The 57671-nt window shown below is 35.8% G+C and carries 56 protein-coding genes, 2 pseudogenes and 1 riboswitch (2 of these 59 cut by a window edge); of the genes and pseudogenes, 52 read left to right on the top strand and 6 right to left on the bottom strand.

The features are described from left to right. From J4O15_RS11090 to J4O15_RS11060, 7 genes are all read left to right on the top strand, one after another. Positions 1–738 carry the 3' portion of an ABC transporter permease gene (locus J4O15_RS11090; RefSeq protein WP_243762038.1) on the top strand. It extends 45 nt beyond the left edge of the window, so only the last 738 of its 783 coding nucleotides appear in the window; its start codon lies beyond the left edge, outside the window; its stop codon occupies positions 736–738. A gap of 642 nt (positions 739–1380) precedes the next feature. Next, the gene (locus J4O15_RS11085) at positions 1381–2391 is read left to right on the top strand and encodes a LacI family DNA-binding transcriptional regulator (protein WP_208100789.1); all 1011 of its coding nucleotides are present in this window, start codon (positions 1381–1383) and stop codon (positions 2389–2391) included. Further along, positions 2391–3722 (top strand): MATE family efflux transporter, encoded by a 1332-nt coding sequence (locus J4O15_RS11080; RefSeq protein ID WP_208100788.1) that lies wholly within the window; start codon positions 2391–2393, stop codon positions 3720–3722. The genes J4O15_RS11085 and J4O15_RS11080 overlap by 1 nt, the downstream gene beginning before the upstream one ends. A 1013-nt stretch (positions 3723–4735) precedes the next feature. Beyond that, entirely contained in the window at positions 4736–4939 is a 204-nt protein-coding gene (locus tag J4O15_RS11075) for an ATP-binding cassette domain-containing protein (RefSeq protein WP_243762037.1), read from the top strand. Positions 4940–5004: 65 nt separating this feature from the next. Next, the gene (locus J4O15_RS11070) at positions 5005–6582 is read left to right on the top strand and encodes an IS1182 family transposase (protein ID WP_208099497.1); all 1578 of its coding nucleotides are present in this window, start codon (positions 5005–5007) and stop codon (positions 6580–6582) included. Positions 6583–6659: 77 nt separating this feature from the next. Beyond that, positions 6660–7235 carry an ABC transporter ATP-binding protein gene (locus tag J4O15_RS11065; RefSeq protein ID WP_330638784.1) on the top strand — a complete coding sequence of 192 codons (576 nt, stop codon included), beginning with the start codon at positions 6660–6662 and terminating at the stop codon, positions 7233–7235. A gap of 6 nt (positions 7236–7241) precedes the next feature. Next, positions 7242–9134: a hypothetical protein gene (locus J4O15_RS11060; RefSeq protein WP_208100787.1), complete on the top strand. Its 1893-nt coding sequence runs from the start codon at positions 7242–7244 to the stop codon at positions 9132–9134. A 156-nt stretch (positions 9135–9290) separates the two neighbouring features. On the opposite strand, the gene J4O15_RS11055 is transcribed toward J4O15_RS11060, so the two are convergent. Together J4O15_RS11055 and J4O15_RS11050 are read right to left on the bottom strand one after the other, a co-directional pair. Then, complete coding sequence (locus J4O15_RS11055; protein ID WP_208100786.1) at positions 9291–10079, bottom strand: ZIP family metal transporter; 789 nt, start codon at positions 10077–10079, stop codon at positions 9291–9293. 177 nt (positions 10080–10256) lie between these two features. After that, on the bottom strand, positions 10257–10985 hold the full coding sequence (locus J4O15_RS11050) for a GNAT family N-acetyltransferase (protein ID WP_208100785.1): 729 nt from the start codon (positions 10983–10985) through the stop codon (positions 10257–10259). 94 nt (positions 10986–11079) lie between these two features. On the opposite strand from J4O15_RS11050, the gene pyrF reads away from it, so the two are divergent. The 22 genes from pyrF to J4O15_RS10940 all read left to right on the top strand — a co-directional run bounded on the left by pyrF (position 11080) and on the right by J4O15_RS10940 (position 32594). Then, positions 11080–11988, top strand: coding sequence for an orotidine-5'-phosphate decarboxylase (gene pyrF, locus J4O15_RS11045; protein WP_208100784.1), 909 nt, complete (start codon positions 11080–11082; stop codon positions 11986–11988). A 10-nt stretch (positions 11989–11998) separates the two neighbouring features. Next, positions 11999–12763 (top strand): dihydroorotate dehydrogenase electron transfer subunit, encoded by a 765-nt coding sequence (locus J4O15_RS11040; protein ID WP_208100783.1) that lies wholly within the window; start codon positions 11999–12001, stop codon positions 12761–12763. Continuing rightward, a complete protein-coding gene (locus J4O15_RS11035) occupies positions 12760–13665 on the top strand; it encodes a dihydroorotate dehydrogenase (RefSeq protein WP_208100782.1) in 906 nt (301 codons plus the stop codon). Before J4O15_RS11040 ends, J4O15_RS11035 begins: the two co-directional genes overlap by 4 nt. Positions 13666–13685: 20 nt before the next feature. Continuing rightward, complete coding sequence (gene pyrE, locus J4O15_RS11030) at positions 13686–14357, top strand: orotate phosphoribosyltransferase (RefSeq protein WP_208100781.1); 672 nt, start codon at positions 13686–13688, stop codon at positions 14355–14357. Positions 14358–14378: 21 nt separating this feature from the next. Next, on the top strand, positions 14379–14528 hold the full coding sequence (locus tag J4O15_RS11025; RefSeq protein ID WP_009220141.1) for a hypothetical protein: 150 nt from the start codon (positions 14379–14381) through the stop codon (positions 14526–14528). 1 nt (position 14529) lies between these two features. Then, a complete protein-coding gene (locus tag J4O15_RS11020) occupies positions 14530–14982 on the top strand; it encodes a VanZ family protein (RefSeq protein ID WP_208100780.1) in 453 nt (150 codons plus the stop codon). After that, on the top strand, positions 14979–15404 hold the full coding sequence (locus J4O15_RS11015) for a hypothetical protein (protein ID WP_009220143.1): 426 nt from the start codon (positions 14979–14981) through the stop codon (positions 15402–15404). The genes J4O15_RS11020 and J4O15_RS11015 overlap by 4 nt, the downstream gene beginning before the upstream one ends. Beyond that, positions 15368–17425, top strand: coding sequence for an aminopeptidase (locus J4O15_RS11010; RefSeq protein ID WP_208100779.1), 2058 nt, complete (start codon positions 15368–15370; stop codon positions 17423–17425). Before J4O15_RS11015 ends, J4O15_RS11010 begins: the two co-directional genes overlap by 37 nt. Before the next feature lie 199 nt (positions 17426–17624). Continuing rightward, positions 17625–19079, top strand: a complete 1455-nt coding sequence (gene guaB / locus J4O15_RS11005; protein WP_009220145.1) for an IMP dehydrogenase — start codon at positions 17625–17627, stop codon at positions 19077–19079. A gap of 30 nt (positions 19080–19109) precedes the next feature. Continuing rightward, a complete protein-coding gene (locus tag J4O15_RS11000; protein WP_208100778.1) occupies positions 19110–20027 on the top strand; it encodes a nucleotidyltransferase family protein in 918 nt (305 codons plus the stop codon). 9 nt (positions 20028–20036) lie between these two features. Beyond that, on the top strand, positions 20037–21698 hold the full coding sequence (locus J4O15_RS10995) for a putative manganese-dependent inorganic diphosphatase (protein WP_208100777.1): 1662 nt from the start codon (positions 20037–20039) through the stop codon (positions 21696–21698). Positions 21699–21705: 7 nt separating this feature from the next. Further along, entirely contained in the window at positions 21706–22365 is a 660-nt protein-coding gene (locus tag J4O15_RS10990; protein WP_009220148.1) for a shikimate kinase, read from the top strand. Next, positions 22355–22924 (top strand): flavin reductase family protein, encoded by a 570-nt coding sequence (locus tag J4O15_RS10985; protein ID WP_009220149.1) that lies wholly within the window; start codon positions 22355–22357, stop codon positions 22922–22924. The genes J4O15_RS10990 and J4O15_RS10985 overlap by 11 nt, the downstream gene beginning before the upstream one ends. 24 nt (positions 22925–22948) lie before the next feature. Beyond that, entirely contained in the window at positions 22949–24316 is a 1368-nt protein-coding gene (murC, locus tag J4O15_RS10980) for a UDP-N-acetylmuramate--L-alanine ligase (RefSeq protein ID WP_243762049.1), read from the top strand. 58 nt (positions 24317–24374) lie between these two features. Beyond that, positions 24375–25601 (top strand): DnaD domain protein, encoded by a 1227-nt coding sequence (locus tag J4O15_RS10975; protein ID WP_208100775.1) that lies wholly within the window; start codon positions 24375–24377, stop codon positions 25599–25601. Between the two features lie 19 nt (positions 25602–25620). Next, complete coding sequence (locus J4O15_RS10970) at positions 25621–26646, top strand: ATP-binding protein (RefSeq protein ID WP_208100774.1); 1026 nt, start codon at positions 25621–25623, stop codon at positions 26644–26646. 10 nt (positions 26647–26656) lie between these two features. Next, on the top strand, positions 26657–27832 hold the full coding sequence (locus J4O15_RS10965; RefSeq protein ID WP_208100773.1) for a ribose-phosphate pyrophosphokinase: 1176 nt from the start codon (positions 26657–26659) through the stop codon (positions 27830–27832). A gap of 17 nt (positions 27833–27849) precedes the next feature. Then, complete coding sequence (locus J4O15_RS10960) at positions 27850–28563, top strand: LytR/AlgR family response regulator transcription factor (protein ID WP_009220154.1); 714 nt, start codon at positions 27850–27852, stop codon at positions 28561–28563. 4 nt (positions 28564–28567) lie between these two features. Next, the gene (locus J4O15_RS10955) at positions 28568–29743 is read left to right on the top strand and encodes a hypothetical protein (RefSeq protein ID WP_208100772.1); all 1176 of its coding nucleotides are present in this window, start codon (positions 28568–28570) and stop codon (positions 29741–29743) included. Continuing rightward, complete coding sequence (locus J4O15_RS10950) at positions 29721–29876, top strand: hypothetical protein (protein ID WP_009220156.1); 156 nt, start codon at positions 29721–29723, stop codon at positions 29874–29876. The genes J4O15_RS10955 and J4O15_RS10950 overlap by 23 nt, the downstream gene beginning before the upstream one ends. A 5-nt stretch (positions 29877–29881) precedes the next feature. Next, positions 29882–31321, top strand: a complete 1440-nt coding sequence (proS, locus tag J4O15_RS10945) for a proline--tRNA ligase (protein ID WP_208100771.1) — start codon at positions 29882–29884, stop codon at positions 31319–31321. A 52-nt stretch (positions 31322–31373) separates the two neighbouring features. Continuing rightward, positions 31374–32594, top strand: coding sequence for a CCA tRNA nucleotidyltransferase (locus J4O15_RS10940; RefSeq protein WP_208100770.1), 1221 nt, complete (start codon positions 31374–31376; stop codon positions 32592–32594). A 134-nt stretch (positions 32595–32728) separates the two neighbouring features. Here J4O15_RS10940 and J4O15_RS10935 read toward each other — a convergent pair whose 3' ends face one another. Beyond that, a complete protein-coding gene (locus J4O15_RS10935; protein WP_208100769.1) occupies positions 32729–33679 on the bottom strand; it encodes a putative ABC transporter permease in 951 nt (316 codons plus the stop codon). 176 nt (positions 33680–33855) lie between these two features. On the opposite strand from J4O15_RS10935, the gene J4O15_RS10930 reads away from it, so the two are divergent. The 3 genes from J4O15_RS10930 to J4O15_RS10920 are packed head-to-tail and all read left to right on the top strand — an operon-like array spanning position 33856 to position 36432. Continuing rightward, complete coding sequence (locus J4O15_RS10930) at positions 33856–34818, top strand: glycosyltransferase (RefSeq protein WP_208100768.1); 963 nt, start codon at positions 33856–33858, stop codon at positions 34816–34818. 9 nt (positions 34819–34827) lie between these two features. Next, entirely contained in the window at positions 34828–35826 is a 999-nt protein-coding gene (locus J4O15_RS10925; RefSeq protein WP_208100767.1) for an aromatic acid exporter family protein, read from the top strand. A gap of 3 nt (positions 35827–35829) precedes the next feature. Further along, positions 35830–36432 (top strand): ribonuclease H1 domain-containing protein, encoded by a 603-nt coding sequence (locus J4O15_RS10920; RefSeq protein WP_208100766.1) that lies wholly within the window; start codon positions 35830–35832, stop codon positions 36430–36432. Positions 36433–36527: 95 nt separating this feature from the next. Here J4O15_RS10920 and J4O15_RS10915 read toward each other — a convergent pair whose 3' ends face one another. Further along, positions 36528–36827: a YerC/YecD family TrpR-related protein gene (locus J4O15_RS10915; protein WP_009220163.1), complete on the bottom strand. Its 300-nt coding sequence runs from the start codon at positions 36825–36827 to the stop codon at positions 36528–36530. A gap of 148 nt (positions 36828–36975) precedes the next feature. On the opposite strand from J4O15_RS10915, the pseudogene J4O15_RS10910 reads away from it, so the two are divergent. From J4O15_RS10910 to J4O15_RS10875, 8 genes and pseudogenes are all read left to right on the top strand, one after another. Next, positions 36976–37329 (top strand): annotated as a pseudogene (locus J4O15_RS10910) (ABC transporter ATP-binding protein); the annotation flags it as partial. Between the two features lie 123 nt (positions 37330–37452). Continuing rightward, entirely contained in the window at positions 37453–37881 is a 429-nt protein-coding gene (gene tnpA / locus J4O15_RS10905) for an IS200/IS605 family transposase (RefSeq protein WP_156791601.1), read from the top strand. A 123-nt stretch (positions 37882–38004) separates the two neighbouring features. Next, a pseudogene (locus J4O15_RS10900) lies at positions 38005–38622 on the top strand (ABC transporter ATP-binding protein); the annotation flags it as partial. Next, on the top strand, positions 38612–39466 hold the full coding sequence (locus J4O15_RS10895) for an ABC transporter permease (RefSeq protein ID WP_208100765.1): 855 nt from the start codon (positions 38612–38614) through the stop codon (positions 39464–39466). The pseudogene J4O15_RS10900 and the gene J4O15_RS10895, both read left to right, overlap by 11 nt. Next, positions 39463–40230, top strand: coding sequence for an ABC transporter permease (locus J4O15_RS10890; RefSeq protein ID WP_208100764.1), 768 nt, complete (start codon positions 39463–39465; stop codon positions 40228–40230). The genes J4O15_RS10895 and J4O15_RS10890 overlap by 4 nt, the downstream gene beginning before the upstream one ends. Before the next feature lie 24 nt (positions 40231–40254). Next, positions 40255–41361, top strand: a complete 1107-nt coding sequence (locus J4O15_RS10885) for a polyamine ABC transporter substrate-binding protein (protein WP_208100763.1) — start codon at positions 40255–40257, stop codon at positions 41359–41361. Between the two features lie 169 nt (positions 41362–41530). Then, positions 41531–41785 carry an addiction module toxin RelE gene (locus J4O15_RS10880; protein ID WP_243762035.1) on the top strand — a complete coding sequence of 85 codons (255 nt, stop codon included), beginning with the start codon at positions 41531–41533 and terminating at the stop codon, positions 41783–41785. A 43-nt stretch (positions 41786–41828) separates the two neighbouring features. After that, positions 41829–42140 carry a helix-turn-helix domain-containing protein gene (locus J4O15_RS10875; protein WP_208100762.1) on the top strand — a complete coding sequence of 104 codons (312 nt, stop codon included), beginning with the start codon at positions 41829–41831 and terminating at the stop codon, positions 42138–42140. A gap of 139 nt (positions 42141–42279) precedes the next feature. Here the strand turns inward: J4O15_RS10875 and J4O15_RS10870 are convergent, their stop codons facing one another. Both J4O15_RS10870 and J4O15_RS10865 read right to left on the bottom strand, forming a co-directional pair. After that, the gene (locus J4O15_RS10870) at positions 42280–43737 is read right to left on the bottom strand and encodes a sodium:solute symporter family protein (RefSeq protein ID WP_208100761.1); all 1458 of its coding nucleotides are present in this window, start codon (positions 43735–43737) and stop codon (positions 42280–42282) included. A 390-nt stretch (positions 43738–44127) separates the two neighbouring features. Next, entirely contained in the window at positions 44128–45591 is a 1464-nt protein-coding gene (locus tag J4O15_RS10865; RefSeq protein ID WP_208100760.1) for a L,D-transpeptidase family protein, read from the bottom strand. Positions 45592–45851: 260 nt separating this feature from the next. On the opposite strand from J4O15_RS10865, the gene selD reads away from it, so the two are divergent. The 12 genes from selD to xdhB all read left to right on the top strand — a co-directional run. Beyond that, positions 45852–46877, top strand: coding sequence for a selenide, water dikinase SelD (gene selD / locus J4O15_RS10860; protein WP_009220172.1), 1026 nt, complete (start codon positions 45852–45854; stop codon positions 46875–46877). A 124-nt stretch (positions 46878–47001) separates the two neighbouring features. After that, positions 47002–47430 (top strand): IS200/IS605 family transposase, encoded by a 429-nt coding sequence (tnpA, locus tag J4O15_RS10855; RefSeq protein WP_156791601.1) that lies wholly within the window; start codon positions 47002–47004, stop codon positions 47428–47430. Positions 47431–47569: 139 nt separating this feature from the next. Further along, a complete protein-coding gene (gene yedF / locus J4O15_RS10850) occupies positions 47570–48190 on the top strand; it encodes a sulfurtransferase-like selenium metabolism protein YedF (protein ID WP_208100759.1) in 621 nt (206 codons plus the stop codon). Beyond that, a complete protein-coding gene (locus J4O15_RS10845; RefSeq protein ID WP_208100758.1) occupies positions 48190–49347 on the top strand; it encodes an aminotransferase class V-fold PLP-dependent enzyme in 1158 nt (385 codons plus the stop codon). Before yedF ends, J4O15_RS10845 begins: the two co-directional genes overlap by 1 nt. Continuing rightward, complete coding sequence (locus J4O15_RS10840) at positions 49344–49580, top strand: DUF3343 domain-containing protein (protein WP_009220175.1); 237 nt, start codon at positions 49344–49346, stop codon at positions 49578–49580. Before J4O15_RS10845 ends, J4O15_RS10840 begins: the two co-directional genes overlap by 4 nt. A 290-nt stretch (positions 49581–49870) precedes the next feature. Then, positions 49871–51250 (top strand): uracil-xanthine permease family protein, encoded by a 1380-nt coding sequence (locus tag J4O15_RS10835; RefSeq protein ID WP_208100757.1) that lies wholly within the window; start codon positions 49871–49873, stop codon positions 51248–51250. Next, complete coding sequence (gene yqeC / locus J4O15_RS10830) at positions 51247–51963, top strand: selenium cofactor biosynthesis protein YqeC (RefSeq protein ID WP_208100756.1); 717 nt, start codon at positions 51247–51249, stop codon at positions 51961–51963. Before J4O15_RS10835 ends, yqeC begins: the two co-directional genes overlap by 4 nt. A gap of 9 nt (positions 51964–51972) precedes the next feature. Further along, complete coding sequence (gene yqeB, locus J4O15_RS10825) at positions 51973–52773, top strand: selenium-dependent molybdenum cofactor biosynthesis protein YqeB (protein WP_208100755.1); 801 nt, start codon at positions 51973–51975, stop codon at positions 52771–52773. Next, entirely contained in the window at positions 52773–53360 is a 588-nt protein-coding gene (locus J4O15_RS10820) for a nucleotidyltransferase family protein (RefSeq protein WP_208100754.1), read from the top strand. The genes yqeB and J4O15_RS10820 overlap by 1 nt, the downstream gene beginning before the upstream one ends. 175 nt (positions 53361–53535) lie before the next feature. Then, a riboswitch (purine riboswitch) is annotated at positions 53536–53632 on the top strand. A 60-nt stretch (positions 53633–53692) separates the two neighbouring features. After that, positions 53693–54955 (top strand): amidohydrolase family protein, encoded by a 1263-nt coding sequence (locus J4O15_RS10815; protein WP_208100753.1) that lies wholly within the window; start codon positions 53693–53695, stop codon positions 54953–54955. A 147-nt stretch (positions 54956–55102) separates the two neighbouring features. Further along, entirely contained in the window at positions 55103–57394 is a 2292-nt protein-coding gene (gene xdhA, locus J4O15_RS10810) for a xanthine dehydrogenase subunit XdhA (RefSeq protein ID WP_208100752.1), read from the top strand. 9 nt (positions 57395–57403) lie between these two features. Further along, positions 57404–57671 carry the 5' end (the start) of a xanthine dehydrogenase subunit XdhB gene (xdhB, locus tag J4O15_RS10805; protein ID WP_009220182.1) on the top strand. 632 nt of this gene lie beyond the right edge of the window, so only the first 268 of its 900 coding nucleotides appear in the window; it begins with the start codon at positions 57404–57406; its stop codon lies off the right edge, out of view.

Raw genomic sequence — 57671 nt, 5'->3', positions numbered from 1 at the left:
AAGCTGATAAAATCAAAACTTTCGATAATAACTGCCTGTACTATCTGTTTCGTTCCTTTTATTGTCGGGATATTTGCAGCTATGATGAAATATCCGGAGTCTTTTAAAAATCTCGGTTTGATTTCTGCAAAAATGGAGATGATTAGAATAACGGATTGGTCATCATATCTTATGTCCTTATCACAAGTAATTTCTATTGGAGGTTTACTTATTTTTGGATTTACAACATCTTGGGTTTTTGGTAGAGAATACTCTGATAAAACTATGATAGACTTATTAGTGGTTCCGATAAAAAGAGAGACGATTGTATTATCCAAGTTTATAGTTATCGCTTTATGGAGTTATTTTATATCAATTATTGCACTTATATTAGGATTGTTAGCCGGGAAATTGATTGGACTTTCAGGTTGGAATTCAATAACCGTTTTCAAAGGCATATTTACTTTTGCTTATTGTACAACATTCACTATCTTACTATCTACTCCGGTTGGTTTTTTTGCTTGCTTAGGTCGTGGATATTTATCGCCATTGGCATTTATCATTTTCACAGTTCTTTTCTCTCAGCTTGGTTCAGCTCTTAATTTGGGTGAATATATTCCATGGTCTATTCCTTCACTCGCAAGTGGTATTACGGGAAAAGTGATTTTTAATTTAGGGGGTATAATTAGTTTGTTTGTGGTTAGTATTTCGGGATTTATTTTAACAATAGCTTGGTGGAGATATGCAGACTACAATTAGTATGGAGGAACTAAAAAAGATTTGGCAGAAATAATAAAAAAGTTGTGTGAGTTGGGACAAGTAAACCTGACAGATGGAAGAGCGTGCATAGATTATTTCCATATGTATGTAGCAATTCCGCCCAAAAGAGTGTGTCAGACTTTATGTTATATTTAAAAGCAAAAGTGCATAATGCTGTTTGATATATACTTGGAGTATAGGAATAAATGGGGAGAAAGTAATTTTTGGCAAGAGGATATTATGTTTAAATAGTATTTATACTTTGAAGGGGCTATAAAAACACAGTAAAGTTTTTATAGCCTATTTTTATTTATATAAGTTTAATAAAAGTTGAAATCTAAAATGTAATAAAAATTTCTATCAATATACTAAAAATTTGAAAAAATAAGATATAAATTTTGTGATGGGTTATGCGTTTAATCGTTGTGAAAGCTGAATCCCTATTGTACAATGGATTTGCTGAAAGGGGAATATATCCTTTTAGGCGATGTAGAAGTGATGCACCGGTGTAATGTATCATTGATATTTAATTAATATCAGAAATGGTAGAGCAAATCTCTTTATTATACAATATATTAGAAAAGTAGTAATAAGGTTAATATCAAAAATACACCGGATAATAATGGGAAGAGAAGGGATTATATGGCACAAAGCAGAGTTAGGATTGTTGATGTTGCAGATGCGCTGGGGCTTAGTACAGCAACAGTTTCAAATGTGATTCATGGTAAAACCCGGAAAATTTCGGATGAAACGGTAAAAAGGGTTCAACAGGAGCTTGAAAAAACCGGATATATTCCTAATATGGCAGGAATCTTGCTTGCAAGAAATAATTCAAGAATTATCGGAGTGGTAGTGAATGATCATCCCAAATATGAGGGCAGAGTTTTAGAGGACGGATTTGTAATGTCGTCATTGAATGCACTTTCTCACGAGGTAAATAAAAAAGGATATTTCCTTATGATAAAAACAACGACAGATATCAATGAAGTAATAGTGTTTGCTTCAATGTGGAATATGGACGGGCTGATTCTGATGGGATTTTGTGAAGAGAATTATGAAAGACTGCGAAATCAGATGAGGATATCTTTTGTTGTATATGACGGCTATTTTGATAAATGCTCAAAATTTGTTAATCTTGTGATTGATCATTATGATGGAGGTTATAAGGCAGGGGAATATTTTAAGAAGCTTGGACATAAAAAAGCATTATGTATCTCAGATAATTATATATGTATGGACAAGGAGCGTATTGATGGATTTTGCAAAGCCTTTGAACCCGGGGAAACTGTAATCTGGAAAATACCTAATACAAAGAAAGAAAGAGTACAATTTTACAAGGATAAGTTTTTGGAACTTTCAAAGCTTAATATTACCGGAGTTTTTGCAGTATCCGATTATTATGCACTGGACTTTATGCAATTTTCACAGGCAGAAGGTATTCAGATTCCGAAAGATTTGCAAATAATCGGGATGGATGACAGTATGGCAAGCAGGGAAAGCATTCCGGCATTGACTACAATTCATCAGGACGCATATTTAAGGGCAAAGGCTGCAATCAAATGTATTGAAGATATGCGTGACGGGAAGGAATATGATACAAGAATAGTTCTTCCGGTAAAACTTATAAAAAGAGAAAGTACAAGGGAATTATAATGTCAGAGTTTAGTAAATCATTATGTAAAATAGCTGTTCCTGTTACATTGCAGAGCATGTTGCAGGCATCATTTTCAATTATTGACCAGATAATGATCGGTCAGCTGGGGGAAATAAATATATCGGCAGTTGGACTGTATGGTAATTTTTCTTTGATTTTTCATGTGGTAACAGGTACGGTGGGAACTGTTGCAGGAATATTAACAGCACAGTTTATCGGAGCAAAGGATATGAAAGAAGCATGGAGCAGCTTTGATATAAGCATGGTTTTTGCAGTGATAATATCTGCATTATTTTTGTTTGCATCAGGAGTTTTTCCGACACATATTATTGGACTGTATACAAAGGATGCAGGTATTATAAATATGGGTGCCGTGTATTTTCGCATTGTAGCATTTTCATATATTCCGATGGCAATCAGTATCATTTTATCCACATGGCTGCGCTGCAAGGAGCATGCTGTCATACCGTTTTTAGCAAGCCTGTTAGCTGTAGGTATAAATACAGGACTTAATTATATACTTATATTTGGGAAAGCCGGATTTTCACCTATGGGAATAAAAGGTGCCGCAATTGCAACCCTTGTTTCTCAGTTATTTAATCTCATATTTATTTTTATCGGATTTATTCTTTGCATCAAAAAAGATGGGGATAAGCCGATATTGTCATTACATTTTAAAAGGATCAGTATACCGGATTATTTTATAATGGTTATACCTATTCTTGTAAGTGAGTTTCTCTGGAGTTTGGGACAGAATGTGGAAACCGGGGTGTATGGGCATCTTGATACGGCAAATCTTACGGCATATATGCTTACGGCTCCGATTCAGGGATTGGTTATGGGTGCTTTAAGTGGTTTGTCAGCTGCAGCAGGCGTTATGGTCGGAAAGAGACTTGGAAAGAAAGAGTATGAGGAGGCATATAGGGAATCAGGGAAAATTATGATTGCGGGGTTAATAGGCGCAGTCTTTATATCATCAATTCTTATATTGTTGGCAGGAGTCTATACAGGATTTTATCAGGTGGATTATAATGTAAAAGAGCTTGGGAAAATCCTTCTTGTAATATTTGCCATATATGCTCCGGTAAAGGTTGAAAATATGATTCTTGGAGGAGGTATTATAAGAAGTGGAGGAAATACAAAAATTATAATGATTATTGACATTATAGGAACATGGTGTATAGGAATTCCTCTTTGTATGCTTGCAGCATATGTGTTTAAATGGGGAATTGTAGGTGTATATACATTGCTTACTACAGAAGAGATATTCAGACTTGTTGTATCACTTGTTATTTTTAAGAAACGCACATGGATGATAAGTTTATCATAGAGATACCTATTCTATACGATTGATGAGTTTAGTAAATATGAACTGTGTTAAGAAGTGATAAAATCCCATTTTTGAAAGTTATAGAATAAAAAATTTAAAGCTACTACTAATATGACTTGAAGTATTTTATTACTTTGTAATGATATATCTTTTTGTATTATTGTTTTAAGTATGTATACAATGCTTTGCACAAGGTTGGAATATAAAGGAAGATAGTAAAAATTTAAGAAAGCTTAGAATATATTAGAATATGACCGGAATAGAATGTAAAGTCTGATATGATATGTTTAAATGAGATAAAGGAATAAATTTGAATATATCCGGAATAGATTGTACTTACCATATTGCTTTTATACCAAAGTACGAAGAATGGGTATATATGGAGAAAAAAATATTTAGTAGAAATAATTAAAATTTGTGCAATATGAAATAAGTGAGGTTAATAGATGGAAGAGTATACATAGATTACATTCTTATGTATACAGAAATCCATCTTTTGGCGGAACCTGAGAGGTTAAGACTTACCACCATTTGGAATGGGGGTAAGTCTTATTCTTTTCTATTACACTTATTTTCACCTGAAATACATTTAATTACAACTAGCCATACATTTCATTACACTTTACGTTTAGTAGAAATGTTTTTTTGTATAATTGAATTGGTAATATTGCATATCTCCATATTTTTAATAAGGAGGTAGTGCTGATATTAAGAATTATATTGAATGTATTTATATTATTATTTATAGGTGCTTGTTTTAATATGGTAGGAGAGTGTATAGTATTTGTAATTTGCTATCAAATCAATTATAATTAGTGTGAGAAATTATATATAGGTGATTGACGCTGGAGTAAAAAATGAAAAATGAGAAGAAATATTAAAAATTATTGATGAAATAAACAAAGATAGTACGGTTGTAATAATAACTCATGACAGGGATATTGCCGAACAACTCAGTCAAGGCATTTTGATTGAGCTAAATAAAAGAGCATCTTTTGAGGAGGGTATAGAATATGAATAAAATAGAAATTTTAAATTTGAAAAAATCTGTAAAAACAGAGAAAACCACAAAAGATATTCTTTGTAATCTTACATTAACCATTCCTAAGGGAGAAGTTTTTTGCATAATGGGCTCATCAGGAAGTGGAAAAAGTACATTGCTTAGGATATTGGGTGGTATGGATAGTATAAGTGAAGGCGAAGGGGCTGTGAAATAAGTCCCTAAAAGAAATAGGACCATTCGTTCATGCGAAAGGTCCTATTTTTGTGGTAAAATTAACTTATGACAAAAACTTTACACAACAATTATTGTAATACAAAACAAGGATATTTACCACTGTTTCTTTCAGATTGTTTGAATCTGCTGGATCCTGTTTTAACATTTGACAGATTGATGGGAGGAATCGATTTAAACAAGTATCTGACGGATATTCCGGAGTACACAACCGGACGATTCAGATATAATCCGGTCAACATGTTAAAAACAGTACTTTTCGGATTTATGACTAGCGGTTACTGCTCTCTGAGAGAACTGGAAGACAACTGTAAAGTTAATATCAGGTTCATGTATCTCATGGATCACCAGACTCCGTCATACAGAACCTTTGGATATTTCATCAATGAAATACTTCAAGATAAGATTGAAAACATTTTTAATGACATCAATCATGCTATCTTTAACGAAGAGCATGTGGATCTGCAACATATCTACATCGACGGCTCCAAGTTTGAAGCAAACGCAAACAAGTATACCTGGGTATGGAAGAAGGCTACCGAAAAGTTCCGTTACAAGCTTTACGAAAAAATCACCGCGGAGATTGGGGAAATTAATGCAGAAATCGCATGGAGCGGGGTGCAGATCACAACAAACACAGAGTATGTACCGGATTATCTGAATGAAATCGTTGAGCAGTTGGTACTTTTGTGGGAACTGGATACAAGTACATTTGTTTACGGAAGTGGAAAGCGTAAATCCAAAGAACAGCGTCATTATGAACACTTGACTACTTTCTGTCAGAAACTTCAAGAATACATACAAAGAATAGAAATCTGTGGTCCTAACCGAAACAGTTACTCTAAAACAGATAACTCAGCCACCTTTATGCGTATCAAAACGGATTACATGGGCAATGATCAACTTCTGCCGGCATATAATGTACAGATTGGTGTAGCAGATGAATATATTGCAGTTGTTGACGTGAATCAGTATCGTTCGGATATGGATTGTTTTGTTCCTTTGATGGAGCACTTCAAACAAACTTATGGATTCTATCCCAAGTATCCTGTTGCAGATGCCGGATATGGCTCATACAACAATTATATTTTCTGTGAACAGAACGGAATTGAAAAGTATATGAAATTTCCAATGTTTAAAAAGGAAACTAAGGATAAGAAATATCATGAAGATCCTTTTCGTGCAGTTAACTTCAGAATTGATGAGCAAGGATTCATGAGATGCCCTAATGATAAATCATTCCATTTTTTATACAGAAAAAATGTGAGAGGAAATCAGTACGGACGCAAAGAAGAATTGTATGAATGCGAAGACTGTAGTGGATGTCCATATGCAAAGAAATGTAAGAAGACAGATAAGAATCGAACCGTTCGGATCAATCAGGAACTAACTTCTATGCATCAGGAAGTAATCGAAAACCTAGAAAGTATCCATGGTGCGTTATTACGAATGAACCGTTCGATACAAGCAGAAGGCACTTTCGGAATTATGAAAAATGACCGTTGGTACAAGAGAATTGTCCGAAGAGGTATTCATTCAGTCAAACTGGAAGTTTTACTCGTGGCGATAGGCCATAATTTATATAAATATCAGAAAAAAAAGATGAGAAACAGAACTGCCGCATAGATTCAAAAAAAGAATTTCTATGGGGTAGGGGAAGTGCGTCTTTTTTGCGTATGATTTCAGTCATTTATAAACAATAAGTGCAAAAAGGGAGCTGTGAAAAAACTCAATCGAGTTTTTTCACAGCCCCCTCTTTTGATGAGTCGGATTATGAAAGACATCGTAAAGATGACATAGGGTATATTTTTCAAGATTTTAATTTACTTGATGGTCTTACAATCAAAGAGAACATAATTTTACCATTGACATTACAAAATTGCGAACCGGAGATAATAGAAGCAAAATATAAAAATCTTTTAGATTTTTTAGATATAAAAGATTTTGAAAATAGTAAACCCGATAAAGTATCCGGTGGAGAACAACAAAGAGCGGCAATTGGGCGTGCATTAATAAAATCGCCAAAAGTGATTTTGGCTGATGAGCCGACCGGCAGTTTGGATAGCGGGAATATGAAATCATTTATAGAATTAGTGAAAGCTGTAAATCAAAGATTCAATACGACAGTGGTCATTGTGACTCATGATACTTTTGTGGCAAGTAACTGTGATACAGTGGCATTTATTGAAGACGGATGTATTGGAGAGATTATACATAAGTCTGATTTTCAAGAGGATTTCCATGATAAAATTATAAAAATATTTACACAAGTGAGGTAATTAGGTATGGGAATTGATTTAAATAAAATAGTCAGTTTTCGTAAATACTACAGCTCTTTTATGTTGTTCGGAATATTGATTGCCGTATTTCAAATGTTTATACAGTTTAATTTTAATGCCGATGCAATAAAAATCATGAGTGAGGTAGACTATACAATACCTGTATGGTTTACATCTTTAAATATTATCATGATATTATTTTTGTTTGTTTATCAGCATTATATTAGCCTGTATATTTTTGATGAGCAAGTAAAAAAGATTGGTATTTTATTTGGAATTGGAGTTAATAAGGGGTATCTTTGTAAATATCTATATAAAAAGTGGTGTTATTTTTTTCTGATTTCAGTGATTGGTGGGATTTCGCTTGGAACTACCCTTTATGTTTTGATATTTCAGGTACTAAAAATAGGAGATTTTATTTCGGTAAAGGACATATCTGTTGTTGGGGGTTCAACAACTTTTGCAGTAGTTTTGATAACTTATATTGTAAATATTATTTATAGGATAAGATTTATAAAAAAATCTGAAATCAAGGAACTGCTTACCTATGAAAGAAAAGTAAAAAAAGTTAAATATCCCAAGATATACACTGCATTGGGTGTGGTATCTCTTTTAGTCGGAATATATTTTTTAAAGATTTACCAAGTGACATCCTATGGAGTTCTCATAGCACTTATACCTATACTCTGTTTTACTTTAGCCGCATACTTTCTGATAATGACTTTTTCGGATTGGTATGAGGGGCTTCTTTCCTTGTCTTTGAAGAAATACTTAAAAAGACTTTTCTTTATTTCAAGACTGAGGATTGAGTATAAAGATTATGCCAAGTTACTTGTTTTATGTGCAGCAAGTATTATTTTTGGCTTGTATATTTTATTTATGAATATTACTATGTCAATAACACCGACAGAAAATTATGATGTAGAAAATCCATATGATTTTATTGCTGTTATAGATGGAATCAATGATGAGAAATTGAATGATATTCAAAAATTTGAGCTCGAATTTACTGAGCAAATCGAAAGTTCTCAAATGCTTTATATTCAAGAGGCAAAAATAAAATGGGATAATGATGATTACAACTATTCTATAAATATAATGTCGGAAAAAAATTACAGTGATCTAACAGGTAAGTCTTTGGGGATTTCAGGAGATGAAACTATAGTGTTGACACAGATGAGTGAAGACAACTATTCGATGAGTATTTCAGAAGAAAATGGAGTGAGATGGGGATTTCAACCACTCGGATATACCGAGGTGAAGATAAATGAACAAATCTATAATTTTAAGATTGTCGGGGAAATATGGGAAGAAGTGTATAACATAGAAAGGCAAGATAAAAGGACATACATCATTCCGGATAAATATTATGAAAGCCTATTTGTAGATGGGAAAAAACAGAGTGTGCAGTATTTTGTCAAAGTTAAGGAAGAATTTAGAGAAACTCATATGGACACAATGTTTTCAAATCTCAAGAAAATTGCTGATAATGTAACAGCAAAATCAGATGTATTGAATTTCAAAAAAGAAAATAGATATGCAGTATCGGTATTGTTGTTTGTTCCGATAGTTTTGATTTTTATTGCACTTTCAGGACTGACCTCTTTAAGATTGGATCAAAATTTTAGAAAGAACAAAATTAAATATAAGCGATTACTATACTTGGGATATACAAATATACAGGTATTGTCTGAGTTAAAAAAGGGAATATTCATGTTATTTTTTATTCCCTTTATATTGGGAACGATTTTGTCGGTTATATATACGATATTTTCTATAAATCAAATAAATACAAATTTACTTGTAGTTATATGTATAGCTACATTGATATTCTCTTGTATAGAGATTATTTTCTACAAATTAGCCATAAAGTTGATGATAAAGAACATTGCTTTATAATTCCTTTATGTAGTACACATTTATTTGAGATATATACGGTTCAGTAGTAAAGTGAAATTTTGGTGAGATAAGATGTTTAAGATAGAATATAGAGAAAGTCTGATTGCAAATAATAATACATAGAATAAACCACCGGTTTAGCCGGTGGTTTATTATTTAACTCAGAGCTACATCCAGAGCCATCATCACTGTAAAGCCGAAGGCAAACAGTATAACTCCTATATTTGAATGTTCTCCCTCACTCATTTCAGGGATTAGTTCCTCTACTACAACATATATCATAGCACCTGCCGCAAAGCTTAGAAGATAGGGCATAACGGGGATAAAAATCTTTGATGCACCAAGCATTATAAAGGCCGCGACAGGTTCAACAGCACCGGAGAGTACACCGTAGAATAATGCTTTCATCTTGCTATTCCCCTCAGCATGAAGCGGCATAGAGATAATTGCCCCCTCCGGGAAGTTTTGAATGGCAATACCAAGAGAGAGAGCAATAGCTGCTCCTGCGGATATGCCGATATTGCCGTTTAAGAATCCGGCATATACTATTCCAACTGCCATTCCTTCGGGGATATTATGAAGTGTAACTGCAAGCACCATCATAGTAGTTCTTGCAAGCTTGCTTTTTCTGCCCTCTGCTTTGCTAGCATACATATGCAAATGAGGAATAATATGGTCAAGGCTGAGTAAAAATAAAGTTCCTAACCAAAAGCCGATAAAAGCGGGAAGAAAGCTCAGTCTCTCGGCACCGGACTTCTCCATCTGTTTAATAGCCGGTATTATAAGACTCCATACGGATGCTGCCACCATAACACCTGCCGCAAAGCCGGTTAAAGCTCTTTGTACAGTTCTGCTGAGTCCTTTATTCATAAAAAATACACATGCCGCACCCAAAGAGGTACCGGCAAACGGGATAAGAATCCCCTGTATTGCTTCATATAACATAAGTAAATCTCCCCTATATCAATAATATACAATTGAATATCACACAATTAAATATAAAGCTATCATAACATTTAATATTACAGTTAGCAATACATGGTATATAAATACTTAAATTTAATATTTTTTATAAGCAACAGTTTATGTACTGTGTATCTAAAAAAACTACCTGAACTGTAATTATTTATAATAGCTTATCTCATTTACAATTCTAAATCCAAGCTCTGCATAAATCTTATATGCGGGGGTATTTTCAAGAAGAAGCTGCAAATGTATCTTTGATTTGCCAAGAGCTTTTAAAAAATCAAGTATTGCCTTCATTGAAAGTTTGCCAAGCCCTCTGTTTCGATATTCTTCATAGATAATAAAGTTATGAAAATATATATCATCTGCATCATTACTGAATTTATCAAAGCAGAATGAGCCTATTTCATCTTCCTTATAGTATATATAAAAAATATCATCCTCTTTTAAAATTTCGATATAAGGGTGTTTTTCCGATTTATATGTATACAGGTCAAGTACCATCATAGTTTCTGTACAATCATAGATAAGAGAAAGTTTTTTTGCTGTTTCTACCGCCGGAGGATACTTTCTGTCACAAAGAAATGAGATTTCAATATCGGATGGCAAATCGTCATGGATATAGCTTAAAAGCGACTTGAAATAACCTTTTTTCCTATAGTCAATATCAGTATAGGCTATTGCCTCATAAATATCCGAATCTATTTCAAACAATGCCAAAACCGACATCAGTTTTTCATTGTCATAGCATAAATAATATATGCAACACTCATCTTCAAAATCAAAATAAAGGGGGAGGGCTCTTTCTTTATTTTGTTTTTCTACTATAAAATTTATTTGATTTATTATATCTTGTGAGGGGATACTAACTTTTATTATATTCATTATAATCTCCGATTCTGCATTTATTGAAATAATGCCGGTATATGTGTTATACTTTTAAAAACATAATTATGCCCAAATGGTAATAGGAGAAAATATGATTGCAAAACTTATTGAAAAAATCAAGCAAACAAATGCCCCTATATGTGTAGGATTGGATCCGCTTATTTCACATATACCTGATTATATATTAGAAGAAAAAATAAAGAAATACGGAAAAACAACAAAAGCCATAGGAGAGGCTTTCTATGATTTTAACAAAGAGATAATTGATAAGACCTATGATTTGATACCGGCTGTAAAGCCTCAGATAGCTATGTATGAGGAGTTTGGTATAGAGGGAATGATATCTTACCAAAAAACCGTGGAATACGCCAAGGAAAAAGGACTTTTGGTAATAGGTGACGCAAAAAGAGGAGATATAGGCTCCACATCCCTTTCCTATGCAAAGGCACATATAGGTGTAAGCGAAATATTGGGAGAAAAGGTTATAGGCTTTGATACGGATTTTGTAACGGTAAACCCATATCTCGGTACAGATGGTTTAAAACCTTTTATAGATGTATGTAACAGTGAGAACAAGGGCATATTTGTACTTGTAAAGACGTCAAACCCTTCAAGCGGAGAGTTTCAAGATCAGCTTATAGACGGCACACCTTTATACGAACTTGTAGCTAAAAAGACCTGTGAGTGGGGTGCAATGAGTATGGATGGGAATTATTCAAATGTAGGTGCTGTAGTAGGTGCGACCTATCCGAAAATGAGTGCCATACTTAGAGAAAAAATGCCGAATACATTCTTTTTGGTACCGGGATACGGTGCTCAGGGAGGAACAGCCGAGGATTTAAAGCCTTGCTTTAATACAGACGGTCTGGGTGCTATAGTAAACTCTTCCAGAGGAATAATAGCGGCATATAAGCAGGATAAGTATGCTTCACTTGAGTTTGGAGAGGCTTCAAGAGCTGCGGTAAAAGATATGATAACAGATATAAACAGGGTTTTATAAAGAGAGAAAAATGACGAAGATAATGGACAATGGGAAGGTGCTTTCCCAGGACAGGCTAAGCAAAGATATTTATTCAATCCGGATAAAGACAGATATGGCAAAGGATGCAAGGGCGGGACAATTTGTAAATGTATATACATCAAATCCTTCAAAGCTTTTGCCAAGACCGATAAGTATATGTGAGATAGGCGGGGATTCTATCAGACTTGTATACAGGGTTACGGGAGAGGACACGGGAACAAAGGAGTTTTCAGGTTTAAAAGCAGGTGATGATATAAAGCTTCTTGGAACTCTGGGAAACGGATTTCCCATTGATTCAAAATCTACCATTCTTATAGGTGGAGGTATAGGAATACCGCCTATGCTTGAAACAGCAAAGCAAATAGAGGGTGAAAGAATAATTGTTCTGGGATTTAGAGACAGTGATACCTTCCTTGTGGATGAAATTGAAAGCTATGGAAAGGTTTATATTGCTACAGAGGATGGAAGTATCGGTACAAAGGGCAATGTTTTGGACGCTATAAGGGAGAACAATATCAGTGCAAAGCGAATACTTGCCTGCGGACCTACACCTATGTTAAGAGCGATAAAAAAATATGCCGTGGAAAATAATATAGAATGTTTCCTGTCATTGGAAGAAAAGATGGCATGCGGAATAGGTGCCTGCCTAGCCTGCACCTGTAAATCAAGTGATGTGGACAGCCATTCCAAGGTGAAAAATAAAAGGATTTGCAGTGAAGGACCTGTATTTAATGCCCTAGAGGTGGAACTATGATAAATACAAAAGTAAAAATAGCAGGTGTGGAGTTTAAAAACCCTGTTACAGTTGCCAGTGGAACCTTTGGGCATGGAGAGGAATTTGCGGAACTTGTGGATATAAACAGACTTGGAGCGGTTACTACAAAGGGAGTTGCCAATATTCCATGGGAGGGAAATCCTACGCCTAGAATTGCTGAAACTTATGGCGGTATGTTAAATGCTATCGGTCTTCAAAATCCCGGAGTTGATACTTTTATTGAAAGAGATTTAAAATTTCTAAAAGAAAAGGATACAAAAATAATAGTAAATGTATGCGGCAGAAGTATCTCAGATTATGTAGAGACAGTTGAAAGACTTTCCGATGAAGATGTGGATATGTTTGAAATAAATATATCCTGTCCGAATGTTTCACATGGAGGTATTGCTTTCGGTACAAATGTTGACAGTGTAAAAGAGATTACAAGTCAGATAAAGGCTCATTCAAAAAAGCCTATTATTATGAAACTCTCTCCAAATGTTACAGATATTACCGAGATTGCAAAGGGAGCGGAGGCTGCCGGAGCGGATGCGCTTTCTCTTATAAATACTATTACAGGCATGAAGATTGATATAAATAAAAGATGCTTTGCGATAGCCAATAAAACAGGTGGAATGTCAGGTCCTGCTATAAAGCCCATTGCACTTAGAATGGTATATCAGGTCGCAAATGCCGTGAAGCTTCCGATAATAGGAATGGGAGGCATATCCACACCTGAGGATGCTATAGAGTTTTTACTTGCCGGTGCAACTATGGTAAGCGTCGGAACAGCTAATTTTATAAATCCCAATGCAAGTATTTGGGTAGCTGAGGGAATTGAAAAGTATCTTGATAATAACGGTTTTAAAGATGTAAATGAGATTATAGGACTGGTAAAATAGTACGGATGAATGGAGATTGTATGGAGAACTACAAAAAAGAATTTATTGATTTTATGATAGAATGTGAAGTACTTAAATTCGGAGATTTTGTAACAAAGAGCGGAAGAAAGACACCGTTTTTTGTAAATACGGGATTTTATAGAAGCGGCTCTCAGCTTAGTAAGCTTGGAAAATACTATGCCAAGGCTATAAGAGGCGCTTTCGGAGATAAGTTTGATATACTTTTCGGACCGGCATACAAGGGTATTCCACTCAGTGTGGCAACTTCAATGGCACTTAGTGAGGATGGTGTAGATGTAAAATATTGTTCAAACAGAAAAGAAGTAAAGGACCACGGTGATACAGGAATTTTGCTCGGCTCACCTATAAAGGATGGAGATAAGATAGTAATAATAGAGGATGTGACCACAGCAGGAACATCTATAGAGGAGACTTTGCCGATTATAAAAGCGCAGGGAAATGTAGATGTACTCGGGCTTGTGGTAAGTGTTGACAGATGTGAGAGAGGTCAGGGAGAGAAGTCTGCACTTGTAGAGATAAGTGAGAAATATGGAATAAAGACCACCGCAATTGTTACTATGAATGAGGTGGTTGATTATCTGTATAATAAAGAGATAGACAGCAAGATAATAATTGATGATAAATTAAAGGTTGCTATTGATGATTATTATAAGATTTATGGAGTAAAATAGGCTAAATCAACAGGAGGAAAGATGGAAAAGACATATAAACTGATGAAGACATCAGGTGGTGCAGGTATTGCAATCGGGATAATAATGATTGTTGTAGGTGTAACTACCGGCATTATTTCCATTATAAATGGCGCAAGATTGCTTATCGGAAAAAACAATATAGAGTTTTGATATGAATAAACTTGGAACTAAGTTTAGATTCATAGGTATAATTTTATTTATAATATATCTTTTGATTTTATGCTATCTGCTGTTTTTTGCCGAGGCTTTCGGCAGAGGAATGGCGGTGGAAGTACATGGATACAATACCATACCTTTTGTTGAGATTAAAAGATATATCAATAATTTTGATAGACTTGGTATGATAACGGTTTTAAATCTGGGTGGCAATATACTTGCTTTTATGCCCTTCGGATTTTTCAGACCGATAATTGGCAGAAGAAAAAATAGTTTTTTCAGAACTTTATTTCAGGGCTGTTTGTTTTCATGCATGGTGGAGGTAATACAGCTTTTGACAAATGTAGGAAGTTTTGATGTGGATGATATTATACTAAATACATTCGGAGTTTTTCTCGGTTATATTATTTTTATTCTGTGTAAATCTATCATATGGAGACAGGAATGATTTTTTTTAAGAAGAAGAGACTAGGAATACCATATAGAAGAGAAGAGAATATTTTAGATTCGGATATATTCTTACCGGCAGAGGACAGAGCAAAGTTTGCGACCAGCAGAGAAGATATGGTCGATTATATGAGGAGACCTTTTGCAAGGGATGCTAAGTTTGCACTGCTTTTGGATATAATTTCCGTGGTTCTTTTGGTTATTGCAGTAAGAAGAGTAATAGAGAATCAAGGGGCGCCGAGTACTCAAATATCGGCTTTTGCACTATGCTCATTTCTCTTTGCTGCTACGGGCTTTTGCTATTCAATAAAATCTTTTAAACAGGGAACTGCCAGAAAATCTCTTTCGGTGGTTACAACAATACTTGGAGGAATTTTGTTTTTACTATGGTTTATGATATTTATTCTTGGAATAAAGAGCTGATAGTGGAGAGAATAAATCTGGCAATGGATAGAATATCTCAAATTAAAACGGAAAGAGATATTAGATTTAAGGATTTTTTCTCGGCTCTGTCAGACTTTTTGGAGAAAGTAAATGATTTCAGATTAAAAAAGGAAGAAGGGGATTTTTATAATCAAAGCTTTGAAGAGCTGGCGGCTTTTCAGGATAAGCTGTACTATGATCTAAAGGAAGAAAATTATAAAAATTCAGTGTATGATCCTGATTTTTTGGAGAAAATATGTGAAAAGGAATTTATTTCACCTTTTTTAAGCCTTTCATTTGAAATCAGAGCAGCCCTTATAACTGTATTTGAGGGTGATTTGGAGGGATTTGTAAATATTCTTGAGCTGTTTTTACAGGTGTACGGAATATGCCTTGAAGGCGGGGATGCAAAGGAAGTTACAGATGCAGTATACTGGTATGCATCAGATTATCTGGATATTACTGCAAGAAAAAAGATTATAGAAAGTTTTACTCCCTCTAACAGATTTTTTTATAATATAATAATGAATGATGATTTATCTGATCTAAGATATCTTTTTAAATTCGGAGAATATATCGGCTCAAATGAGATAAAAACAGCAGAATACTTAAATTCGCTCGATAAGGAAACTGTCAGACTATGTGCAAAGACTTTTGTGGATGGATATAGGGATGGTTTTTTTGCAATGCAAAAGGATATATCAAAAAGGAGTATTGTATCCTTGATATATCATATAGGGTTTGAGAGAATAGTTAAGGAAGCGATTATTTTATTTGAAGATATGGGCTTTGAGGTTATACTTGACAGAAAAGCATACAGACTTGCTGATATATCACCTGTCAGAAACAGGGGAATTTGCAGTGACGGTGTAAACAGACAGTTTATCTATGATCATAAATATGATATGAATATCTTTACAAAAAAAGCATATCTGGACAGGAAGTTTGAAATCGGTAAGCAGACTTTTGAAGAAATCAAAGATAATATGGCAAAATATGGAGGTCCGGCTCTTATGGAATCCTTTGGAGAAACTGAGTTTCTACCTCTAAAAAAGCCTTCTGCCAATGCTTTTGCAGAAAAGCAAAACAGTCTGATGAATAATTACAGAAATGAAATGATGCTTTTACAGGACGAGTATATTGATACTTCAGGTACTGCATTTTGTATCATAGCATGGCCGCTTCCAAGCATTGCAAAGGATGAAAGTATTTATCCCGATATTTTTGACGATATAATAAAAATAAATACATTGGATGCTGATAAATACAGGAAAGCACAGCAAAAAATTATAGATGCACTTGATAGGGCAAGTACAGTAAGAATAATTGGTGGAAAGGGAAATAAAACAGACCTTACCATAAAGCTTCATGAAATTAAGAATCCTGAAAAAGAAACTAATTTTGAAAACTGCGTGGCAGATGTAAATATTCCTGTGGGTGAAGTATTTACATCACCGGTACTTAAAGGAACTGAGGGTGAACTCTTTGTAAAGGATGTTTTTTTAGCAGGCTATAGTTTAAAAAATCTCTCAATTTCAGTAAAGGATGGAATGATAGAGGATTATACTTGCGAGAATTTTGACAATAGGGATGACAATAGAAGACTTGTAGAGGATTCGATTTTAAAGGGACATAAATCTTTGCCGATGGGAGAATTTGCAATAGGTACTAATGTGATTGCTTACAATGTGGCAAAGAAGTATAATATTTTTGAGAAGATGCCTATTTTGATAGCTGAAAAGATGGGACCGCATTTTGCTTTCGGCGATACCTGCTATTCTCATGACGAGGAGAGTGTTACATATAATCCTGACGGCAAGGCTATCATTGCAAGAGATAATGAATGTTCTATAAAAAGGAAAACCGATATTAAAAAGGCATATTTTAATTGTCATACAGATATTACAATACCATTGGTTGAGCTTGGCGATATTTATACCAATGAGCCTGACGGAACAAATACATATATTATAAAGGATGGAAAATTTGTACTTGAGGGAAGCGAAGTACTAAATGAATAAGTTTATTTAATAAAGCAACAAATGTTGCAATATTTCCTGATTGGCTTAAAATAAATATATAAATATTATATTTGTATGAGTATAATTGGTAATGATTGACAGGGTAGTGTGGATTTGCTAGACTAATGAGAAAAAAGTAATAGAAATGGCATTGAAGTGGCAGTTTTAGTCAATGTATATCCGGAAAAGGAGAAAGATAGTGGCAAGGATCATAGGTGAGGGCATCACATTTGATGATGTCCTATTGCAACCGGCATATTCAGAGGTTATAGGAAATCAAATTGACATTTCTACATATTTGACAAAGAATATTAAATTAAATATTCCTTTGATGAGTGCGGGAATGGATACGGTTACCGAGCATAGAATGGCTATAGCTATGGCAAGGCAGGGAGGCATCGGAATTATTCATAAAAATATGAGTATAGAGGAACAAGCTGAGGAGGTAGATAAGGTAAAGCGTTCTGAAAACGGAGTTATTACCGATCCTTTCTATTTATCGCCTGAACATACTTTATCGGATGCCAATGAATTGATGTCAAAGTACAGAATCTCCGGAGTTCCCATAACTGAGGGTAAAAAACTGGTAGGTATTATTACCAACAGAGATTTAAAATTTGAAGAAGATTTTACAAAAAAGATAGCGGAGTGTATGACAAAGGAGCATCTGGTAACTGCACTCGAAGGCACTACTTTGGATGAAGCCAAGAAAATACTTGCACGTGCCCGTGTGGAAAAACTGCCGATAGTGGATAAAAACGGCAATTTAAAGGGGCTTATCACTATCAAGGATATAGAAAAACAGATCAAATATCCAAGCTCAGCCAAGGACTCTTACGGAAGACTTCTTTGCGGTGCGGCACTGGGAATTACAGCAAATGTACTTGAAAGATGTGAGGCTTTGGTAAAAGTAAAGGTGGATGTTGTAGTACTCGATTCGGCTCATGGACATTCAAAGAATGTAATTGAGTGTATAAAGGCTATAAAAAAGAAATATCCGGATTTGCCGGTAATAGCCGGAAATGTGGCAACGGGTGAGGCTACAAAGGCTCTTATAGAAGCCGGTGCCGACTGTGTAAAGGTGGGAATAGGTCCGGGCTCAATATGTACGACCAGAGTGGTTGCAGGTATAGGTGTACCGCAGATAAGTGCAATTATGAGCTGCTATGCCGTAGCTAAGGAATATAATATACCTATAATAGCTGATGGCGGAATCAAATTCTCGGGAGATATTACCAAGGCATTGGCTGCAGGCGGAAATGTATGTATGATGGGTTCGCTTTTTGCGGGCTGTGATGAGTCACCGGGAGATTATGAGCTCTATCAAGGCAGAAAATATAAGGTTTATCGAGGTATGGGTTCACTTGCGGCTATGGAAAAGGGCAGTAAGGACAGATATTTCCAAAGTGATGCCAAAAAGCTTGTGCCTGAAGGTGTTGAGGGTAGAGTGGCATATAAGGGATTTGTAGAGGATACGGTTTTTCAGCTTTTGGGCGGACTCAGATCAGGTATGGGATATTGCGGTGCAAAGGATATTAAAACACTTCAGGAAAGTGCACAGTTTATTAAGATAAGTGCGGCATCTTTGAAGGAAAGTCATCCTCATGATATACATATTACAAAAGAGGCACCGAACTATTCATCAGAGGAATAAGACAAATAGAATTTTAGGGGGTTATTTATTATGGATGCAACATTAGTGGTTATGGCGGCAGGTATAGGTTCAAGATTTGGCGGCGGCATAAAGCAGCTGGCTCCGGTCGGACCAAATGGCGAGATTATTATGGATTATTCCATATATGATGCAAAAGAAGCCGGTTTTAATAAAGTGGTTTTTATTATTCGCCATGATCTGGAAAAGGATTTTAAAGAAATTATAGGAGACAGAGTAAAGAAATATATAGATGTAGAGTACGCATATCAGGAACTTGACAATCTTCCTTCGGGATTTGAATGTCCTAAGGAGAGAAAAAAGCCATGGGGTACCGGACAGGCATTACTTTCTGTAAAAGGGGTTGTAAACGAGCCTTTCGTGGTAATAAATGCAGATGATTACTATGGAAAAGAAGGTTTTAAGATAATATATGACTACATGGCAAACAAAATGGATAAGGACAGCAAAAAGCTTGATCTTTGTATGGCAGGATTTGTATTAAAGAATACACTCTCCGATAATGGAGGAGTTACAAGAGGTGTATGTAAGGCAGATGCAAATAATAAACTGGCTGATGTAAAAGAGACCTTTGAAATTGAATTAAAGGACGGTATTTTAAATGCCGTAGATGAAAACGGAAATAAAAGGGATATAAGTCTTGATGATATCGTATCTATGAATATGTGGGGACTTACACCTGAATTCCTGGATATTTTGGAGGCGAATTTACCGAAATTCCTTGAGAGTATGTCAAATGAGCTAAAGAGCGAATATTTATTGCCTTCAGTAATAGATGAAGCTATTAAGTCAGGAAAGATAAGTGTTGAAGTATTAAAGAGCCATGACAAGTGGTTTGGAGTAACATATAAAGAAGACAAGGATATTGTTGTTAATTCAATAAGAGCCTTGGTAGATAATGGAGTTTATCCTGATAAAATTTTTAATTAAGAGGAGTTTATGACAAAGCTTAGAACATTGATAGTGGGGCATAAGAACCCGGATACAGATTCAATCTGTGCGGCTATAAGTTATGCCGATCTAAAGTCAAAAACTGAAGAGGGAGAGTTTTCACCGAGGCGTGCCGGAGAGATCAATGAGGAAACCAAATTTGTATTGAACTACTTCAAGGTTAAACCGCCTAAGCTTACCGAAAGTGTTAAAACCCAAGTAAAAGACATTGAAATAAAACATACCAAGGGTGTAGATAAAAATATATCCTTTAAAAAGGCGTGGTCACTTATGCAGGAGCTTGATGTAGTGACCTTGCCGACAGTAAACAGCGAAGGTAATCTTGAAGGAATTATATCCATCAGTGATATTGCAAACTCATATATGAATATATATGACAGCAGAATACTTGCAAAAGCCAATACAAGATATTCAAATATTTTGGAAACTCTTGAGGGCTCTTTGGTGGTAGGAAATGATAAAGCCTATTTTAATGAAGGCAAGGTTGTAGTGGCGGCTGCAAATCCCGATATGATGGAATATTATATTGAAAAGGATGATCTTGTAATTCTTGGAAACAGATATGAGATGCAGCTTTGTGCTATAGAGATGGGAGCGGCGTGTATCATAGTATGCGAGGGTGCGGGTGCGTCTATAACCATTCAAAAACTGGCAAAGGAGCATGGTACTACAATTATCACAACAGCCTATGATACATTTACCGTTGCAAGACTTATAAATCAGTCCATGCCTATAAATTACTTTATGAAAACTGAGAATCTTATAACATTTGAAAATGAGGATTATTTAGATGAAATAAAGGAAGTCATGGCAAATGTCAGACATAGAGATTTTCCGATACTTGATAAAAACGGAAAGTACCTTGGAATGTTTTCAAGAAGAAATCTTCTCGGTGCAAAGGGCAAGAGAGTTATAATGGTGGATCACAATGAAAAAAGCCAGGCAGTCGATGGAATAGAGCATGCAAATGTACTGGAAATAATAGACCACCACAGACTTGGAACGGTGGAAACAATAGGGCCGGTTTATTTTAGAAATCAGCCTCTTGGATGTACCTCCACCATTATATATCAAATGTATCATGAAAAAGGCGTGGAGATTCCGAAGCATATTGCGGGACTTATGTGTTCAGCCATTATATCCGATACATTACTTTTCAGATCTCCGACATGTACGGAGGTGGATAAGGCTGCAGGTCTTGATCTTGCAAGGATAGCCGGTATTGATATAGAAAAATATGCAAATCAGATGTTTGCTTCAGCAAGCAATCTGAACGGAAAAACCGATGAACAGATTTTCCATCAGGATTATAAGAAATTCACACTCGGACAAATCAGTATAGGTATAGGACAGATAAGCTCTTTAAATGAGGAAGAGCTTGACGGTATTGAAAGCAGATTGCTGCCGTTCCTTACAAAGCTTCATGAAGAGAGTGAAGAAGATATGATGTTCTTTATGCTGACAAATATATTGGAGCAATCAACAAGACTTATATGTGTAGGTGCAGGAGCTATGGCTCTTGTGGTGAAATCCTTTAGAATAGATGAAGCGGCATATGATATCAATGATGTAGGAGTCATTAAATTAGCTTCCGTGGTATCAAGAAAAAAACAGCTTGTACCAAGTCTTATGATAGGAATACAGATGTAGGAGAGATATGGGAAAGAAGTCTAATATTACATTGATAGGTATGCCTGCATCCGGTAAGTCATCAGTAGGAGTGGTTCTGGCAAAAAGACTTGGAAAGAAATTTGTAGATACAGATATAGTTATCCAGGAAAAATATGGAAAGCTTTTAAAAGAGCTTATAGAAGAACATGGAGATGACGGATTTAGAGAGATTGAGGATGAGGTAAATGCCACAATTGATGTAAGTAACAGTATAATATCTCCCGGAGGAAGTGTGGTATATGGCGAAAGGGCTATGAAACATCTGAAAGAAATAAGTGTTGTCATATATCTGGAACTTTCATATACCGCAATCAAATCAAGGCTTGGAGACTTGAGAGAGAGAGGGATTACATTAAAGGACGGACAGACTTTAAAGGATTTGTACTTGGAAAGAACTCCATTGTATAAAAAATATGCCGATATAACAATCAATGAAATGAAAAAATCCTTGTCAAAGACCATTGATGAAATCTGTGAAAGTCTTGGTGAAAAGCCGAGGAAAAAAAGAAATTTCAAAAGCAGAAAAATCAAAAAAGAAAAAGACGGCAAGGAAAAGTCTAAAAACAGTCAAAAAAATTATAAAGACAATAAAAATAATGTTCAAAGAAAAAGTGTAAAGAAATATTTTAAGAAAAATGAGAATTGATTTTAAACCCGGGAATATGCTGTATCCCGTACCTGTGGTAATGGTAAGCTGTGCAGACAGTGAGGGGAGAAGTGATATAGTAACAGTGGCATGGACAGGTACTATTTGTACAAATCCTCCCATGGTATATATTTCTCTTAGACCAAGCAGGTATTCATATGATATAATAAAAAAATCAGGTGAGTTTGTTATAAATCTTACCAATGAAAGATTGGCAAAAATAGCAGATGAATGCGGTGTAAAATCAGGCAGAGATGTTGATAAATGGAAATTATTAAAGATAGAGCAGTTGCCATCAAAGGTGGTAGCTGCTTCATCTATTAAAGAAAGTCCGGTCTGTATAGAATGTAAAGTCGAAAATATTCTCGAACTTGGTTCACATCATATGTTTACTGCGAAGGTAGTTGCTGTAAATGTGGACGCAAAATATATGGATGAAAAAAACAAATTTGACCTGACGAAAGCCGACATGGTAGTATATAATCATGGAGAGTATATTGGATTGTCAAAAGTGCTGGGTACCTTCGGGTACAGTGTAAAAAAGAAGAAAAGAAAGTAATCTGGGAGGCATCTTGTGAAAGAGATGAATTTTAATGAGCTGAAACATATATATTTTTGCGGTATAGGTGGCATCAGCATGAGTGGACTTGCAAGAGTACTTTTAGAAAAGGGCTTTAAGATAAGTGGCTCGGATACAAAAGCAAGTAATATAACAAAGGATTTGGAGGAGAGGGGAGTAAATATATTTAACTCCCAACATGAGTCCAATATAAAGGATGATATAGATTTATTTGTATATACGGCAGCCGTACATGAGGACAATCCCGAGTTTATAAAGGCAAAGGGAAAAAATATTCCTATAATGACAAGGGCAGAGCTTCTTGGATATGTGATGTCAAAATTTAAGGAAAGTATTGCTATAAGCGGTACTCACGGAAAGACTACCACAACTTCCATGCTGTCATATATTTTATTGGATTCAGGTCAGGACCCTACAATATCTGTAGGCGGAGTATTAAAGAAAATAAAGGGAAATATTCATATAGGAAGCGGAGATGTTTTTGTTACCGAAGCATGTGAATATACCAATAGTTTTTTATCATTAAACCCGACAATAGGTGTTATATTAAATATTGAAGAGGATCATCTGGACTTCTTTAAAGATATTGATGAAATCAGGAACTCTTTTAAGAAATTTGTAACAAATACAAGCGATGAGGGTTGTATAATAATAAATGATAAAATTGAAAATAATGAGGAAATCACAGAGAATTTCAAAGGCAAAGTAGTAAGATATGGAAGTGAAAATTCTGATTGTTTTGTTAATAATATAAGATATGATGAATTAGGATATCCTACATTTGATCTTATTTATAAGGGAAGTACATATAAGGATGTTAAGCTTTGTGTAGGTGGAAATCACAATATAGACAATGCTTTGGCATCTATTTGTGTTGCTTTTGAGCTTGGTGTGGGTATAGAAGATATAAAGAATGGACTTTTGGAGTTTTCGGGAGCCGACAGAAGATTTGAGATAAAGGGCAAAATGGGAAATATCACTATAGTAGATGATTATGCACATCATCCGAGTGAGATTGCCGCCACTTTAAATATTGCAAAGAGATATCCGCATAAGAGGCTTGTAATTGCTTTTCAACCACATACTTTTACCAGAACGAAGGCTTTTTTTGAGGAGTTTGCCGATGTTTTAAAAGATGTGGATAATTGTATTATAGCTAAAATCTATCCGGCAAGAGAAACGGATGATTTAGGAATGAGTGCCAAACTTTTATCTGAGAGGATAAATTCGCTGGGAGGCAATTCAAGGGATTTTGATACCTTTGATGAAATTGAAAATTATCTTTTGGAAAACTTATGTGATGGAGATTTGTTTATCACAATGGGTGCAGGTGACATCGTAAGAGTCGGTGAGGTTTTACTTGGAGAATAGAGAATATTCCAAGCTGTATAATAAATATGTATTATAAATTTAATACAAAGGGAGAGCTATGAAGTACGAATTTTTAAAGGCGGATATAACAAGCATTGTAAGTTTGCCATCAGAATTTATAGATAAATATATGCTAAAGGCAAATGGTGATTATATAAAGGTATACCTTTTTATGCTGAGAAATGCCGGTAGATTGATAAATCCTGAAATCATAGCGGATGCCCTTGAACTTACAATAAAGGATGTAGAGAGAGCCATAACATATTGGTGCAAGAGCGGTATACTTATAGAAAAAGAGGAAAATATCGCAAAGATTGGCAGCGGAGATGATTTTGAGGAAATACTGCTTACAAAGAATCTGCCTACAAAAGAGGAACTGGAAGAGGCAAGGCGTATTTTAAATGCCGCAAATGAACTGTATAAGAGAAAAGAAAATCAGGAAAATATAATGGCTGAGGTAGATACAGCTAAAGAAGATATAAAAGAACAGGTGGAAATATCTGATAAAAATTTGGATGAAAATACAAATCAGACAGATGGAGAAACACAGGCTGAACCTCCAGACCAAATGAGGGAAGAGGAAGTAAAGGAAGAAAAGCCGAAGCTTCCTGACAGAAGTTTGGTGGATTTGCCAAAGCTTAAAGGTGATGAAGATTTTCAGGAACTGGTATTTTGTGTGCAGACATATATTGAAAAAATATTTACACCTACAGATACGGAAAAGCTTGCATATTTATATGATGTTGTGGGAATGTCAAAGGATTTGCTCGAATATATCGCAGAGTTATCCGTTCAAAAGGGCAAGAAGAATATAAACTATATCGAAAGAGTTGCTTTGTCATTACATGAAAAGGGTATTACCACAGTGGAGGCTGCCAAAGAGGACAATATAAAATTTTATAATGAAAATAAAGCTGTATTAAAGGCTTTTGGAATTTATGACAGGGTATTGGCACCTGTAGAGTCAAGATATGTAAAAAAATGGTTTGATGAATTCGGATTCAGCACAGAGATAGTTGTGGAGGCTATAAGCAGAACTGTCTTAAACACTTCTTCACAGAGCTTTTCCTATGCCGACGGAATACTTACAAGATGGCATAATAATAATGTCCGCACTGTTTCAGATATAAAAGCACAGGATGAAAAGCATGATGAGAGAGTAAAGAATGCCCCAAAACCTGCAAATACTTCGTCTAAATCAAAGTTCAATAATTTTGAACAGAGAAATGACAGTATTGAATCCGATATGCAGAACAAGTTTTTAAATGAGCTGAACAAAATGTAGTTTAGCTTAAAGGAGATATATGGCTATAAATAATTCCTCATATAATGAAATAATGAGAGAATATGAAAATATAAGAGCAAATAACAGGGCTGCACAGGTAAGAAGAATTGAAGAGGTATATAAAAAGATACCGCAGATGAAGGATTTGAATAATTCGACCGGCAGTATGGCGGTATCCAGATATAAGGAGAGTTTAAAATCGGGTAAAATATCAATGCCTGATTTAAAAAACGATATTGATAAGATAAAAAAAGATAAAGAAAAACTTTTACTGGATGCGGGATTTCCAAAAGACTATATTGAGATAAGCTATAATTGTGAGGATTGTAGGGATACAGGATATATCGAGGGGAAGAAATGCCATTGTCTGCAAGCAAGGATAAGAAAGCTCTTATATGCGCAGTCAAATTTGGAAAATATATTAAATAAAGAAAATTTTGAGAATTTTTCATTTGATTATTATGATAATAAAAATATTCTTGCAGGTCAAAATATGACAAATGCCTCATATATGGAAGGCGTTAAAAAATTCTGCGAGAGATTTGCCGATAAATATTTTAAGCAAAACAGAGCTGAAAATGACAGAGCTTTGGACTCGGGTGAGGAAAATGACAGAAAAAATATTATATTTAGCGGAAATACAGGAGTTGGAAAGACCTATCTTAGCAATTGTATTGCAAAGGTTGCACTTGACAGATATTACTCCGCAATATATCTCAGTGCGAAGGAACTTTTTGAAGTATTGGTAAAGGTAAAAATGGAAAAGAGCGAAGAGCAAAAATATCTGCTTCTTCTTGACGGTATTTATGAAAGTGATATGCTTATAATTGATGATTTAGGAACGGAACTTTCCAATCACTTTACAACTACTGAATTTTTCCATATAATAAACCGTAGGATAAATAATGAAAAATCCACTATAATATCGACCAATCTCAGCCTGGATGAAATGAGGGATATATATAGTGAAAGGGTTACTTCCCGTATAAGAAAGAGCTTTATTTATATAAGATTGTTTGGCAATGATATCAGAGCAAGGCTTTAATGGAGGAAATATGCTGTACGAAGATAAAAAAATTGATTCTATTCCTGTAGGTCCGCTGGGGCTAATACCTCTTAGAGGAATGGAGGAATTTACAAAGAAGGTAAACGATTACCTTGTAGAGTGGCGTAGAGAAAGAGAAAACGAGCATAAGGATACGCTTTTATTTTCAGAATACGAAAAAGATGATTATATTGTAAAGGCCAATATTTCAAGATTCGGTTCGGGTGAAGCCAAGGGTACTATAGAAGAGTCTGTAAGAGGTGACGATTTATATTTGCTTGTAGATGTTTGTAATTATTCTATGACTTATTCACTATCAGGTAAGATAAATCATATGTCACCGGATGATCATTTCCAGGATTTAAAAAGAATCATTGCCGCTATAGCAGGAAAGGCAAGAAGGATAAATGTTATAATGCCTTTCTTATATGAAAGTCGTCAGCATAAAAAGACCGGAAGAGAGTCGCTTGACTGTGCATTGGCATTACAGGAACTTACAAATATGGGGGTTGACAATATAATTACATTTGACGCCCATGACCCGAGAGTACAAAATGCCATACCGCTAAAGGGATTTGAAACGGTACAGCCGATTTATCAATACACAAAGGGACTTTTAAAACATTTCCCGGATTTGCAGGTTGACTCGGATCATATGATGATTATTTCACCGGATGAAGGCGGCATGAGAAGAGCTATATATTTTGCAAATATGTTAAAGCTTGATGTAGGTATGTTCTACAAAAGAAGAGATTATACTAAAGTAGTTGACGGAAGAAATCCTATTATAGCACATGAGTTTTTAGGCTCGGATGTGGAAGGAAAGGATTTGGTAATCATTGATGATATGATATCATCAGGAGAGAGTGTACAGGAAGTTGCCAAGGAATTAAAAAAGAGGAAAGCAAAAAGAGTATTTGTATGTGCAACTTTCGGATTGTTTACAAACGGTTTTGCAAAGTTTGATAAATATTATGAGAACGGCATTATAGACGGTATATTTACTACAAATCTTGTATATCAATCACCGAACCTGCTTAGTAAACCCTATTACTATAATGTTGAAATGAGTAAATATGTGGCACTTATCATAGATAATTTAAATCATGATTCTACTATAAGCGGTCTTTTGACTCCTACAAACAGAATCAATACTTTGCTCGATAAGGTAAGAAATAAAAAATAAATATAAGGTTTTGGATTATGAGAATAGTGATATGTGATGATAATCCAATAGAACGAAACAGTTTATTAGAGGTCACTACGGATATATCAAATTCCGAGGGATATGATACGGAATTTGAGGTGTTTGAAAATGCCAAGCAGATGTTATTTGAAGTGGAAGATAAATTAGAACTTATTGATGTGATGCTTTTGGATATAAATATGCCGGAAATGGACGGAATGGAGGCAGCATCAAAACTTCGTTCAAATGGATATATTGGTGAGATAGTATTTACTACAGTATCTAAAAACCATATGCTTGGGGCATTTGATGTCAGGGCTTTCAATTACATTGTAAAGGGCGAGACCGACGGTGCAAAGACTGTGAAGATAATAAAGGATGTATTGGAAATTGCATCTGAAAAGTCTAAGGAGTATATGCTGTTTACCGGTATTGGAGAATATAGAAATATCGCAATCAATGACATAAAATATTTTGAGGTTAGAGGTAAAATAATAACCGTATATTATGGCAGTAAAAGCTTTGAGTTTATTTCAACAATTGGAAAACTTGAAAACTTGCTGTTTACAAAAGGTTTTTTAAGAGTGCATAGGTCATTTTTGGTTTCATTGCAGTATATAAAAACATTTACTTATGAGGAAATAACTTTAATTGATCATACAGTTATTTCAGTAGGTAGAAAATACTATAGCGGATTAAAGGATGCAATGAAAGAGAATGCAATAGGGTGATAAAATGAAAAAAAAGTATAGAGCAGTCGGTGCTATGTCTTTAGTATTGGTAACGGCTTTTATATCGGTATATGGTGTAGGTATTATAAACAGTAAGGCTACAACTTTGGGATATCCTGCGGGAGTCAATACATTAAATACATACGATACCACACCAAGTATATATGAAACTACACCAAGTGTGGACGGCACTACACAGTCAACAAGTACTACACAGTATGAAAACGGAAATACGGTAGAACCCGGAAATCCGAACAATCCCGGCAGAGGTACTTACGGAGAATGGGTTGTTATAAAAGAGCCTACATATGAAGAAGAGGGACTAAGGAGAAGGGAATTTAAGTCTTACGAAGGTTCATATTCTATGGAATATGAGAGTATACCAAGACTTAAAAGACCTGATATACCCACAGAAACAATGGAGAGCACTACCGAAACGTCTTCAGAGATATTGCCGTCAAATGAATTGCCTACTGAAACGTCTTCAGAGATATTGCCGTCAAATGAATTGCCTACTGAAACTGAAACTTCAAAGGAGATACCTTCAAAGGAAATGCCTTCAGAGGTGCCTTCGACTGCTGATGAAACTCCGGCTACAAGATCAAATTCTGATGATTACCATATTCACAGGGGATCGGGAAGAGTCAATAGTGTCAGAAAACTTGGAAATGTAAAAAAAGAAGATACAATTCCACAAAGCAGTACAGAAGTTTTAAGCAGTGAGGATATCGAAGAGAGCAGTATGGCTGATGATATCAGAGCAGAGAATGTTAAACCTGTAAAAAGTAATGTCGGTAAATCTGAAAAGAAAAATAAAAAAAGCAGGAATGTAAACAGTACCGTTCCTGAAACTGTAGTGCATAGTATTGAGGATACTGAGGAAACTAAGGAGTCTGAATATATAAAAGCTTCCACAGGGAATAAGCAAACACCTGTAAAAATAACGGAAGCTGCTACAGAGAGCAAAGAAGTTATAGTTACGAAAGTAGATAACGACATACCTGAAAGTAAATCTTATGATAACAGTTTTAACAGATATGACGGAGCTACACTTTTGGCGGCGGGAGTTTATGCATGGTGGGCTGTAATTATTTTACTGCCGATGGTAAATGCATCAAAATGGATAAATAAGAAGAGAAAAGAAAAATTGAGGGGCAATGTTAATAAGAAATATAATTGAGATTGCATTGATTATTATATTATTCATTGTAGGCATCGTACTTTATTTTTATTTAAAAAGAAGGATTGATGATGCCGAATCCGATCTTGTAATCAGAAAGAAAAAAGAAATAAAAGAAGATATAGAGGATTAAATAAAATGGCTAAGGAAAAAAAGCTTGTAGAAGAAATTACTTCCATGGAGACTGATTTTGCACAATGGTATACTGATATTGTGCTTAAGGCTGAGCTTGTTGATTATACCAGTGTAAAGGGCTGTCTGGTAATAAGACCTGCAGGCTATGCTATCTGGGAGAATATGAAAAATGAAATAGACAGAAGATTTAAGGAAACAGGTATTGAAAACTGCTACCTTCCTATGTTTATACCTGAGAGCTTATTGCAAAAGGAGGCGGATCATGTAGAGGGATTTGCACCTGAGGTTGCATGGGTGACTCATGGCGGACTTGAGGAGTTGGAGGAGAGACTTTGTGTAAGACCCACCTCGGAAACTTTATTCTGCGATTATTACTCCAAGGTGGTAAAAAGCTACAGGGATCTTCCACAGCTTTTGAATCAGTGGTGTTCTGTAGTAAGATGGGAGAAAACCACAAGACCTTTCCTGCGTTCGAGAGAGTTTTTATGGCAGGAAGGACATACAATACATGCTACAGCAAAGGAAGCACATGACAGAACGGTACAGATGCTTGAAGTATATGCGGATTTTTTTGAGAAGGATCTGGCAATACCTGTTGTAAGAGGTATGAAGACAGATAAGGAGAAGTTTGCAGGAGCGGAAGCAACATATACCATAGAGGCTCTTATGCATGACGGTAAGGCATTGCAATCAGGTACCAGCCATTATTTCGGTGACGGATTTGCAAAGGCATTTGATGTGACATTTACAGATAAGGATAATCAGATAAAGACTGTATTTGAGACTTCCTTCGGTGTAACAACAAGAATAATAGGTGCTGTGATAATGGTGCATGGTGATGATTCAGGTCTTAAATTACCTCCTCATATAGCACCGGTTCAGGTAAATATAATACCTGTGGCGGCGCATAAAGAGGGTGTACTTGAGGCGGCAAACGATTTAAAGAACAGATTGATTGCTGCAGGAGTCAGAGTAAAGCTGGATGACAGCGAAAAGAGCCCGGGATTTAAGTTTGCAGAGTCGGAGATGAGAGGTATTCCTTTAAGAATAGAGATAGGACCTAAGGATATTGAAAATAATCAATGCGTATTTGTCAGAAGAGATACCGGAGAAAAGACATTTGTTTCACTTGAAAATGTGGAAAATGATGCTAAGGAATGTCTTGAGAATATTCAGACAAATATGTTTGAAACCGCACTTGCTCACAGAGATGCTCATACCTATATGGCAAGAAATATGGAAGAGTTCAAGGATATAGCAGATAATAAGCCCGGATTTATAAAAGCTATGTGGTGTGGTGACAGAGCCTGTGAGGATAAGATTAAGGAAGAGGCGGGAGCTACATCAAGATGTATGCCAAAAGAACAGGAGCAGCTTAGTGATGTATGTGTTTGCTGTGGTAAGAAGGCTACAAAGATGGTTTATTGGGGAAAAGCATATTAAATTAAAGAACCGCAGTCAAATGGCTGCGGTTTTAATATTTTGGAGAATATAAATGACGATAAATTTACCGAAGAATGTTGAAAAAATCATAGAGATGTTGGAAGAGAGCGGATTTGAGGGTTTTGCGGTAGGAGGCTGTGTAAGAGATTCATTATTACAAAAGACGCCGACAGACTGGGATATTACTACAAATGCGCTCCCAAGTGAAATGAAAAAAATATTTAAAAAAACATTTGATACAGGTATTGCACATGGTACAATCACCGTACTTATGGACAGTGTCGGTTATGAGCTGACCACATATAGGATAGACGGGAACTATTCAGATGGAAGGCATCCTGATAATGTTTTTTTTAGTAAAAATTTATCAGAGGATTTGTGTAGGAGAGATTTTACTATTAATGCAATGGCATATTCACATAAAAGAGGAATAGTGGATTTGTATAGCGGCAGAGAAGATTTGGAAAGAGGTATTATAAGAGCTGTAGGAGATGCAAAAAAGAGATTTGATGAGGATGCACTGAGGATGCTCAGGGCGGTCAGATTCTCTGCACAGCTTGGATTCGAAATAGAAAAAGACACATTTGTTGCAATAACTGAAAAGGCATCTCTTTTATCAAAGGTAAGTAAGGAAAGAATCTTTGTCGAGCTTAATAAGACATTGAGCGGAGATTTTGCACATAATATAAAATTTATATACAGCAGCGGTCTTTATAAATATATAGGAAAAGAGTTTGCAGGGATAAAAGAGGAATTCTATAATTTTTATCCACGAAAACTTGGCAATAAAAAGCATATGTACTGGACTGTATTTTTAAAAAATATAGAAGATATAAATTCTGTAAAGAAAATACTTTCAGAACTTAAGTCGGATAATGCAACAAAAATAAATACAGATTTGCTTATAAAAGAGCTTAGACTTCCTCTGCCAAAAAATGTTGAGGATATCAGATGGTCTTTACATAGGCTGGGATATGAGCTTTTTGAAGACTATTTGAAAATATGTAAAACGGATAAAGATAATGAAAATATCCTTAAAGATATATATGAAATAGAGGACGGATATAAAAAAATAAGAGAAAAAAATCATGCTTTTGAAATCAGTATGCTTGACATCACGGGCAGGGATTTGATGTATATGGGAATACAAAAAGGTCCTGAGATAGGTGAGATATTGGAATATCTGTTAAAGAAAGTTATAAAGAGCCCTAAATTAAATAATAAAAACTCTCTTATGGCGCTTGTAAAAGAGAAATTTTTACGAAAGGGTTAAACGCTACAAGGATTGTAAAATTAAAATTCTCAAGATATATAGTATCTGAACTCTAAATTATAGATATAAAAATATGATTTAATAGAGAATACCGTCCGATAAGGCGAATCAGCCATAACGGGCGGTATTATAATTTATTTATTATTCCTTTTTCTTATCTCGCTAAGTTCCTTTAATTGGCTCAGATATTTTTTGTTTAATCCGGGATTGCCCTTTATCATATTTCTAATAAAAAATGACATGATTTTGCCCATTTTCGGGAAGGTAAGAGTGTACTTTTCTCCGGCAACCTCGTATTTTCTTTTCAGTTCAAGATAGGCGGGACTTTTTGATGCTACAGTATTTGATAGTGAGGAAAGTACATTTTCTATTTCGGATTTCAATGCGGAAAGACTTTCTTTTCCTGTTGAAATATATCCGTTTGCCTGACTCATACGCTCCGCCACACTGTCCTTTATACCTATAATCTTGCTCTGAGTTTCATTTAAAAGTTCATCCGCTATTAAAGAAAGCTTATCCTTAACCTCTAAAAACTCAAGCTTTGCTCTCTCAAGTGCGGCATAAGCTTTGGCAATACTGAAAGCCGCCTTGATGGACAGTATCAGGTCAAGAAAAAATACAGTACTTGTAATGGCAATAGATATTTTTAAATCATGTTCTGTTAACATAGAGACAAATCTATATACATTCACTTGTAAGACTTCGGTAAGCAGTACGGATAAAAAGCCCCATGCTATGGATGTAGACAGGGATATATATCCGTTAAGATTAAATTTATGATCGCTATAGTCCCAGTATTTTACTTTAAAAAGTTTCTCCATTACATATCCGGTGATATATTCCAAAACGGTGGCTGCAATCAAGCCTGAAAAATATACGGATAAAATACTGCCTTGAAAATTATCAGTGATAATAAGGACAAAAATAGCGCCAAAGGCATATATTGGGATATAAGGACCTCTAAGAAATCCCCTGTTTGTAAGTTTTCTTTGCTTTATTGTGGCGTATCCCGATTCAAAACACCATCCCAAAAAACAATATATATAAAAAAATGCAATCCATTGCACTAGAGTATATCCGGTCATAATCACCTCCAATGCAGATAATAATACCACAGTAGATGAGTATCTACAAGTTTTGAAAATCAGTAAAAGGAATAAAAACTAACTATAAAGCTGTTTTTATGTTATAGTATTGTATTGGGGTAGAGTAATCTTTATAAAAGTTTAGCTTGGTGAATATATAAAAAGAAAGTAAAAATATGAAAGTAAGTATATGTTGTATTACCTATAATCATGGTAAATATATAAAAAAGGCAATAGATTCCTTCTTGGCACAGAAAAGAAATTTTGATATAGAGATTTTGATAAATGATGATGCATCCACAGATGATACTGCGGATATTATAAGGGAATATGAAAAAAAATATCCTGATATTATAAAACCGCTTTTCCATGAGGAAAATATGTACTCTAAAGGAGTGACAAATCCAAGCGGTGTCTATAATTTTCCAAGGGCAAGCGGCAAGTATATAGCCATGTGTGAGGGAGATGACTACTGGTGTGATGAGAACAAGCTTCAGATGCAGGTGGATTATATGGAAAAAAATGAAAATATAAGCTTTTGTTTCCATGCCGCCAAAATAGAAAATCTTGATGCCACATTTTCACCAAATCTTATAAAACCCTATGAAAACAGCGGAATAATAAATGCGGCTGAGGTGGTAAATAAGAAGGTACATTATCCTACGGCATCTCTTCTACTTAGAACAAAGTATATGAAGGAGCTGCCGAAATATTATTTTGAATGTAAGGTGGGAGATATACCTATGCAGATAATATCTGCAAAATACGGTGACGCATACTATATAAACAAAGTGATGAGCGTATACAGGATGGGTGTACCGACTTCTTGGACAGCATCACAATTCAGTGGAGATTATAAAAGAAAGCAGGAAGAATATTATCTGAATATGGAAAAGATGTATCAGGATTATGATGCCGATTCGGATTATAAATTCCACAATGAGGTTGAGAGCGCAAAAAGGCGACTTAGATTTCTTACCTATGTAAATATAAGAGATTTTAAAAACATACTTTCAAATGAATTTAAAAAAGAATATAAGGAACTGGATTTTAGAGAGAGATTTTTTATAAAATTTGAATATTTTCTTCCTCCGGTATATAGACTGGTAAGAAAAACAGCCTTATATTTTAAAAAATAATGGAGGGCTATGACATATTTAAAAAATATAAATCCGATAAAAGTATTTAAGATAGCTGTTGGAACAGGGCTGGCGATATTTATAGCCAATATAAGCGGTTTAAATTATGTATCCTCAGCAGGTATGATAACCTTGCTAAGCATACAGGATACAAAAAAATCAACCATAAAAATTGCAGTAAAAAGGCTTGTTGCCTTTGTACTTGCCATGCTGGTTTCATTTATGGTTTTTAAAACATTCGGATTTGGTATAATTGCATTGATATCCTATCTATCGGTATTTGTAAGTATATGTATGGCTTTCGGTCTGAATGAGGGACTTTCTCCATGTACGGTATTGGTTACACATATTATGTCTGAGAAAAATATCAATTTTGATATTGTAAAAAATGAAGCATTACTTATGTTAATAGGTACATCCGTGGGTATAATTTTAAATATGTATATGCCGAGAAATTTAAAACATATAAGAGAATATCAGGCTAAAATAGAGAATGAAATAAAAAATATACTTAATATACTGGTCAGATTTTTAAATGATGAAAGCGGCAGAACAAGTCTGGAATATGATTTTTTAAGTCTTGAAAAAATCATAGACAGTGCCATATCAAAATCATATATTGATAAAGATAATATATTAAGCTATGATTTGAAATATTTTATTGATTATATGGAAATGAGAAAGTCTCAGATTATGGCACTCAGATATATTTTTGAACAGGGAAAGGCTATAAAGACAAGACCTGAACAGGCAAGGGATATCGCAGACCTTATTTATAATCTTATCCCCAAATTACATGAGTCAAATAATGCAATGAATGCTTTGATGGATTTATACCTTGTAAAGGAAAAGATGAAAAACTCTGATTTGCCGAAAACAAGAGTGGAATTTGAGGACAGGGCGATAATTTATTCAATGGTGGTAAACTTTGAGCAATTCTTAGAAATAAAAAGAGAATTTGCAAGTAACTTAACAGAAAATGAAAAAAATATATTTTGGAACAGGTAGTATATGGCAAAAAAATATTATGCGGTAAGAAAAGGAAGAAAAACAGGTGTGTTTGAGACCTGGGATGAGTGTAAGGCAGCGGTAAGCGGCTTTTCGGGAGCGGCTTATAAAAGCTTTACAAGCAAAGAAGAGGCGATGGACTTTGTAACAGCCGATTCTAAAGTGGATGAGGATAGGGATGAAAAGCAGTCGGAGGCTTTTGCCTATGTGGACGGCAGCTATGATGATACAACTAAATCATATTCCTATGGAATGGTTATGATGGTTAAGGATGATGAATTACACTTTAATAAAAAATTTGAAAAAGATGATATGTCCGATATGAGAAATGTTGCCGGAGAGATACAGGGCTCTATGGCAGCCATGCAATATTGTCTGGACAATAAAATAAAGAGTATCAGTATTTTCTATGATTATGAGGGCATAGAAAAATGGTGTAACGGTGATTGGAAGGCGAAAAAAGAAGGAACACAAAAATATGTGGAATTTTATAAAAATGCCTCCAAATATGTGGATGTTGATTTTATAAAGGTAAAGGGACATTCAGGGGATAAATATAATGATATGGCGGATGAACTGGCAAAAAAAGCACTGGGGTTGGTATAAAAAACTGTCACTTAAGATAAATACTTTTATAGCAGCTTTTATGGGCTGCTATAGCTATCTTAAAGTGACAGTGAATTCTGCTTAAAATAAAAAAATTATTTTTTTTCAAAAAGTCCCAATCTGTTAAAGACCAAATCATAACCGTCGTTTCCATAATTAAGGGAACGATTTACTCTGGAAATAGTGGCTGTGGATGCACCCGTCTCCTCTGCAATCTCTAAATATGTTTTCTTTTCACGCAACATCTTAGCTACTTCATATCTTTGAGAGAGAGACAATAATTCATTCACAGTACATACATCCTCAAAGAAAATATAAAATTCCTCTTTATTTTTTAATGTAAGGATGGCGTCAAATAGATGGTCTACCGCGTCTGTCCTAATCTTATTATTCATAACTAATGCTCCAATCAAATAATATATATATTTTAGCATTTTAACTTGTAAAAGTAAAGCTGAGATAAATATTATTAATGAATTAAAATCAAAAAGATGGTATTATATTTTATTGTATAAAGCTAAAACCCGAGGAGGGAAAAAGAAAATGGCAGACACTATATTAAGCCTGAAAAATATTAAAAAAAGTTTTGACGGCGAAAATGTTTTAAATAATATTTCACTGGATATAGATAGAGGAGAGTTTATCACACTTCTTGGTTCAAGCGGTTGCGGAAAGACAACTACTATAAGGATAATAGCAGGTCTGGAAACTCCGAACAGCGGAAAGGTGATATTAAACGGCAATGATATAACGGGGCTTGCCCCTGAAAAAAGGGATGTAAATACCGTATTTCAAAACTACGCACTCTTTCCTCATATGAATGTGGAGAAAAATATCGGATATGGACTCAGATTAAAGAAAATGCCGAATAATGAAATAAAAAAAGAAGTAAATGAAAAAAGCTATTAATCCCCCATCTGAGATGGGGGAACCGGCAAAGCCGAAGCGTTACTTAGAGTATTAAAAACTCCTATGCTATAATGATATTGGTTTCGCAGGCCATATCAAAGCATAGGAGGTATCCAAGTGGATAATCAAAGTATAACACATACACGTTGGAATTGCACTTACCATATTGTTTTTATACCAAAATACAGAAGAAAAATCATGTATGGAGAAACAAAAAAAGATTTGGTGGAAATAATAAAAAAGTTGTGTGAGATGAAACAGGTAAAGTTGATAGATGGAAGAGTATGTATAGATCATATTCATATGTATATAGCAATTCCACCAAAAATAAGTGTATCGGAATTCATGTCATATTTAAAAGGTAAAAGTGCATTAATGCTATTTGATAGACATCCTGAGTATAGAAATAAATGGGGCGATCGTCATTTTTGGGCAAGAGGATATTATGTATCAACAGTAGGAAATGTAAATGAAGAAACAATCTTGAAATATATTAAGGAACAAGAAGAAAATGATAAGGTAGCGGACGGAAGAAAGTAGAAGAGCCTTCTTTAGGAGGCTACCGATAAAAATGGTACTGCGAAATCCCGCCCTTGGCGGAACCGGAGAAATACCCCGGAGGGGTTAAAATTAAACCCCCATTTGAAATGGGGGTTGTTAACTAAGGCGCTTTCGCTGGTACAGCTTGAGGGATTTGAAAAAAGAAATACCACACAGCTTTCAGGAGGGCAGAGGCAGAGAGTTGCAATAGCCAGAGCAATTGTAAACAAACCCAGTGTATTGCTGCTTGATGAGCCGCTGGGGGCACTGGATTTATTACTTCGAAGGCAGATGCAGGCTGAACTTAAAAAGCTTCAAAAAACACTTGGCATTACTTTTATATATATTACTCATGATCAGGAGGAAGCTTTAAATATGTCTTCAAGGATAGTGGTGATGAGAGACGGTAAAATAGAGCAAATCGGTACACCAAGTGAGATATATGATAAACCGATCAGTGCTTTTGTGGCGGAATTTGTAGGTGGCGCAAATCTGTATAAGGATGAAGGAAAGACCTTTGCAATAAGATCCGAACATATAAGACTAGGTGTAGGCGAGTATGAGGGGGTTGTGATTGAAAACAGCTTTATGGCGGGGCTCTCAAAGGTAAGGGTGAGATTAAAAGACGGACAGGAAATTATTTCATCACATATGGGTATGAATATTGCTATAAATCCGGGTGAGGAGATAAATATCGGATGGGATAAAAACGATATGGTGGAGGTTCAAGGTGAGAAATAAAAAGCTTAATGAATATCTGCTAAGAATACCGATATATATCTTCACCGTAGTTTTTGTTTTGTTACCACTTGCATATATGCTTCTTATAAGCTTTCTTACAAAGGCAAAGACCTGGGGATTTGATTTTACATTTACTTTGGAAAATTATAAAAAGGTATTCGAGCCTTTTTATTTAAATATATTTTTGGAATCGATAAAACTTGCTGTTACATCAACCATACTGGTTACATTGATAGGATATCCCTTCGGATATTTTATGGGTAGATTAAGTGAGAGATGGAAGCGAAGAATGATGGTACTGCTTATGATTCCATTTTGGACAAGCGGACTTATAAGGCTGAACGGATGGATAATAATATTCAGGAGCAATGGTGTATTGGATAGAGTATTAATGTTTTTGGGCATTACCAAATCTCCTTTAAAATTATTATATACCTATCCGGCTGTTTTGGTAGGTATGGTATATTTTTTATTACCTTTTATGATACTTGCGGTATATTCCAGTGTGGAGAAAATGGATTGGAGTCTTATTGAGGCTTCAAGAGATCTTGGAGCGGGAAAACTTGAGTCTTTTCTTACAATAACGCTAAGACTTACAATGCCCGGACTTCTCAGCGGAATAGTGCTTACATTTGTACCGAGTATGGGACTTTTTTATATCTCGGATATACTGGGAGGAAATAAGATAGTTTTGATAGGAAGTGTGATAGTGGAGCAACTTACAAAGCTTAGAAATATACCTTTTGCGGCGGCGCTCAGCGTGATACTGATGTTACTTACAATATTATTTTTAAGACTGTATAGGAGATTTTCAGGTACGGGAGAATTGGAGGGATTATTTTGAAAAAGGTATCAAAGTTTGCCATTGTATTTTTGGGACTGGTAACTGTTTTAAACTATCTGCCTATTTTACTGACTGTAATATATTCTTTTAATAAATCCAAGCTGACAAGTGTATGGGAAGGCTTTTCACTTGACTGGTATAAGATGCTTGTTAATGATGCGGATATAAAGAAGGCACTTTTAAACAGTATCGTATTGGCATTTTTCACCTGTGTACTTTCGCTTTTGATAGCTGTCAGTGCGGCTCTTGCAATGAGAGGGAAAAAGCTTTTTGTTGATGATTTTATCAGTAATTTTGCGACCTTGCCCATAATGATACCTGAGATTATTCTGGGTATGGTCTTTATGGCTATATTCTCATATATGAGATTACCCTTTGGTTTTGTAACTATGACAATAGCACATAGTTCATTTTGTATACCATATATATTTTTGATTGTAAGGGCAAGGCTTCTGGGTATGGATTTATCTTTGGAGGAGGCGGCAAGAGATTTGGGAGCAAATGAAACGGAAACTTTCAGAGATGTGACTTTGCCGTATATACTGCCGGGAATCGTATCGGGACTATTATTATCATTTGCAATGTCATTTGATGATGTGGTAATATCTATATTTACGACCGGTCCGTCTGTAAATACTCTTGCAATAAAGATATATACAAAGATGAAGACCGGAATTACACCTGAAATAAATGCATTGGCTACAGTTATGTTGCTTATTACTGTGATAATTATATTTATTTCGGAAAAAACAAGGAAGAATTAATTTAATGTATTGGAGGCAAATTTAATGAAACTTAAAATATTTACCGTTATCGGCTTAATATCAACCATTGCGCTTATTGGCTGTGCAGGCGGCAAAGGAGGAAGTGATGTTTTGCCAAATCAGAGTACTGACGGGAAAGACAGCACTCTTGAAGGCACTACATTAAACCTTTATACTTGGGACGGAATGTTTCCGCAGGAGGTACTGGAAGGGTTTACGAAGAAAACCGGTGTAAAGGTGAATTATTCAAATTTTGATCTGGATGAAACAATGCTTGCCAAGCTTGAGGAGACCAAGGGCGGTGATTATGATGTAGTTATTGCGGATGATTATATTTTAGAACTTGCTATAAAGGAGGGGCTGGTAGCAGAGCTTGACAAATCAAAGATATCCACTTATGAAAATATAAATCCACTGTTTCAAGGTAAGTTCTATGATCCGGAAAATAAATATACAATTCCCTATGGTGCAGGTATTCCTTTAATAGTATATAATCCTGATACTGTAAAGACTGAGATTACAGGCTATGAGGACCTTTGGAAACCTGAACTTGAGGGTAATGTAGGTATTGTGGGCAATTACCGTGTAATAGACGGTATCACATTAAAGACTTTGGGCTATTCGTTTAATACGGATGATTTAAATCAGATTCAGCAGGCGGGAGATAAATTAAAGACTCTTGCAAAGAATATCCGTCTTATAAGTGACAGCAATCTACAGGATTATTTACTTAGTGGAGAGGTTGGAGCCGCATTTATGTATACATCACAGGTAAATCAGGCTCTTAAAGCAAATCCTGATTTAAAGGTGGTATATCCGAAAGAGGGGCTCGGTTTTGGTATAATGGCAGGATTTATACCTTCAAAGGCACCAAACAGTGAGGCTGCCCATGCTTTCCTTGAGTATATAAATGAGCCTGAGGTGGCGGCAAAATGTTCGGAATATATCGGATATTTTGTTACAAATAAGGCTGCAGAAAGCCATATTTCAGATGAGTGGAAGGATCTGATAGTATTTCCTGAGGATAAGCTCTCACTTATGGAAAAGGGTGAGATTGTAGAAAATATCAGTGATGAGGCAAATGAGTTGCATAATAAGCTCTGGGAGGAGTTCAGACAGGAAACAAATTAAAGAAAAGTATCGGGCATGGTCTTTAGAAAGGCTATGCCTTTTTTATTTGGGAAAAAAATTGACACCCTATAATATGGGGTATATAATAAAGATATTAAATTTGAAGGGCAATAATTGTATGATAAGAACATTTATTTAGGTTCCTATATTTACTAAAAGATGGAAAGAAATGGGGTTAGGTGATGATGAACTTAAAGAATTACAAATAATGCTGTTAAAAGATCCCGAAGTTGGAGTAGTTATGGAGGGAACCGGAGGAATAAGGAAAGTAAGATTTGCTGTTGCTAATAAAGGTAAAAGTGGGGGAGTAAGGGTATGTTACACAGATTTTGAAGAGTATGAGGTGACATATTTGATAACTGCTTTTGAGAAGAAAAATCAGGAAAATCTTACTATGGAAGAAAGAATATACTTAAAAGATTAGTGAAATCTTTGAAGGATGAGATTGTAAAAAACAGGAGTAAGTTATGAGTTCATTATTTGATGATTTAAAAGAGGGATTGGAAGAGGCTATCGCTTACGAGAAAGGGATAGGCGAAGCCAAAGTGAGAACATATATGATTATGCCGATTACAGAGTACTCAAAAAATGAAATCAGAGAAATTCGAAAAAAGGCAGGTATGACACAAAATGTGTTTGCATCATATATGGGGGTATCAAAAAAAACAGTTGAAGCTTGGGAAGGGGGTAGGACACATCCGACAGGTCCGGCATTTCGATTGATGAATATTTTGGATAAGGAGAGTTTTACAGAAACTGACTTTGTAGTTATAAAATAATAAAATGCTATAAAAATAATTGTGCGCTTATGTAGATATATCAAGAATAGATCAATTTTTATATGATAATAAAAGTATGAAATAAAAACGGGGTGTTGCCACCCTCGTTTTTATTTAAGTTTTAAATTATATCGTTATATCAATCATCATCTTCTTGGGTAAGCTCTGTTCCCGGATGCTTTGGCGGGAAAGCCAAAGAGAAGATCATAAATCCTATAAAGGCGAAGATTAGTCCCGGAATGATTGCCTGACTGAAGTGTATTCCAAAGAGATATCCCTTGGAGAACTGCTCAAGATAAACTACAACAATGGTTCCAAAAATCAGAGAGGCAATAGTGCCTGCCTTTGATGCTTTAGGCCAGTAATGTCCCAGTACATATGGGAAGAAAGAACCGGCGGCACGCAGAGTGAAGCAGAACATCAATATGGACACAATACTCTTTGTATTAAACAGTGCAATCAGAAGTGATAAAAAGCCCACTACAATCATAGTAATCTTTGTTACATTCATGACTTCCTTGCTGTCTGCATTAGGTTTAATATAAATTTTATAGATATCATTTGCAAATATGGAGCCTGCTCCAAGGAGATCAGAATCCGAGCTGGACATTGTAGCGGAAATTACACCGGAGAAGAGGAGACCGCAGATAATTGCCGGCATGGTACGTATTGCAAGTATAGGCAGAGCATATCTTGCACCGACAGATGCAAAGTCCTGATCTGAGAATTTGCCCATATTTATAAGAGCAAGAACAATTATTCCTAAAACAGTAGGAATAAAAGCATAAATAAAATTGAGTAATGCAGCAAGCCATGCTCCCTGTTTTGCTGCTGTTTCATTTTTAGCCGCATAGAAACGGGAAACAGCTTCCTGTCCTACAGAGAAGGTTCCTACATACATTATAACTAAGGAGATAATACCAAATAAATCATAGCCGGCAAAAAGATCCATGGTTTCGGCAGGAACATTTGTCATAACGGCATTCCATCCTCCGGCATAGTTTAGAGCAAAAGGAACTGCGGCAAGCATACCGAGAATAATCAAAAATACTTGAACGAAATCTGTCAAGGTTACGCTCCAGAGTCCGCCCATAATGGAATAAATGGTTACTACAACAGCTACTATAATGACGGAAAGCTTATAGCTGATGCCAAGCATTGTAGAGAGAATTACGGAAGAAGCGATAAACTGCCCGGCTGTAAGCCCTATAAGAGGAAGCAGCATAATGATTGCAGTAACAAATCCCGACTCTTTACCATAACGCCTACGAAAATACTCCGGAACTGTTTTAACTGTAGCCGCACGAAACTTCGGAGCAACAAAAGAGAGAATAACAAAGGCAAGTCCCATAGTGATGATATACCAGGCGGCACTTAAACCATAACCGGACATACCGTTTTGCACAACTCCAAGGGAACTTCCACCTCCTATTTCAGTCGCAGCCAGAGTTCCTGCCATAAGCAGCGGACCAAGTCGCCTTCCGGCAACCATAAAATCAGTGTTACTGTTGATCTTGGTGGATGAATACCAACCGATAAAAAGCATGGCAATCAAATAAACTATTACAACAGCAGTTACAATCCAATTTGCACCCATAATGACTCCTTTCCATACATTGACATGTAGATGCACCGGGGAATGAAACTCGACAAAATATTCACGAACTTTTATTATATTCTGCAAAAAATTCATCCCAGGAAAAAGCAAGTAACTTTCTTTAATTAATATTTTAATAAAAAAAACGAAAGAAAACAAGTGAAAAATATTAATTTGTTCTGTTTTCTAAAGCAAAATGGTACAGTTCAGGCTGCCTCTTTAGAGCTTTTGTTTTACAATCCTAATTGCAACTCTTTATTAAAATTTCGCAGTATTTTACGCAGTCTGCGTAACTCGTTTGTTCGCTTGGGGAGCAGCGAACTGCATTCAAAAAAGCTATGTGAAAACATCTTTCCACATAGCTTATGATTTAACTATTAAATTATTAAATTATCTGCCCTGCATTAAAGGATCTGTAGGGTCATATGTTTGATTTGCCGGAATAGGCTGTTCGATAGCGTCTTTTTCTACCGGTCCCTTATCTGTCGGATCATCATATACGATTACAGGTGTGTTTATCTTTGTATTATAATAAACCCAAGCCGCATCGCCGGCACGAAGTCTTAAACATCCGTCAGATCTGGCATCATCTATATAATTATATGTTGATGCATCAAGTCTGTTAGGCTCACCCTTATCAAGGTAGATAAGAGAGTGGATAATATATCCGTCTTTAAATCTTGATAAGAACTGACAATAAATATTGTCATGCATGATCTTCCATCTGTATTTTACATAAGTTTTGAATGTTCCTACAGGTGTAGCCGGACCGTCTGTCGACATAAATGTCTTATACGGAATCACATATCCGTTAGCACCGTCCTTTGCCATAATATACATGGTCATTGTTGCCTTATTATATCTTATCTCATAAGAATCCTGTAATCCCATAACAGGTTCAAGGTCTCTTACAACAGCACCTGTATTCTCATCAAGATAATACTTATAGCCGTCAATATACTGCCATCCCTTTTGCTTTGCACCCTCCAGAAAATAGTACTGGTCATTATTATAAAATGCCCATCCTGTATAAGCATTCGCTGAAGAATACTGTACCTGACCTTCCGCATCCACATAAGTACCTTCATATACGGGAGCTTCCATAAGAACCTTTGTAGGCTGTGTAAACTCTGTCTGCTTATCCCATAATGTAAGCTTAAGAGCTACAATATATCTGTCGGTACCTATAGTACCCAGAGTTTGACCGTTCTTTGCCCAATCAAGTACGGTACCGTCATTTAAAACAGCCTTGTAATAAAGGTCGCTTCTTACTCCGGTATAACCTTTTACTCTTATCTGAACCGCCTGAACTTTATTAGCCGGATCGGTAATCGGTGCAGTCTCTTTGGAGTTCATCCATGTAGACCAACCTGAGTTCATATTATATGTCCTATAGTAATATCTTCCGATTCCGGAATGGTTCAAATATAGCTTATTAAAGCCTTCCTTAGCATAAGCGTAAGCACTGTTATTTGTCTCGGCACCTGAGATTTCCTGATCGGCTGTATTCCAAAGACCGAAATGTACCATTTGTGTCTCACCGAGTACAGGTTCAGGATTTGTGTTTCCGTCGCCTACATTGCTAAGTCCCGCATTGGCTACTACGCTGTCAAGATCAAGATTCTCGGGCATAGGCACATTATTTACGGTAGAGGGGATATACTCATTAGCAGTTGCCACATCACCTGTAGCGGTTGCAGGGGCCGGATCTGTATTCTCAGCCGGTGCAGAAGTCTCCTCAGCTACTGAAGCTGTGACATTTCTTCTTACTGTTGCAGCAGATGCAGCAGATGTAAATGATGCAGAAAACATCAAAGCTGACGCAAATGCAAGTGAAATTCTTTTTAAATGCATATTTCCTCCTAAAAAAGAATACAATAGTAAAACTAAAAGTTTACTATATAAGGGGAGTATAACATAGAAATAAAAACTGTTCAATTAAATAAAAAACTATATATGCATTTTAACTATAAATAGAGTCTATTTTTTGAAAAAATGAATAAGAAATAAGTCCTTGTTTGGACCATTTGATTGCAGAAATCATGCCAAAAGGTTTATAATGTAAATTAGTTTATATATTAGCTGAGAAATACTATATGATTTTAGGAGGAAATATGGAAAAACTTTATTGTAAGGGCGGAGGCTGTACCGCAAAACTGGGTGCGGGAATACTCAGCCATATACTGGAGAGATTGCCAAAGCAAAATTTTGACGAAAATCTTATTATAGGTTTTGATGCAAAGGATGATGCGGCGGTGTATAAGCTCACGGAGGATGTGGCATTTGTTCAAACTCTGGATTTTTTTCCGCCAATGGTTGAGGACCCTTACACATTCGGACAGATAGCGGCTGCAAATGCACTAAGCGATATATATGCTATGGGAGGTGAGGTAAAGACGGCACTGAATATAGTATGTTTTCCGCAAAACAGTGATTTGAATCAGCTCGGTGAAATAATGAGAGGCGGCTTGGAAAAAGTAAAAGAGGCAGGGGGAGTACTGGCAGGCGGACATTCTATAGATGATGTAGATGTAAAGTACGGTTTAAGTGTTACCGGAGTGGTAAACCCTAAAAAGATTTATTCAAATAATACCGGAAAACCGGGAGATAAGCTTATCCTTACAAAAAAGCTTGGAGTAGGTATTATCTGTACTGCCGCAAGAATAGGTGAGACTGATGAAGAAACCTTGAATGAGGCAATAGATTCAATGAAAACTCTAAATAAATATGCCTGCGAAATATCAAAAAAATACAATATACATGCCTGCACCGATATCACAGGATTCGGTTTTTTGGGACATTTATTGGAAATGATGGATAATGACAAGTCCTGCGAGATTTTTGCTTCTCAGATACCTGTGTTTGAAAAGGCAAAAGCATTGGCGGATGAATTTTTAATAACAGCAGGCGGTCAAAGAAACAGAAATCATGTAGGGGATAATGTGGAATTTGACAATATTGCTTTTGCAATGGAAGAGATTTTATTTGATCCTCAGACTTCCGGCGGACTTTTGCTTGCAGTAGATAAAGATGAGGCAAATTTACTTGTGGAAGAATTAAGGAAAGCGAATATGCCGGCTGCAATAGTCGGAGAAATAAAGGAAAAAGAAAATACAACTATAAAAGTAGTTAATAAATGAAAAAAGCTATTAATCCCCCATCTGAGATGGGGGAACCGGCAAAGCCGAAGCGTTACTTAGAGTATTAAAAACTCCTATGCTATAATGATATTGGTTTCGCAGGCCATATCAAAGCATAGGAGGTATCCAAGTGGATAATCAAAGTATAACACATACACGTTGGAATTGCACTTACCATATTGTTTTTATACCAAAATACAGAAGAAAAATCATGTATGGAGAAACAAAAAAAGATTTGGTGGAAATAATAAAAAAGTTGTGTGAGATGAAACAGGTAAAGTTGATAGATGGAAGAGTATGTATAGATCATATTCATATGTATATAGCAATTCCACCAAAAATAAGTGTATCGGAATTCATGTCATATTTAAAAGGTAAAAGTGCATTAATGCTATTTGATAGACATCCTGAGTATAGAAATAAATGGGGCGATCGTCATTTTTGGGCAAGAGGATATTATGTATCAACAGTAGGAAATGTAAATGAAGAAACAATCTTGAAATATATTAAGGAACAAGAAGAAAATGATAAGGTAGCGGACGGAAGAAAGTAGAAGAGCCTTCTTTAGGAGGCTACCGATAAAAATGGTACTGCGAAATCCCGCCCTTGGCGGAACCGGAGAAATACCCCGGAGGGGTTAAAATTAAACCCCCATTTGAAATGGGGGTTGTTAACTAGAAAAGAGGTAAAATATGATTAAAGTTAATGCAATTGGAGATGCATGTCCTATACCTGTAGTTAAAACAAAGAATGCAATAAAAGAGATTGGTGGAAGCGGTGTAGTAGAGGTAAGCGTTGACAATGAGATAGCTGTACAAAACCTGTTGAAAATGGCAAAACAAAAGGATTATGAGGCAAGTTCGGAAAAAAAATCGGATAAAGAATATGTCGTTACAATAAATGTAGCAGGTGAAGCCACAGCTGATAAATCACCACAGGTAAAGGCGACGCAGGTAAAATCCGATGAAATAAAATTAAAAGAAACAATTGTTGTAATTGATTCGGATAAGATGGGAGAGGGAGATGAGGAGTTTAGTAAAACTCTTTTAAAGGGCTTTATATATGCATTAAGTTCTCAAGATATTCCTCCGGCTAAAATAATTTTTTATAATTCAGGTGTAAGAATGACTACAGAGGGTTCTGCAAGTATAGAGGATTTGAAAGTTTTGGAAAATGCAGGTGCAAAGATATATTCATGCGGTGCATGCTTAAATAACTACGGTTTGACAGAAAAGTTGCTGGTAGGTGAGGCTACAAATATGTACAATATTGTGGAATATTTGCTGGCTGCCGACCTTGTGGTAAGACCATAATGATTTATTTAGACAATGCGGCTACCACATTCAAAAAGCCGGTAAATGTAATAGAAGCGATAAATCATGCGCTTACTTCTTATGGAAACAGCGGGAGGGGGGCACATAAGGCTTCACTGGATTCGGGAAGAATGATTTATGAAACCAGAGAAAAAATCTCAAGTTTTTTTGGAAGCAGCGATCCTTCAAAAGTTATTTTTACCTCCAATGCAACTGAAGGGTTAAATATTGTACTTTTCGGTTTGTTTAAAAGCGGGGACCATGTGATAAGTACAGTGACTGAACATAACAGTGTATTAAGACCGCTGTATAAAATGGAAAAAGAAAGAGGTCTTAGCTTAGACTTTGTCGGCATAGATGAATGTGGAAGATTAAAATATAATGAATTTGAAGAATATATAAGACCGAATACAAGAGCAATAGTGGTAAATCATATATCCAATGTATCGGGAGAAATAGCCGATATTGAATATATAAGTAAAATTGCCGGGGCAAATAATCTGTATTTAATAGTGGATGCTTCACAAAGTGCAGGCAGTATAGATATAGATATGGAAAAAATGGGCATAGATATACTTTGCTTTACAGGTCATAAGGCTTTATTCGGTCCCGGAGGCACGGGAGGTATAGTATTAAATAAAGATATAATGATTGATACTTTCAAGGTTGGAGGAAGCGGGGTGCAATCTTTTAATAAGGAGCAGCCGGGTGAATATCCTACAAGGCTTGAAGCAGGCACATTAAATATAATGGGTATAGCAGGTCTTGGCGCCGGTATAGATTTTATAAATGAAGTCGGGATAAAGAATATACATAAAAAGGAAATGTATCTTTTAAAAAGATTGTATGAGGGAACGGTGGACATTGAAGGCATCAGATATTATATGGACTGCGATGAACTTAAAAAACCGTCTGAAAATATATGGCATGGGAGTATTCTTTCCATGAATATTGAGGGAATATATTCGGGAGATTTTGCGGATTGTTTGGGGCAGGATTATGATATAGCCACAAGAGCAGGAGCGCATTGTGCACCTTTAATACATGAAGCTTTCAAAACAAAGGAAACGGGAATGGTAAGATTTTCTTTCTCATATTTTAATACAGAGGAAGAAATTGATACTGCAATTAAAGCAATAAAAGAAATAGTAAAATGAGAGAAAAAAGTTGGAAATACATAGTTACCTTTCATACTACCACAGCGGCAATGGCATTTGAGAAATTATGTGAGGCAAAGGCTGTACCGGGAAGACTTATACCGGTGCCTAAAGAAATTTCATCAGGATGCGGACTGGCATGGTGTGTGGATTTTGAGTCTGCAAATCTTATAGATGATTTAATAAGAGAGGAAAATCCCTCATATAACAGTGCGGACAAGGTGTGGCATTAGTGTCAGAATTTACAAATAATAAAAAAAATTAAATTGATTTTAATGATAAAAAATGATATCATACAATAAAGAAAAAATAAACAATCTTTTTTTTATTTAAAATCATACAAAAAAGGTTTATTATTAAATGACCATTTCAGATAGGGTAAAACTCATCAGATAGTCTGTATCCGGTGAGTTTTAAATATTTTGAGCGAATGTCTTTAGGGGGAATATCAGTATAAATCCTTAGTATATTACATCTCTTAGTAGATGCAAAATAAATAAATATATTTTTAGGAGGAGTATTAATGGGTGTAAAATCAGGTGGTTCAGATGTAAGTATTGACAATATTTATAAGCTGGACGGAAGGGTTCCGGTGGCAAAGGCAATACCTTTCGGATTGCAGCATGTTATGGCGATGTTTGTGTCAAATTTGGCACCTATAGCTATGGTATGTGGTGTAGCAAAATTGTTGGGAAGTGATCAGACAGGAATTAGTGGAGTGGAACTTGCAAGGCTTTTGCAAAGTGCTATGTTTATAGCAGGTCTTGGAACTTTGATACAGTTATATCCTGTATGGAGAATCGGTGCAAGATTGCCGGTTGTAATGGGTGTCAGCTTCACCTTTGTTGCAACATTGACCTACATTGCATCTAATTTTAATTATCAAACGATGATTGGTGCGGTAATAGTCGGTGGATGTGTGGAAGGTTGTCTTGGTTTAACCTATAAGTATTGGAAAAGTATTATTTCGCCTATAGTTTCGGCAAGTGTTGTTACCACAATCGGATTTTCTTTATTATCTGTAGGTGCAAAAAGCTTTGGTGGTGGGTATGTAGATGATTTCGGTGCTCCGAAATATATGATTGTAGGACTTATTACCCTTGTTGCATGTATAACATTCAGTGCATTGGCAAAGGGCTTTTGGAAGCAACTTAATGTAATGTTCGGTCTTATAGTGGGATATATAGCAGCTTTTATATTTGGTATTGTGGATTTCTCACATTTTGCAAGCACAATAAATGAAGTAGGATTTATAGAATTGCCAAGAGTGCTGCCATATAAGCCGTTATTTAATGTAAGTGCAATTTTATCGTTGGTAGTGGTATTCCTTGTATCTGCAGCGGAGACTATAGGTGATACAACTGCCGTAGTGGCAGGTGGACTTGACAGAGATATTACAGAAAAGGAAGTGTCCGGATCACTGGCATGTGACGGCTTTTTAAGTGCGGTATCGGGATTATTCGGCTGTACTCCTATTACATCATTTTCACAAAATGTAGGTCTTATTGCAATGACAAAGGTAGTAAACAGATTTACTATAATGTTTGGTGCATTGACACTTATCTTGGCAGGATTATTCCCACCTATAGGTGCATTTTTCTCAACATTACCACAGCCTGTACTCGGTGGATGTACAATAATGATGTTCGGTACTATAGTGGTAAGCGGAATGAATATGATTGGAAAATGCGGCTTTAATCAGAGAAATACTGTAATTGTGGCATTATCTATAAGCATCGGTATAGGTTTCACCCAGACACCTGATATATTCAGATATTTCCCAAGCGTAATAGGGGATATTTTTGCAGGTAATTCAGTGGCAGGTGTGTTTGTACTTTCAATGCTTTTAAACTTTATATTGCCAAAGGATATGGATGTAAAGAAACTGGTTGGAATGCGATGAAAAAAACCATGATATCATTAGTTGGTGGTGGTGGAAAAACCACCACCATGTTTTATATAGGAAAATATTTTGCAAATAGCGGGGAAAGGGTTATTATTACCACAAGTACTCATATAATAAAGCCGGATAATTATTTGGAGATAAATGCGGCTAAAGAACTTAGAGAATTTGAATTTGGTACAGAACCTTTAGTAATAGGTGTAGATGAGGGAAAGAAACTTTCATCAATTGATTTAAAGGAGCTGAATCGTTTAAGATTATATTCCGATATAGTGCTGGTGGAGGCTGACGGTGCAAAGGGATTTCCTATAAAGCTGCCAAGAGAAGGTGAGCCTGTAATACCAAGAAATACTAATATATGTATAATTTGTATGGGTATTGATGCCGTTGGAAAGAGTCTTAAAGAATGTTGTTTTAGATATGAGAGAGCAGAAGAGCTATTTGGTTGGGATGAAGAACATATCCTTACCTGCAGGGATGCCGCTTTTATTTTGACGGATTCAAGAGTAGGGAGAAAAGGGCTGCTACATGATGTTAAAATATTGTTTGTTATAAATAAAGTAGATACAAAAGAAGATATGAAAAAAGCCTTGGAGGTTGAAAAATTTATTAAAATCTTATGTAAGGCAAAGAGTGTTTCGAATTATAAGGTTTCAATTACTTCATATAAAAACAACAGGGAGTTTTGTGATTTTGATTTTTTAGTTGAGTAAGAGGTTTTGATGGATAAAAAGATTTGGATAAGAGGTGCCGGAGACTTGGCGACAGGAATTGCTTTGAGGCTTTTTAGGTCAGGTTTTGATGTAATAATGTCGGATATTGATACGCCTACAACAGTCAGAAGAACGGTGGCATTTTCCCCTGCAATATATAATAAAGAGGCAGTGGTAGAGGGGATTTGCGGAAAGCTTTGTGAAAATATCGCTATGATAGATGAGATAATAAAAGCAGGCTGCATACCGATTATAGTTGATCAGGGCGGCGATATTATGAGAGAATATAAGCCCGATGTGATAGTTGATGCTATAATTGCCAAAACCAATATAGGAACCAAAATTGATGATGCAAAGATGGTAATAGGAGTCGGACCGGGATTTGAGGCAGGTGTAGACTGTCATGCCGTAGTAGAGACTAAAAGAGGACATAATCTTGGGAGAGTGTTGTGGAAGGGCTGTGCATTTCCAAATACCGGTGTACCCGGAAATATAGGCGGGTATACGGTGGAAAGAATCATCAGAGCCGTTGCCGACGGAAGTTTTAGGGCAAATGTAAGTATCGGTGATAATGTTAAAGCGGGTGATTTAGTTGCTTTTTGCGGTGAGGTTCCGGTATATGCGGGTATTGACGGAATAGTCAGAGGACTTTTACAGGATGGAGTACAAGTTAAAAAGGGTATGAAATCAGGTGATATAGATCCAAGAGCAAAAAAAGAGTATTGCTTTAGCGTATCGGATAAGGCAAGTGCCATAGGAGGCGGAGTGTTGGAAGCTGTACTTGGCATGATGAACGGCAGGAAAGTCTGATGGATTTGGTGATTTTGGCGGCGGGAGAGGGCAAAAGGTTCGGAGGAGATAAGCTTCTGGCAGATATCAAGGGAATCAAGCTTTATCAATATATGGAAAAAATATATAATCAGGCGTATGACTTTGATAATAAGATAATAGTGAGTAAAGACGGTGAGATACTTGAATATTACAAGGGCAGAGGATTTACTTCCATATATAATGACAAACCTGAACTTGGAAAATCTCGATCCATAAAACTGGCTGTAGAAGAGCTGAAAAAAATTGAGAATTCGGGCAGTGCCCTCTTTGGAGTATGTGACCAGCCGCTTTTAAGGTCTGATACCATATCAAAGATAATAGATGAATTTCAAAAATCGAATAAAACTATAAGTAGTGTAAGATGTGGAAACAGGCTTGGTAACCCATGCATATTTTCAAATAAATACTTTGATGAGTTGCTTAGGCTGGGAGAAGATGAAGGTGGTAAAAAGCTTATAAAGGCGCATATTTGTGAGGTTTTATTTGTTGATATTGAAAATGAGGATGAGCTTATGGATATTGATACAAAAGATGCTTATAATTATGTACTTAAGAAAATACATTGAAAAAAACATAATAGTATAATTGCTTTATATATATTGATAATTTAAATAAATATAGGACATTATTCATATAAAAAAATCAAAAAAAAATTGACTAAAAATTAATTAGATGTTATTCTTTATATAAATAAATACTTGAGTTATATATATTGGATGTTTTCTTTTAGAAGAAATGCATAAGAATATTGAATAAGAGGCCTAATATAAGCTCATAATCGGTTGAGCGTCTCTACCAATTACCGTAATAATTGACTATAGGCCCACAGAAATTGTGGGTGGAGTGGGGTGTTTCCATGCACAATGGAATACACCTCATATTTTTATTAGGGGAGAATATGATAGTTAAGGGGAATTTGGTGGATTGTACCGAAAAAGGTACAATCAGAATAAGGAAAAAAAACTGTATAGTGATTAAAGAAGGTATTATTTCAAAAATATATTCGGAAAATGAATTGCCTGATTCTTTAAAGAATGAAGAGATTGAAGACTATGGTGATTCCTTAATAATACCGGGACTTATAGACATGCATTTACATGCTCCACAATTTGCTTTCAGAGGGCTTGGAATGGATATGGAACTTTTAGACTGGCTGAATACATATACATTTCCTGAGGAAGCAAAATATAAGGATATTGAATATGCAAAAAAAGCCTATAAAAAGTTTGTGGATGCTCTGACTAAGAGTTATTCTACAAGGGCAATTGTATTTGCCACCCTACATACACAAGCAACAATATTATTGATGGATATGCTGGAAGAGAGCGGACTGAAATGCTTTGTAGGTAAAGTAAATATGGACAGAAATTCTACGGATGAACTTATTGAAACTACAGAGTCATCCATAGATTCTACAAATAAATGGTTGGAGATCTGCGAAAGCAGATATCAAAATACCAAACCTGTAATTACACCAAGATTTATACCAAGCTGCAGTGATAAGCTGATGAAGGAACTTGGAAAGATCAGAGGTGAAAATTACGGTTTACAGTCACATTTATCCGAAAATCCCAAGGAAATAGAATGGGTGAAGGAACTTTGTCCGGATGCAACAGGATATCTGGATGCCTATGATAAAAGGGGTAGCTTAAATAAAAGCAAAGTGCCTACCGTGATGGCACATTGCGTATACTCCGATGAAAAGGAAATGGAGCTTTTAAAGGAGAGGGATGTATATGTGGCACATTGTCCGCAGTCAAATATCTGCCTTTCATCAGGTATAGCTCCGATAAGGAAGTTCCTTAACAGTGGTATAAAGGTCGGTCTTGGAAGTGATATAGCAGCCGGCTATTCACTGAATATATTAAATCAGGTGGTAGAGGCGATAGGGCTTTCAAAGCTTTATTGGAGATATATAGATAAAAATTCAAAACCTTTGGAGCTTGCCGAGGCGTTTTCCATGGCAACCAGAATTCCGGGAAGCTATTTTGGGAAGGTTGGAGCATTTGAGGAGGGCTTTGAAGCGGATATGCTTATCATAGATGATGGAGTATTAAATAAAGATATTGACGATTTAAGAAAAAGATTTGAAAGATTTTTATATTTATCGGATGAATGTTCTATGAAAGCAAAATATGTATCAGGAAAAAAAATCTTATAAGTTAATTATTATAGGCTTTATTTTATATCTTAAACATATATGTTTCCAATGTTGTAAAGTAATTGAAAACAATCGATTCTTGCAGGAGATATAGGATAAAACTATAATTTGATTAATATAAAATATTAGAATTAGAGAGGAAAGAATATGGAGGTTGGAAAAAGTATTGCCAGAGTAGATGCATTTGACAAGGTCACAGGCAGAACAAAGTATACCGATGATTTATGTGATGCGAGTGCCTATGTGGCAAAGATTTTGCATTCTACAATAGCTCATGGTAAGGTGCTTTCAGTTGATACTAGTGAAGCGGAGAAGATTGAAGGAGTTGTAAAGATTGTTACATGCTTTGATCTGGGACAGTATAGAAATTACTTTCCTACAGCAGGACATCCATGGTCTACTGATGTAAGCCATCAGGACGTTGCAGACAGATTATTGCTTACCGATGAAGTTAAATTCTATGGTGATGATGTTGCTGCGGTTATAGCTGAAAATGAGGTGGCTGCAAGTCAGGCTCTCAGAGCTATAAAGGTGGAATATGAGGAGTATCCTGTAGTTACAGATGTTTTGGAAGCTATGAAGGACGGTGCACCACAGATTCATAAGGATTACCCTAATAATATTTTAAAGCATACAAGTATCAGCAGAGGTAATTATGCTGAGGCAATCAAAGAAGAGGGCCTTACTGTAGTTGACAGATGGTATAATACTGAACCTGTACAGCATTGCCATATAGAGAACTTTATCTGCTACGCATATGCAGAAGGCAAAAGAATTACGATAGTAGCTTCTACACAGATTCCTCATATTGCAAGAAGAGTTGTAGGTCAGGCTCTCGGTATTCCTTGGGGAGATGTAAGAGTTATTAAGCCTTATATCGGTGGTGGCTTCGGAAATAAGCAGGATATACTATATGAGCCGCTTTGTGCATTCCTTTCATTACAGGTGGGAGGACATCTTGTAAAGCTTGATTGCAGCAGAGAGGAAACTTTCTTTGCAAACAGAACAAGACATGGCATAAGGTTCCATATAATTTCACATGTAAGAAAAGACGGTACGTATGCCGCAAGAAAGATAGAAGCATTCTCAAACCAGGGTGCATATGCTTCGCACGGACATTCTATTGCAGCAAAGGGACTGGGAGCTTTCCCACAGCTTTATCCATGTGATAATGTTGAGGGTGATGCATATACTGTATTTACAAACAGACCTGTAGCCGGAGCTATGAGAGGATACGGTATACCTCAGGCTATGTTTGCGGTAGAGTCTCATACAGAGGATGTTGCAAAGATAATGGGCATTGCACCTATTGACTTCAGACTTAAGAACCTTATGCCGCAGGGATATAAGGACGCTTTTTCAAAGAATGAAAACTACTATGATACATTCAGACAATGTATCGAAAAAGGTAAAGCTTATATGGACTATGATAACAGAGTCAAAGAGCTTTCAAAACAGACAGGCAGAGTAAGAACAGGTATAGGAATGGCTGCATTCTGGTATAATACTGCGGTTTGGCCTATATCACTTGAGTCATCATCATCAAGACTTGTACTTAATCAGGACGGTTCTGTAACATTACAGCTTGGTGAGACCGAAATCGGTCAGGGTGCGGATACGGCATTCTCACAGATGGCGGCTGAGATTCTTGGAATCAGTACAGATGAAGTACATATCGTTTCAAACCAGGATACAGATATTACTCCTTTCGGTACAGGCGCATATGCATCGAGACAGACCTATATAGGCGGTTTCTCTATTGCCAAGACAGCAGGACTTTTGAAGGAGAAGATACTTGATTATGCATATATTTTGACAAATATGCCACCTGCAATCACAGATATCAAGAATTCTATGATAATAAGAACTACTGATAACAGAGAACTTATTTCATTAAAGGATTTGGCAACGGAAGCACTTTATTCTCTAAGTGACAGCAGACATATTACAGCGGAGTCTACAGCACAAATAAAATCAAATGCATATTCATTCGGATGCTGTTTTGCAGAGGTTGAAGTTGATATTGATATGTGTAAAGCAAAGCTCACAAAGATAATAAATGTACATGACTGCGGTAAGCTTATCAACCCTGCGCTTGCTAAGGCACAGGTTGAGGGCGGTATGAGTATGGGTATAGGATATGCACTCTCGGAGGTACAGCTTGTAGATAAGAAGACAGGAAAAGTTTTAAATGATAACCTGCTTGATTATAAGCTTTCTACATGTATGGATCATCCACATCTTGAGACGGCGTTCGTTGAAAATCCTGAGCCTACATCACCATTCGGTACAAAATCATTGGGTGAGCCACCGGTTTGTCCTGTGGCACCGGCTATAAGAAACGCTATTATGAATGCTACAGGTGTAGGTGTTAATGAATTACCTTTACGTCCGGAAAAACTGTATGAATATTTTGACAAAGCAGGTTTACTTAAGTAGGAGGAAGAAATGTACGATATAAAAGCTTTATATGAGGCGACAAGCGTAGATGATGCTTGCAGACTTTTAAAAGAACATCCGGACTCACAGGTTATTGCCGGCGGAAGTGATGTTTTGGTACAGATAAGAGAAGGAAAGAGAGCGGGTAAGGAGCTTGTAAGTATCTATATGCTTGATGAGCTTAGAGGTATCTGCCTTGATGCCGATGAAAATATAAGAATAGGATCTTTAACAAGCTTCTCACATATTACAAAGAATCCTATTATACAAAAATACA

Origin of the sequence: Lachnoanaerobaculum sp. Marseille-Q4761, assembly GCF_017565785.1 — a bacterium.
GTDB lineage: Bacteria > Bacillota > Clostridia > Lachnospirales > Lachnospiraceae > Lachnoanaerobaculum.
The sequence above is the reverse complement of the archived record's forward strand: the minus strand, read 5'-3'. Positions and strand labels throughout refer to the sequence as shown.

What these genes read in the sequence shown, in the direction of transcription:
- J4O15_RS11070 (WP_208099497.1), top strand. Translation starts at nt 5,005, where the DNA reads ATGACAAAAACTTTACACAACAATTATTGTAATACAAAACAAGGATAT.
- J4O15_RS10835 (WP_208100757.1), top strand. Translation starts at nt 49,871, where the DNA reads ATGGGTGTAAAATCAGGTGGTTCAGATGTAAGTATTGACAATATTTAT.
- yedF (WP_208100759.1), top strand. Translation starts at nt 47,570, where the DNA reads ATGATTAAAGTTAATGCAATTGGAGATGCATGTCCTATACCTGTAGTT.
- J4O15_RS10820 (WP_208100754.1), top strand. Translation starts at nt 52,773, where the DNA reads ATGGATTTGGTGATTTTGGCGGCGGGAGAGGGCAAAAGGTTCGGAGGA.
- J4O15_RS10960 (WP_009220154.1), top strand. Translation starts at nt 27,850, where the DNA reads ATGAGAATAGTGATATGTGATGATAATCCAATAGAACGAAACAGTTTA.
- xdhA (WP_208100752.1), top strand. Translation starts at nt 55,103, where the DNA reads ATGGAGGTTGGAAAAAGTATTGCCAGAGTAGATGCATTTGACAAGGTC.
- selD (WP_009220172.1), top strand. Translation starts at nt 45,852, where the DNA reads ATGGAAAAACTTTATTGTAAGGGCGGAGGCTGTACCGCAAAACTGGGT.
- J4O15_RS10970 (WP_208100774.1), top strand. Translation starts at nt 25,621, where the DNA reads ATGGCTATAAATAATTCCTCATATAATGAAATAATGAGAGAATATGAA.
- J4O15_RS10875 (WP_208100762.1), top strand. Translation starts at nt 41,829, where the DNA reads ATGAGTTCATTATTTGATGATTTAAAAGAGGGATTGGAAGAGGCTATC.
- J4O15_RS10880 (WP_243762035.1), top strand. Translation starts at nt 41,531, where the DNA reads ATGGGGTTAGGTGATGATGAACTTAAAGAATTACAAATAATGCTGTTA.
- J4O15_RS11085 (WP_208100789.1), top strand. Translation starts at nt 1,381, where the DNA reads ATGGCACAAAGCAGAGTTAGGATTGTTGATGTTGCAGATGCGCTGGGG.
- J4O15_RS10935 (WP_208100769.1), bottom strand. Translation starts at nt 33,679, where the DNA reads ATGACCGGATATACTCTAGTGCAATGGATTGCATTTTTTTATATATAT.
- J4O15_RS10925 (WP_208100767.1), top strand. Translation starts at nt 34,828, where the DNA reads ATGACATATTTAAAAAATATAAATCCGATAAAAGTATTTAAGATAGCT.
- J4O15_RS11025 (WP_009220141.1), top strand. Translation starts at nt 14,379, where the DNA reads ATGGAAAAGACATATAAACTGATGAAGACATCAGGTGGTGCAGGTATT.
- pyrE (WP_208100781.1), top strand. Translation starts at nt 13,686, where the DNA reads ATGGAGAACTACAAAAAAGAATTTATTGATTTTATGATAGAATGTGAA.
- J4O15_RS10885 (WP_208100763.1), top strand. Translation starts at nt 40,255, where the DNA reads ATGAAACTTAAAATATTTACCGTTATCGGCTTAATATCAACCATTGCG.
- J4O15_RS10870 (WP_208100761.1), bottom strand. Translation starts at nt 43,737, where the DNA reads ATGGGTGCAAATTGGATTGTAACTGCTGTTGTAATAGTTTATTTGATT.
- J4O15_RS11000 (WP_208100778.1), top strand. Translation starts at nt 19,110, where the DNA reads ATGGATGCAACATTAGTGGTTATGGCGGCAGGTATAGGTTCAAGATTT.
- J4O15_RS10915 (WP_009220163.1), bottom strand. Translation starts at nt 36,827, where the DNA reads ATGAATAATAAGATTAGGACAGACGCGGTAGACCATCTATTTGACGCC.
- J4O15_RS11050 (WP_208100785.1), bottom strand. Translation starts at nt 10,985, where the DNA reads ATGAATATAATAAAAGTTAGTATCCCCTCACAAGATATAATAAATCAA.
- J4O15_RS10995 (WP_208100777.1), top strand. Translation starts at nt 20,037, where the DNA reads ATGACAAAGCTTAGAACATTGATAGTGGGGCATAAGAACCCGGATACA.
- J4O15_RS10930 (WP_208100768.1), top strand. Translation starts at nt 33,856, where the DNA reads ATGAAAGTAAGTATATGTTGTATTACCTATAATCATGGTAAATATATA.
- J4O15_RS11010 (WP_208100779.1), top strand. Translation starts at nt 15,368, where the DNA reads ATGGTTTATGATATTTATTCTTGGAATAAAGAGCTGATAGTGGAGAGA.
- J4O15_RS10950 (WP_009220156.1), top strand. Translation starts at nt 29,721, where the DNA reads ATGTTAATAAGAAATATAATTGAGATTGCATTGATTATTATATTATTC.
- yqeB (WP_208100755.1), top strand. Translation starts at nt 51,973, where the DNA reads ATGGATAAAAAGATTTGGATAAGAGGTGCCGGAGACTTGGCGACAGGA.
- J4O15_RS11020 (WP_208100780.1), top strand. Translation starts at nt 14,530, where the DNA reads ATGAATAAACTTGGAACTAAGTTTAGATTCATAGGTATAATTTTATTT.
- pyrF (WP_208100784.1), top strand. Translation starts at nt 11,080, where the DNA reads ATGATTGCAAAACTTATTGAAAAAATCAAGCAAACAAATGCCCCTATA.
- J4O15_RS10940 (WP_208100770.1), top strand. Translation starts at nt 31,374, where the DNA reads ATGACGATAAATTTACCGAAGAATGTTGAAAAAATCATAGAGATGTTG.
- yqeC (WP_208100756.1), top strand. Translation starts at nt 51,247, where the DNA reads ATGAAAAAAACCATGATATCATTAGTTGGTGGTGGTGGAAAAACCACC.
- J4O15_RS11075 (WP_243762037.1), top strand. Translation starts at nt 4,736, where the DNA reads ATGAATAAAATAGAAATTTTAAATTTGAAAAAATCTGTAAAAACAGAG.
- J4O15_RS10845 (WP_208100758.1), top strand. Translation starts at nt 48,190, where the DNA reads ATGATTTATTTAGACAATGCGGCTACCACATTCAAAAAGCCGGTAAAT.
- J4O15_RS10815 (WP_208100753.1), top strand. Translation starts at nt 53,693, where the DNA reads ATGATAGTTAAGGGGAATTTGGTGGATTGTACCGAAAAAGGTACAATC.
- J4O15_RS11060 (WP_208100787.1), top strand. Translation starts at nt 7,242, where the DNA reads ATGGGAATTGATTTAAATAAAATAGTCAGTTTTCGTAAATACTACAGC.
- J4O15_RS10965 (WP_208100773.1), top strand. Translation starts at nt 26,657, where the DNA reads ATGCTGTACGAAGATAAAAAAATTGATTCTATTCCTGTAGGTCCGCTG.
- J4O15_RS10920 (WP_208100766.1), top strand. Translation starts at nt 35,830, where the DNA reads ATGGCAAAAAAATATTATGCGGTAAGAAAAGGAAGAAAAACAGGTGTG.
- murC (WP_243762049.1), top strand. Translation starts at nt 22,949, where the DNA reads ATGAATTTTAATGAGCTGAAACATATATATTTTTGCGGTATAGGTGGC.
- J4O15_RS10865 (WP_208100760.1), bottom strand. Translation starts at nt 45,591, where the DNA reads ATGCATTTAAAAAGAATTTCACTTGCATTTGCGTCAGCTTTGATGTTT.
- J4O15_RS10975 (WP_208100775.1), top strand. Translation starts at nt 24,375, where the DNA reads ATGAAGTACGAATTTTTAAAGGCGGATATAACAAGCATTGTAAGTTTG.
- J4O15_RS11040 (WP_208100783.1), top strand. Translation starts at nt 11,999, where the DNA reads ATGACGAAGATAATGGACAATGGGAAGGTGCTTTCCCAGGACAGGCTA.
- J4O15_RS10990 (WP_009220148.1), top strand. Translation starts at nt 21,706, where the DNA reads ATGGGAAAGAAGTCTAATATTACATTGATAGGTATGCCTGCATCCGGT.
- J4O15_RS11035 (WP_208100782.1), top strand. Translation starts at nt 12,760, where the DNA reads ATGATAAATACAAAAGTAAAAATAGCAGGTGTGGAGTTTAAAAACCCT.
- J4O15_RS11015 (WP_009220143.1), top strand. Translation starts at nt 14,979, where the DNA reads ATGATTTTTTTTAAGAAGAAGAGACTAGGAATACCATATAGAAGAGAA.
- J4O15_RS10955 (WP_208100772.1), top strand. Translation starts at nt 28,568, where the DNA reads ATGAAAAAAAAGTATAGAGCAGTCGGTGCTATGTCTTTAGTATTGGTA.
- J4O15_RS10840 (WP_009220175.1), top strand. Translation starts at nt 49,344, where the DNA reads ATGAGAGAAAAAAGTTGGAAATACATAGTTACCTTTCATACTACCACA.
- J4O15_RS11055 (WP_208100786.1), bottom strand. Translation starts at nt 10,079, where the DNA reads ATGTTATATGAAGCAATACAGGGGATTCTTATCCCGTTTGCCGGTACC.
- J4O15_RS10985 (WP_009220149.1), top strand. Translation starts at nt 22,355, where the DNA reads ATGAGAATTGATTTTAAACCCGGGAATATGCTGTATCCCGTACCTGTG.
- J4O15_RS11080 (WP_208100788.1), top strand. Translation starts at nt 2,391, where the DNA reads ATGTCAGAGTTTAGTAAATCATTATGTAAAATAGCTGTTCCTGTTACA.
- proS (WP_208100771.1), top strand. Translation starts at nt 29,882, where the DNA reads ATGGCTAAGGAAAAAAAGCTTGTAGAAGAAATTACTTCCATGGAGACT.